The sequence below is a fragment of the Saccharothrix lopnurensis genome (assembly GCF_042658445.1).
GTDB lineage: Bacteria > Actinomycetota > Actinomycetes > Mycobacteriales > Pseudonocardiaceae > Actinosynnema > Actinosynnema lopnurensis.
This window is the reverse complement of record NZ_JBHSQO010000012.1, coordinates 148,404-200,385: the sequence shown is the minus strand read 5'-3', so window position 1 is coordinate 200,385 and position 51,982 is coordinate 148,404. Positions and strand designations below refer to the sequence as shown.

Genomic DNA, 51,982 nt, shown 5'->3' with positions numbered 1-51,982 from the left:
GCGCTGGCGGCGGCGGCGAGCGCGGCGGCGGTGGCGGCCGCGGGGCTGGAGGCCGCGCTGACCGGCGTGGACGGGTGGCTCGGGGACGAGCTGCGGCGCGCGTGGCCCCGGTACGGGGGGCGGCTGGCCGGCGTGCTGCGGGAGGCGGCGGGGTCGCGCGCCCCTACGGCGGTCGAGCTGGGCGGGGTGGTCGTGCCGGTGGGGGTCGCCGCGTGTGCCGACGACCCCGTTCACCCGTTGGCGATCGCCCGGACGTGGGTGGACGCCCTGCCTCGTGGCGCTCTGCGCACGACGACGTTGGCGGCGCTCGGCGCGGACCCGGAGTCGCTGGGCCGCGCCGCGCTCGCCGCGTACGCCGAGGCGTCGGGGATGGCCCTCCCGGGTTGAGCCGGTCGGACCGCCCCCACCGGGTCAGCCCTGCTGCTGGGCCTGGATGTGCCGGGCGATGGCCTCGGGCAGCTCGACCGGCAGCGGCGTGCGCACCGGCATCGGCTGCTCACCGCGCACCACGACCGTGTCGCGCATCAGCACGTACAGGGCCTGCGCCGCCTGGACGGCCATCTCCTCGTTCGGCGCCGCCGCGATGCCGCGCAGCATCCACCGGGGGCCGTCCACGCCCACCACGCGCAGGTGCACCTCGTTGTTGCGCGCCGAGATCTCCTCGCCCCACTCGCCGTTCTCCCGCAGGATGCGGAAGCCGTCGGACTTGAACTGGGCGATCATCTCGCCGCTGACCTCCGGCCACAGCCGGTCGTTGCGCGGCGCGGCGAACGCGCTCACGGTGAGCTGGCCGACACCGGTGAGCAGGTGCACGGCGCGCACCGCGCCCGCCTGGTCCATCTCCACCTGGAGCTGGGCCCCGTCCGGCACCGGCAGCCGGATCGAGCCCAGGTCGAGCCGGTTCAGGCCGTCGTCGGGGGCCTGCGACTCGTCGAACGGGCCCTCCTCGGGACCGTCCTCGCCGTCGAACTCGGCCTCGGGTTGCGCCGTCCCCCGGTTCGCGGAGTGCCTACCGCGCTTGCGGCGCTTTCCGAACATCGCCTTCACCCCTCCGTCCGGGCGAGCACCTCGTGCCCGCCAGTAGAGCCGTAGCCGCCGGCCCCGCGCGCGGACCCGGGCAGCTCCTCGACCTCGCGGAACACGGCGTGCTCCACCTTCTGCACCACCAGCTGGGCGATCCGGTCACCGCGCGTGAGCACGATGGGCTCGCGCAGGTCGTGGTTGACCAGGCACACCCTGATCTCGCCCCGGTAGCCCGCGTCGATCGTGCCCGGTGTGTTGACCACGCTCAGCCCGACGCGCGCGGCGAGCCCCGAACGGGGGTGCACGAACGCGGCGTACCCCTCGGGCAGCGCGACGGAGATCCCGGTGCCGACCACGGCGCGCTCACCCGGTTCGATCACCACGTCGGCGGTCGTCACCAGGTCCGCGCCGGCATCACCCGGTCGGGCGTAGGCCGGGAGTGGCACTGAGGGATCGAGCCGGGACAGCAGGACCTCGACGCTGGGCACGGCGCGCGAGACTACCCTGGTGGTGTGAGCGAGAGTGCTGTGACCGCCCCGACCGCCTTCCGCGAGCGGTTGTTCGTGCCGTGGTGGGGCTGGCCGCTGCCGCTGGCCGCGGCGGCCCTGCTGGCCGCCGAGATCCACATGGGGTTCCCGGGCGTGCGGTCGTGGCTGCCCTACGTGGTCCTGCTGCCCCTGGCGGTGCTGCTGCTGGCGCGGCTGGGTTCGGTGAAGGTCGAGGTCTCCGGGGGCGAGCTGCGCGTCGGCGAGGCCCACGTGCCGCTGGAGCTGCTCGGCGAGGTCGAGGTGTTCGACGCGAAGGGCAAGCGCCGGGCCATGGGGCCGAACCTCGACCCGATGGCGTTCGTCGCCCACCGCGGGTGGGTGGGGCCGATGGTGCGGGTGCGGCTGGAGGACCCCCGGGACCCGACGCCGTACTGGCTGTTCAGCGTGCGGTCGGCGGAGGAGCTGGCGGCGGTGCTGCGGGAGCGGTGAGCGCCCGCGGTGGCGTTCGCCGGCGGCCTGCCCCGAACGGGACTGCCCGAACGGGACTGCTCCAACGGGACTGCTCCAACGGGACTGGGCGCCACCCCGGCGGAGGGGTGAGCGCCCAGGTCTGGTCGTCGGTGCTGGTGTCGGTACCGGTGCTGGTCTGGTCGTCGGTGCGGGCCTGGTGGTCGTCGGTGCCGGTTCGGTCGTCGGTGCCGGTCGGGCTCGGTCTGCTCAGGCGCAGTCGCGGCAGATGTACTGACCGCCGACTTCCTCGGCCAGCCTGCTGCGGTGGTGCACCAGGAAGCACTTCGAGCAGGTGAACTCGTCCGCCTGCTTGGGCAGGACCTTGAACGTGAGCTCCTCGCCGGACAGGTCCGCACCAGGCAGCTCGAAGTTCTCGGCGGTCGCGTCCTCGTCGATGTCGACGACCCCGGACTGCGTTTCGTTGCGCCGCGCCTTCAGCTCCTCGAGGGAATCCTCAGCGAGTTCGTCCGCCTCGCTGCGACGCGGCGCGTCGTAGTCGGTCGCCATCTTTCCTTCACACCCCTGCGGTCAACGGAGACTGTTCGTTCGCTGGTTAACGTCCCAGCGCCCCTGTTTGTGCCCTCCGTCCCCAGTGACGGAGGTCTCGCTCTCGCGGCCGGGCGCCAACCCCCTGTCGTCGACGCTTCCCGGTGTCCGGCCCTGGGCGGAGCGCCGAGAGGGTAGCTCATTGTCCGGGCCGTCGTGCAGCGGGTTCCCCCTAATTGAGCAGACGGGTGACAGGCCCTTCGCACGCTGGCCCTATAGGCTCTGGGGAGGCAGTGACCACCCGTCCCGCACGTCCCACGGCGCCCTGAGCGCCGTCAACCGTCCGCGACCGGGTGACAACGGCGTGCCACCACCGGCCCGAGGCGCGGGGCGGTGGGGCGCGGCCTAGCCTGATCACCATCAGCACTGCGCCAGGGGGAGGTCGGCGGACGTGGGACCCGGTACGGGAGGAAACGGGTCGTCGCGGTACCGGAAGCGGCGGCCGTTGCCGGCGCTGGTCTTGTTCCTCGTGCTGGCCGTGACCGCGGTGGTGGTGTGGAACCGGGTGCTCTCCGAGGCCGGTGACGTGGACGCGGCGATCCGCTGCGCCCCGCCCGGCGGGGCGCCCGCGTCGGGCGCGCCCGCGTCGACCACGCCGAGCCCGGGGACGGTGCTGGCGCACGACGCGCTGGACCGCACCGACCCGGTGCCGGCGGGCGAGGTCCACTTCCGGGTGTTCAACGCGAGCACGCAGCGCAACCAGGCGCGGTTCGTGGCGACGACCCTGATGGAGATGGGGATGACCCAGGCGGCGGACCCGGGCAACGACCCGGTGTACCCGGCGCAGGACATGACCTGCCGCGGGCAGATCCGGTTCGGGGCGCCCGGCGCCGGGGCCGCCCGCACGCTGAGCCTGGTCGAGCCGTGCCTGGAGCTGGTGCGCGACGAGCGGCAGGACGCGACCGTGGACGTGGCGATCGGCAAGAAGTTCGGCGAGGTGAAGCCGAACAGCGACGCCCGCAAGGTGCTCGACCAGCTGGCCGCGTGGGCGGAGCAGCAGCCGGAGCAGCAGGGCGGCCAGGCCGCCGAGGCCGCCGCACCGCCGTCGCTGAACGCCGCGAACCTCCAGGGCGCGCGCGAAGTCCACTGCTGACCCCCGCGTCCTCCTGGCCGGCGTGCGCGGGGTGGAGGACACGGCCGGGGTCAGATCCTGGCGAAGTCGGCCTCGACGAGGGCCTGGACGAGGGCCTCGGCGATGCCGGGCGCGGCGGCGAAGGTGGCGTCCGCCCCCAGGGCCGGGTGCTCCCCCGGCAGGTGGACCACGGCGCCCGCCTCGCGGGCGATCAAGGCCCCCGCCGCCCAGTCCCAGCGGTTGAGGGCGTGCTCGGCGTAGGCGTCCAGGCGGCCGGCGGCCACCGCGCACAGGTCCAGGGAGGCCGCGCCCGCCCGGCGCATGTCGCGGACCCGGGTGGACAGGGCCGCCCAGGTGTCGGCCTGCCGCTGCCGGCGGTCGGCCCGGTAGGAGAAGCCGTAGCCCAGGAGGGACACGTCCAGGCGGGTGGCGTCGGAGACGGACAGGCGCCGGTCGTCCAGGAACGCGCCGCCGCCCGCCGAGGCGGTCCACAGGTGGCCGGTGGCCGGCTCGTAGACCACCCCCGCGATGGACTCGCCGTCGACCTGGGCGGCGAGCGAGACGGCGTAGTGGGGGATGCCGTAGAGGTAGTTCACCGTGCCGTCGATCGGGTCGACGACCCAGGTCAGGCCCTCGGCGGCGGTCTCACCGCCCTCCTCCTCGCCGAAGACCGGTTCACCCGGGCGCAGCGTCGCGAGCCGCCGGCGCACCAGCTGCTCGGCCGCCCGGTCGCCCGCCGTGACGACGTCGGTCGGGGTGCTCTTGGTGTCGACGTCCGCCACGGCGGAGTCGCGCATGTTCCTCGCCAGGTCACCGGCTTCGCGCGCGACGGCGGCGGCGATCCCGACCAGGGGGAGCGGATCGAAACGCAACTGTTCCTCCTGCGTCACTCTCACGGGACTATCGGAGAAGTGCAGGCTAATCTCAGCGGCCACGGTCACTGAATCGAGTAGGAAGGGCCACGGGGATGGGCATGACCCGCGGGTTCGGCGTGGACATCGGCGGCTCCGGCATCAAGGGCGGGCTCGTGGACCTGGAGGCGGGTGCACTGGAGGGCGAACGCCTGCGCATCACCACGCCGCAGCCGTCGACGCCGGACGCGGTCGCCGACGTGGTCGCCGAGATCGTCGAGAAGTTCGGCTGGGAGGGGCCGGTGGGCGTCACCCTGCCGTGCGTGGTGCAGCACGGCGTGGCCCGCTCCGCCGCCAACGTGGACAAGAAGTGGATCGGGACGGACGCCGCCGGGCTGTTCGCCGCCCGCCTGGGCCGGCCGAAGGAGCAGGTCGTCGTCATGAACGACGCCGACGCCGCGGGTGTGGCCGAGATGCGGTTCGGTTCCGGTCGGGACCGGAACGGGCTGGTGGTGCTGCTGACCTTCGGCACCGGCATCGGCAGCGCCCTGTTCCTGGACGGCAGGCTCGTCCCCAACACCGAGTTCGGGCACCTGGAGGTCGACGGCCACGACGCCGAGACCCGCGCGGCCGCCTCGGTGAAGGAGGACAAGGACCTGACCTGGGCGGAGTGGACGCCCCGGGTGTCCCGGTACATCTCGGTGCTGGAGAACCTGATCTGGCCGGACCTGGTCATCGCGGGTGGCGGGGTGAGCAAGAAGGCCGAGAAGTGGCTCCCGCTGCTGGAGGTGCGGACCGAGGTGGTGGCCGCGGCGCTGAAGAACGACGCGGGCATCGTCGGCGCGGCCGTGGCCGCCGCGCACGACCTGGCGCCCTGACCCACCCGGGGCTCCGCTCAGTACGGGGCCCTGAGCTGCGAGAACGCGTGTCGACCCCGTTCGGTGCACGGCGGGGCGCAACGGCACGCGGTTCTCGTCGTTACAATGGAACGGTGCCCCGCTGACGAACGATCCGGCGGGGGATCCCCCGTACTCCGGCGACCGAGGTTCGCGCCCTTCGGTTTGCCTTGATCGACAGTCGCGAAAGGGCGTACGTGGCAGCCGCGAAGACGACCCAGGCAGCTCAGGCTGACGCCGAGGAGACGCCCAAGGCCACCTCGGCGAGGAAGGCCCCGGCCAAGAAGCCGGTGGCGAAGACCGCCGCGGCGGGCAAGACGACGACGCGGGGACCGCGCAAGGCGGGAGCCAAGGCGGCGCCCGCCGGGCCGGCCAAGGCGAAGAAGGCGGACGGTGACGAGCCGGAGGGCCTCGAAGGGCCCGAGGGCGAGGACCTGGTCGACGACGTCGAACTGATCGACGAGCCGGTCGAGGAGGAGCCCGCCGAGGAGGAGGCCAAGCCCGGCGAGGGCGACTTCGTCTGGGACGAGGAGGAGTCGGAGGCCCTGCGGCAGGCCCGCAAGGACGCCGAGCTGACGGCCTCCGCCGACTCGGTCCGCGCCTACCTCAAGCAGATCGGCAAGGTCGCCCTGCTCAACGCGGAGGAGGAGGTCGAGCTCGCCAAGCGCATCGAGGCCGGCCTCTACGCCGCGGAGCGGGTGCGCCGCGCCGAGGACGAGAGCGAGAAGCTCACCCCGCAGCTGCGCCGCGACCTGCGGTGGATCGTGCGGGACGGCGAGCGGGCCAAGAACCACCTGCTGGAGGCCAACCTCCGCCTGGTGGTGTCGCTGGCCAAGCGCTACACCGGTCGCGGCATGGCGTTCCTGGACCTGATCCAGGAGGGCAACCTGGGCCTGATCCGCGCGGTGGAGAAGTTCGACTACACCAAGGGCTACAAGTTCTCGACGTACGCCACGTGGTGGATCCGCCAGGCGATCACCCGCGCGATGGCCGACCAGGCCCGCACCATCCGCATCCCGGTGCACATGGTCGAGGTCATCAACAAGCTCGGCCGCATACAGCGCGAACTGCTCCAGGACCTGGGTCGCGAGCCCACCCCGGAGGAGCTGGCCAAGGAAATGGACATCACCCCGGAGAAGGTGCTGGAGATCCAGCAGTACGCCCGGGAGCCCATCTCGCTGGACCAGACGATCGGCGACGAGGGCGACAGCCAGCTCGGTGACTTCATCGAGGACTCCGAGGCCGTGGTGGCGGTGGACGCGGTGTCGTTCACGCTGCTCCAGGACCAGCTCCAGTCGGTGCTGGCGACGCTGTCCGAGCGCGAGGCGGGCGTGGTGCGGCTGCGGTTCGGCCTCACCGACGGCCAGCCGCGGACGCTGGACGAGATCGGCCAGGTCTACGGGGTGACGCGGGAGCGCATCCGGCAGATCGAGTCGAAGACGATGTCGAAGCTGCGCCACCCGTCCCGCTCGCAGGTGCTGCGCGACTACCTGGACTAGGCGACGGATCGAGCGAACGCCCCCCGACCACATCGGTCGGGGGGCGTTTCGCGGCGCGGTGACGAGCCGGTGAACCGGACGAAGACGTCCGGATGGTGGAACACGAGGGCGTGTTCGCTCTGGGCTGACCGAAGTGTCACCGATCACACCGGAGTGCTCCCGACGCCCACCTTTCGGACCAGCGGTGGTGATCCCGATGCCGTATCCGCAGGTCGGAAACCCGTGGCGCGACAGCGGAAAGTGAGGACGCACCCGGCGAACCCGCGGCAGGTCGCAGGTTCGAACCACTCGACCGCCGGGTAGAGGGACAGTGACGCGGGTCGCCACGGCCCAGGGAACACTGACTTACGCCCGTGCGTCTGCAAGAGTGGAAGCAGCGAACACGGCGCACCCGCCAGATGCGAGGTGGTCGCAGCTAGGTGTGAGGGCACCGATCCCCGGTGCCGGGACGGAGGGAGATTTCCATGACTACCACGCTCACCCGCCCCGCGTTGACCGCTGCCGACCGCTGCGACCGCTGCGGGGCCGCTGCCCAGGTTCGCGCCGTACTCCCCTCCGGGGGCGAGCTGCTGTTCTGCGGGCACCACGCCCGCGAGCACAGCACGAAGCTGCGCGAGCTCGCTGCCGAGTTGCAGCAGGGCTGAACACCGCGAGCCGCCCTCGGCTCGTGGCACCCTAGCCGTCTGGGGCGGGGATCCCACCGGGATCCCCGCCCCCCGCATGTCCGGCCCTTGAGGACCGTTCCCGGATTCCGGGAACGGGTCGGCCCCCGGGAACGGGTCCGGGGGCCCGGGAACGGGTCCGGGGGCCCGGGAACGGGTCCGGGGGCCCGGGAACGGGCCCGAACCCCGGGGACGGGTCAGACCTCGCCCAGCACGGGCTCGAAGGCCAGTTCGGCCGCCCCGACGAGCTTCGCGTCCCGGCCCAGCGGTGACGACTCGATGCGGGTACCGCCGACCGCGCGCGACACCAGGGACCGCTCCTGCACGGTCCGCCGCAACCGGTCCACCAGGGACTCGGGCAGCGCGGTGAACAGGTCCCCCAGCACCACCAGCTCGGGCCCCAGCATGTTGACCGCGGTCACCAGGCCCATGGCCAGCCACTCGGTGAACTCGCCGAGGCGGTGCGCCACCGAGTCCGGCGAGCCCGCCAGCGAGCGCAGCTCGGCCACCACGGCGCCGCGCGGGGAGTCCTCGGGCAGCGCCAGCGCCCGGCACAGGGCCGCCTCGCCGACCTCGGTCTCCCAGCAGCCGTGGCAGCCGCAGTAGCAGCGCCTGCCGCCGGGGCGGACCACCATGTGGCCCAGCTCGCCCACGTAGCCGCCGGTGCCGCGCAGCGGTTGCCCGCTGGAGATGACGCCGCCGCCGATGCCGACGTCGGCGGAGATGTAGACGACGTCGGACGAGCCGCGGGCGGCGCCCCGGGTGTGCTCGGCCAGCGCGCCGAGCTCCGCGTCGTTGCCGATCTGCACGGGCACCTTCAGCACCGCGGCCAGCCGCTCGCCCAGGGCCACGTCGGTCCAGTGCAGGTTGGGCGCCTCGTGCACGAGCCCGTCCGAGCGGCGCACCACGCCGGGCACGGACACGCCGACCCCGACGGCCCGCGCGTCCAGCTCGTCGGCCAGCAGCTTGGCCGAGTCGGCGATGTGCGTGATCACCTCGCCGGGGTCGCGGGACCGGTGGTGCAGGTTCCACGAGTCCCGGCCGAGGATGTCGCCGCCCAGGCCCACCATGGCCATCGCCACCTGCTCGACGCGGATGTCGATGGCCATGACCACGGCGGCGTGGGGTTGGGGCAGCACCAGCAGGGACGGGCGGCCCGCGCCGGAGCGCTGGGCGGGCACCCGCTCGGCGACCACACCGGACTCGGCCAGGCCGTCCACCAGGGCTTTGATCGTGCTGCGGTTGAGACCCAGCTCAGCCGCCAGCGACGCCCTGGTGGACGGTCCGTCCACGTGCAGCCGGCGCAGCAGCGCCGAGCGGTTGTGCCTGCGGACCTCGTCCGGCCGGGCTCCCGCGGTCGGTGAACTCACGTCAACGGCTGGAACTCGCCGCCCGGCGACGGGACAGCGCGTCGATGCTCGCGGCCAGCAGCAGCACCAGGCCGGTGACCACGTACACGACGGCGGCGGGCTGCTTGAGCAGGCCCATGCCGTTGTAGATGGTGGCGAGCACCGCGCCGCCGATGACCGCGTCGCGCAGCCTGCCCTTGCCGCCGAACAGCGACACGCCGCCGATCACGGCCGCGCCGACCGCCATCAGCAGGGTGTTGCCGCCACCGGCGTTCGGGTCGACCGAGCCGACCTTCGAGGAGTACACGATGGCGCCGATGGCCGAGGCGGAGGAGGCGATCACGAAGACGCTCATCCGGATCTGGGCCACGTTGATGCCGGCGCGGCGGGCGGCTTCCTGGTTGCCGCCGACGGCGTAGACGTGGCGGCCGTAGCGGGTGCGCTCCAGCACGAACGTGCCGAGGACCAGGAGCACGAGCACGAGCGGCACCACGTACGGGACACCGGCGATGACGACGAAGTCGCTGGCCGAGCGGTTCACCGTCAGCGCGTAGGTGGCGGCCGCGGCGAGCACCACGACGATGCCGACCTTGGTCAGGATCAGCGGGGTGGGCTGGGCGACCAGGCCCTTGCGCAGCCGGCTGAAGTGGCGGCCGAGCACGAGCGCGGCGTAACCGCCCGCGGCGATGGCGAACAGCGCCCAGGAGCCCGCGGTGCTGAGGTTGCCGTTGGCGACGTTGAACAGCACGTCGTTGCGCAGGCCGAGGGTGCCGCCGTCGCCGATGAGCTGGAGGACGACGCCGCTCCAGGTCAGGAACAGGCCGAGGGTCACCACGAACGACGGGATGCCGACCTTCGCGACCAGGAAGCCGGTGACGGAGCCGATCGCGGCGCCGACGCAGATGGCGAGCAGGATCTCGACCCACGGGTTGGCCGGGACGCCGATCAGCGAGACCAGGAGCGCGAAGCCGGCCATGCCGACGGCGGGCCAGAGCTTCACGACCGCGGCGAGCGCGATCGCCAGCACCAGCACGGCGCAGTACATGATGAAGACGGTGTCGCCCATGCCGCCGAGCAGGTTGCCGTTCTCGACCAGGTGCAGCGCCATCACCGACGCGGTGACGCCGGACGCGGTGCCCGCGGACAGGTCGATCTCGCCCAGCAGGAGCACGAACACCAGGCCCATGGCGATGATGACGATGCTCGCGCCCTGCGCGAGGAGGTTGGCGATGTTGCCCAGCGTCAGGAAGGTGTCCGCCAGGGAGCTGAACACGATCAGCAGCACCACCAGGCCGAGCAGCGCGGGCAGGGAGCCGAGCTCGCCGCCGCGCAGGCGGGCCACGTAGTCCCGCAGCGCCTCGCCGGTGGACTGGGAGGTGGTGTCGATGCCGAAGTCGGAGATGGCGCCCTGGGGGTCCTTGGGCGACGTCTCGCTGGTGGTGTTGGTCATGCTGCGTTCCTCGTCCTGAGCCCTCGGCGTCAGATGGTGGCGGATTCGGCCCGGGCGATGCCCAGGTCCCCGGAGCGGCCGGCGGTGATCAGCTCGACCACCTGGCCGTGCGTGACGTCCTTGGTGTTGACCTCGGCGGCCATGCGGCCCAGGTAGAGGCACGCGATGCGGTCCGCGACCTCGAACACGTCGTTCATGTTGTGGCTGATCAGCACCACGCCCAGGCCCTGCTCGGCCAGCCGGCGCACCAGGTCGAGCACCTGTCGGGTCTGCGCGACGCCCAGCGCCGCGGTCGGCTCGTCGAGCAGCACGACCCGGCTGTTCCACAGCACGGCCTTGGCGATGGCGACGGTCTGCCGCTGGCCGCCGGACAGCGACGAGACCTGCGTGCGCACGGACTTGACCGTGCGGACCGACAGCGAGGTCAGCGTCCGGCGGGCGGCCTGCTCCATGTCGGCCTCGTCGAGCATCCCCAGCTTGCCGCGCTCGCGGCCCAGGAACATGTTCTGGACGATGTCGAGGTTGTCGCACAGCGCCAGGTCCTGGTACACGACCTCGATGCCCATGTCCGCGGCCTCGCGCGGGCCCGAGATGTGGACCTGCTTGCCGTCGAACAGCACCGTGCCCGAGTCGGTCGGGTGGATGCCCGCGATGCACTTGACCAGCGTGGACTTGCCCGCGCCGTTGTCGCCGACGAGGGCGGTGACCTGACCGGGGTGAACGGCGAAATCGATGTCGTGCAGCACGTGCACGGGACCGAAGGTCTTGTTGATGCCGCGCAGCTCGAGGATCGGCTCGCTCACTGGTTTCCTCCTGTGTCCCCACTCGCGGGTGGGCGCGCCGGGGCGGGGTGCGGCAACCGCACCCCGCCCCGGCGCGAGCGTGAACTACTTGATGCCGAGCTCGGTGCAGGTGGCGGCGAGGTCGGTGACGCAGACCTCACTGGCCTTGACGAAGCCGGCGTCCACCACGGTCTTGACGTTCTCCTTGGTGATCAGCTGGGCCTCCAGCAGCACCGACTTGACGGTGCGGCTGCCCTTGGTGTCCTCGACCGAACCGGTGGCGAGCGCGTCGGCGCCGGCCTTGTCGCCCTTGGCCAGGGCGGCGGCCAGCTTCGCGGTGGCGTTGGCCTCGGCGTCGATCGGCTTGAACACGGTCATGAACTGGTCGCCGCGCAGGACGGCCTGGAGGCCCTCCGGGGTGGCGTCCTGGCCGGTGACCGGGACCTTGCCGTTCAGGCCGTACTTCTTGAGCACGGTGATGACCGCGCCGGCGAGGCCGTCGTTGGCGGCCACGACGCCGTCGACCTTCTGGCCGTTGCCGGTCAGGATCTGCTCGAAGGTCACGCCGCCCTGCTGGTTGTCCCAGTCCGGGATGGCCTGCGACTGGACCAGCTTGTAGTCGCCGGCGCCGTACTTGGGCTCCAGGACCTTCTTCTGGCCGTTGTGGAACAGGGTGGCGTTGTTGTCGGTCGGGGCGCCCTCGATCTCGATGACCTCGGCGGGCTTCTTGCCCGGCGCCAGCTTCTCCAGGCCCTGGACCAGGCCCTGGCCCTGGAGCTCGCCGACCTTCTCGTTGTCGAACGAGACGTAGTAGTCGGAGCTGCCGCCCAGGTTCAGGCGGTCGTAGTCGATGACCGGGATGCCCGACGACTTGGCCTTCTGCGCGACCGACGCGCCGACCTCGCTGTTCGGGGTGGCGATGATCAGGACCTTGACGCCGGCGTTGATCATGCCGTCCGCCAGGGTCGAGAACTTCTGCACGTCGCCCTGGGCGTTCTGGATGTCGGGGTCGAGCCCCTCGGCCTTGAGCGCCTTCTCCAGCAGCGGCTTGTCGAAGCCCTCCCAGCGGGCCGAGGACTTGGTCTCCGGGAGGATGACGCCGACCTTCGTGCCACCGCCCGAGGCGCTGTCCGTGTTGGTGTCCGTCGTGGTGTCGCCACCCGTGGACGTGTTCGCGCCACAAGCCGTCATGGCCAACGCAAGGCCCGTGCTTGCGGCGATGAGAGCGAGGCTCTTGCTGCGCATCCAGCCATCCCTTTCACGCAGGTGCATAAATGTTGTGGCGCACAACGTATGCCCCCACCCACGGTGACCGGAAGCACACTTGACCGATAAAGAGGGCACGATGCGCTAACAGCGAGGTAACCGAACGGACATCCAACTACGCCGAACGGCCCAGTTGGTCACATCCGGTCACGAAAGGGACGGTTCGAGGGTTTGTTCTGACCCGCAACGGTCGGAACCGGTACCGCCGGGGAAAATCATCAAGGCCGTGACGCGGAGTGGCTCACCATGAACGCAGCGTGGCGATCCGCTCCTCCAGCTGCTCGATGCTGGCCATCGCCGTGGGCGGGCCGCCGCAGTACTCGCGCAGCTGGTTGTGGATCTTGCCGTGCGGCTTCCTGGTGCGGTGGTGGTGCATGGCCACCAGCGTGTTGAGCTCCTTGCGCAGCTGCGCCAGCCGCTCCTGCACGCCCGCGGGGCGGGCCGCCGGGGCGGGCGGCGCGGGCGCGGCGGCGGCCGCCGCGGTCCGCTTGCTCGCCTCCACCAGCTGCTTCTCCTGCCGCTGCCGCAGCAGCGCGCGCACCTGGTCGGGCTCCAGCAGACCGGGCAGGCCCAGGTACTCCTGCTCCTCGTCGCTGCCCGCGAACGCCGCCGTGCCGAACGAGGAACCGTCGTAGATCACCTGGTCCAGCTCGGCCGACGCGCCCAGCGAGGTGAACGCGCGCTCCTCCTCGCCCGGCTCGTCGTCGACCCTGTTGGCCTGCGACAGCAGGTCGTCGTCCCAGCCGTCCTTCTCGCGGTGGGGCTTGCCCAGGACGTGGTCGCGCTGCGCCTCCAGCTCGCTGGCCAGGCCGAGCAGCACCGGCACGCTGGGCAGGAACACGCTGGCCGTCTCACCCCTGGCCCGCGCCCGCACGAACCGGCCGATGGCCTGGGCGAAGAACAGCGGGGTGGAGGCGCTGGTCGCGTACACGCCGACGGCCAGCCGCGGCACGTCGACGCCCTCCGACACCATGCGCACCGCGATCAGCCAGCGCTCCTGCGAGGCGGCGAACTCGGCGATGCGGCCCGACGCCTTGGGTTCGTCGGAGAGCACCAGGGTGGCCGCCTGGCCGGTGACGCGCTGGAGCACCTCGGCGTACGCCTTGGCCACGGTCTGGTCGGTCGCGATGACCAGGCCGCCCGCGTCGGGGATGCCGCCGTTGCGCAGCTGCGTCAGCCGCACGTCGGCGGCCTTGAGCACCGAGGGCATCCACTCGCCCGACGGGTCCAGCGCCACCCGCCACGCCCGCGCGGTCTGCTCCTGGGTCAGCGGCTCGCCCAGCCGCGCGGAGAACTCCTCCCCCGCGCTCGTGCGCCACGCCGCCTCGCCCGAGTAGGCCAGGAAGATCACCGGCCGGACCACGCCGTCCTTGAGGGCGTCGGCGTAGCCGTAGGAGTGGTCGGCCCGGCTGCGCTGCGCGCCGTCCGGGCCCGGCTCGTAGGTGACGAACGGGATCGGCGAGTCGTCCGAGCGGAACGGGGTGCCGGTCAGGCACAGCCGCCGCACCGCCGGGGTGAACGCCTCCCGGATCGCGTCGCCCCAGGACTTGGCGTCGCCGCCGTGGTGGATCTCGTCGAGCAGGACCAGCGTCTTGCGGTTCTCCGTGCGCACCCGGTGCAGCATCGGGTGCGCCGCGACCTGCGCGTACGTCAGCGCGACGCCGTGGAAGTCGCGGGAGGTGACCGCGTTGGTGTTGCGGAAGTTCGAGTCGATGGCGATGCCCGCCTCGGCCGCCGCCCGCGCCCACTGGTGCTTGAGGTGCTCGGTGGGCGTGACGATGGTGATCGCCTCGACCGTGCGGTCGGCCAGCAGCTCGGCCGCCACGCGCAGGCCGAACGTGGTCTTGCCCGCGCCGGGCGTCGCGACGGCCAGGAAGTCCTTGGGCCGGGCGGCCAGGTACTTGGTCAGCGCGCGGCGCTGCCAGGCGCGGAGCGGGCGGGTTGCGACGACCTGCGGCTGCGACAACCTCGGAACCCCTCCAGCGCTGATCACCTGCGGTGCGGACCTGCGCGATCACCTGCGGTGCGGACATGCGAATGCCCTCGGTGCGGGTGACCGTCGAGGGCGAGGGACAGCCTACCCGCTGCGGCCGCCCCGCACGGCTCGCGGCACGGACCCGGGTTCCGGTGACGCGGAATCGGCCCGGATGCACCATGCTTGACCTCGCGATGGGTTCGCCTCGGGACGACAGGGCGCGCAGCTCGGGCCGCAACGGTCCACTGCGCCTGTTGGCGCGCACCTGGTCCAAGGCGTGGGCGGGCAGCATCTTCTCCGAATCCGCCGAGGCCGCGTTCTGGCAGACCCTGTCGTTCCCGCCGCTGCTGCTGGGCCTGCTGGGCAGCCTGGGCTACGTCGGCGACTGGCTCGGGCCGGACGTGGTGGGCGCGGTCAAGGACCGGATCATCTCCACCTGCCGGACGATCTTCAGCCAGGACGTGGTCAACGGGGTGATCGTGCCCACCGTCGACCAGGTGCTGACCACCGGCAAGGGCGAGATCGTCTCGGTCGGCTTCCTGATCTCGTTGTGGGCCGGGTCCTCGGCGATGTCGTCGTTCGTGGACGCGATCACGGCCGCGCACGACCAGTACGGGGTGCGCAACGAGGTGTGGCAGCGGATCTTCGCGCTGCTGCTCTACATGGCGAGCCTGGTGCTGCTGGTCATCGGCCTGCCGGTGCTGGCGCTGGGCCCGGACGTGCTGCCGCGGCTGTTCCCCGACTCGTGGGAGCCGACGATCGGCAGCTGGCTGAGCGCGTTCTACTACCCCGCCATCGGGGTGCTGCTGGTGCTGGCGCTGGCCACGCTCTACAAGGTGGCGCTGCCGAACAAGCTGCCGTGGCACCGGCTGGTGCCGGGGGCCGTGCTGGCGATGGCGGTGTTCCTGCTGTCGTCGATCGGGCTGCGGCTCTACATCCGGTGGATCACCACCACCGGCTACACCTACGGCGCGCTGGCCACGCCCATCGCGTTCCTGCTGTTCGCGTTCTTCATCGGGTTGGCGATCACCCTCGGGGCCTACTTCAACAGCGCGTTGCAGGAGATGTGGCCGGCGCGGATGACCCGGCGGCAGCGGCGGCGGTGGCAGCGGCTGGAGATCGAGCGGGCGGCCGAGCGCATCCGGTCCGGCGAGGACCGGCGGGTGCGGGAGCGGGGCGGACCGGGGACGGAGGACCCGCCCGCGAACGTCACCGGCGGCCCCGCCGGGCACCTGACCGAGCACCCCGCCGACCGTCCCGCCGAGAACCCCGCGGCGCCCGCGGTGAACGGCGTCGCGGAGCCCACCGTGCCGCTGGGGGTCGAGCGGCCGGAGGAACCCCCGCCCGTGCGGCGGCTCCTGGACTGACCGGCTCCCCGGCACCGGACCCGGGGCTCGGGCGCTCGGAACCCGGACGCCCGGGGCTCCGAACCCGGCTCGGGACCCCGACGCCCCGGCACCGGTCCGCGCGGGACCGGCGCCGGGGCGTCGGGGTCAGGGCGTCGGGGACCTACTCTCCGCCGCCCGCGGGCAGGCCGTCGTAGATCCGCTTGCAGTCCGGGCACACGGGCGAGCCCGGCTTGGGCGACTTCGTCACCGGGAAGACCTCGCCGCACAGGGCCACCACGTGCGTGCCCATGACCGCGCTTTCCGCGATCTTGTTCTTGCGCACGTAGTGGAACATCTTCGGGGCGTCGTCACCGGTGTGGTCGGTGCCTTCCGGCCGGGTCTCCACCTCGGGGAGGGTCTGCGTACTCACCCGCCCAGCGTACCTGGGAAGATGGCCGCTCGTGAGTACGCCGAGCATCACCGAAGAGGTCGAATCCGCCCTGGCCGGGAACCGGCCGGTGGTGGCGTTGGAGAGCACGATCCTGTCGCACGGGCTGCCGCCCGGCCGCAACCGCGAGGTCGCCACCCGGATCGAGGACGCGGTGCGCGCGGCGGGCGCGGTGCCCGCCACGATCGCCGTGCTGGGCGGGGTGCCGAAGGTCGGGCTGACCGCCGCGGAGCTGGACCGGGTCTGCGACCCGGCGAACGACCTGGTGAAGCTGTCGCGGCGGGACCTGGGCGCGGCGTTCGCGCTCCGGCGGGACGGGGCGACCACGGTCGCCGGCACGGCCGCGCTGGCGCACGCCGCCGGCATCGGCGTCTTCGCGACCGGAGGGTTGGGCGGGGTGCACCGGGGCGCGCGGGAGACCTGGGACGTGTCCGCGGACCTGGACGTGCTGGCGACCACGCCGGTGCTGGTGGTGTGCTCCGGGGTGAAGTCGATCCTCGACGTCGGGGCCACGCTGGAGCTGCTGGAGACCCGGTCGGTGCCCGTGCTGGGGTACCGGGTGGACCGGTTCCCGGCGTTCTACCGGCGCGAGTCCGCGTTCGACGTGCCGTGGCGGGTCGAGTCGGCCGCCGAGGCCGCCGCGGTGGTGGCGGCGCACCGCGCCGGGGTGACCGGGTCGTCGGGCGTGCTGCTGGCCAACCCCGTGCCCGCGGCCTTCGAGATGCCCGCCGACCTGCACGAGCGGCTGTTGACCGAGGGGCTGGAGCTGCTGCGGTCGCGCGGCGTGCACGGCAAGCAGGTCACGCCCGTGCTGCTGGAGCACTTCCACACCGCCAGCGGCGGGGTGAGCCTGGACACCAACGAGGAGCTGGTGGTGTCCAACGCGGTGCTGGCCGCCGAGGTGGCCGTGGAGCTGGCCGCGGCGGGGGGCGGTCGGTGACCGCGGTCGTGGTCGTGGGCGACGCCGGGCTGGACGTGGTGGCCCGGCACACCGGCCCCGTCGTGCACGGCGGCGACACGCGGGCCTCGGTGACCATCGAACCCGGCGGGGCCGGCGCGAACACCGCGGCGTGGCTGGCCTCCTGCGGCGCGTCCCCGGTGCTGCTCACCCGGGTCGGCGCGGACCCGGCCGGCAGGCAGGTCCGAGCCGAGCTGACCGCCGCCGGGGTGCGGTGCGCGTTCGTGGTGGACCCCGGCGCGGCGACGTGCTGCGTGGTGGTGCTGGTGGACGGCGCCGGGCAGCGGACCATGCTGCCCGACCGGGGCGCCAACGCCCGGTTCTCCCCCGGCGACGTGGACCCCGCGCTGCTGGGCGGCGCCTCCCACCTGCACCTGTCCGGGTACGTGCTGCTGGACGCGTCGTCGCGGGCCGCCGGGGTGGCGGCGCTGCGGGCGGCGCGGGAGGCCGGGTTGACCACGTCGGTGGACCCGCAGTCGGCCGCGCTGTTCTACGACGGCTTCCTGGACGACGTGCGGGGCGTGGACCTGCTGCTGCCCAACACCGAGGAGCTGGTGGGGCTCACCGGGTCGGCGTCGCCCGGAGCCGCGCGGGATCTGCTGGACGTGGTGGGCGCGGTGGCGCTGACGGCCGGCGCGGGCGGGGCGAGCTGGGTGGACGCGGACGGGGTGGTGTCGGTGCCCGCCGAGGACGTGGCGTGCGTGGACTCGACCGGGGCCGGTGACGCGTTCGACGCCGGGCTGCTGGCGGCGTGGCTGACCGGGGCGTCCCGGCGGGACGCCCTGCTGGCCGGCGTGCGGGCGGCGGCGCGGGCCGTGTCGGCGGTGGGGGCGCAGCCCGCCGGCCCGCCACCGCCGGGTTCGCTCAGCCGTCGATGACCTGGTGCGGGCGCGCCTCGACGGCGCGGTGCTCGCGCACGAAGCGGTTGGGCTTCTCCGCCTTGCGGGGCGGCCGGTCGTTGGCGATCAGGACCGCCATCCAGGGCAGCGGCACGGACAGCACCAGGAAGGCGAGCGCCAGCCACCAGGTCTCGTAGAAGACCATCGCCAGGACCAGGCACGGGATGCGGGCGCCCATCACGATCGCGTACTTGCGCTTGCGGGCGGCGTGCTGCTCCTCGTAGGAGGGAGCCGCCGCGGTGATGAGCACCGGTGTGCTGTCGCGCTCGGGGTTGGTCACGACATCACCTCCAATGGCTCCATGGTCCCACCAGGGACCGGGGACGACACAACGGGTGGAGGGTGATTCGCGCCGCGGTTGCGGCCGTTCGGGTCCGTGGCGGACCATCCCGCCTGTGGTGGCGCTGGATCGGCTGGTGGACGTGCTGGGGAGCCTGGGCACGCACCTGTGCTGCGCGCCGCGCGGGCGGGACGTGGAGCTGCGGGGCGTGGCGCTGCACGACCCGGCCGAGCACACCGCGGCGGCGCCCGACGACGTGCTGCTCGGGCTGGGGCTGCCCTCCCACGCCGCGGCGGCCCGGCTGGTCGGCGGGACCGCGGCGGCGGCGGTCGTGCTGCACGGGTCGCCGCCGCTGGACGAGCGGGTGATCACGGCGGCGCGGCGGTCCGGGGCGGCGGTGCTGCTGGTGGACCCGTCGGTGCCGTGGGGGCAGCTGGCGAACGTGGCGCAGACGCTGGTGCTGGGCGGGCAGGGCGCCGGCGACCTGTTCGCGGTGGCCGACGCGATCGCGGCGGTGGTCGGCGGGCCGGTGACCATCGAGGACCAGCAGTCGCGGGTGCTGGCCTACTCGTACCGGCAGCAGGACGTGGACCAGGTGCGGGTGCAGACCATCCTGGGTCGGCGGGTGCCGGAGGAGGCGCGGCGGGCGCTGGACTCCTACGGGGTGTTCGCGCACCTGGCGCGGTCCGACGAGCCGATCTTCGTGCCGAAGCTGACCGACCAGCTCGGTGGGCGACTGGTGGCGGCCGTGCGGGCGGGGCGCGAGCTGCTGGGGTCGGTGTGGGTGGAGGTCGACGCGGCGGTGGACGCGGTCCGGCACGCGGCCCTGGTGGACGGGGCGCGGACGGCGGCGCTGCACCTGCTGCGGGCGCGGGCGTCGGCGGACCTGGAGCGGCAGGCCGAGGCGGACCTGGTGATCGAGGCGCTGGAGGCGGGCGCGCCGGGCACCCTGGCCCGGCTGGGGCTGCCGTCGACCGGGTTGCGGGTGATCGCGGTGCAGGCGCACGCCGGGGAGGGCGAGCACGGGGCGGCGCTGCTGGCGTTCTCCCGGGCGACCTCGGGGTTCGGCTGGTCGCGGCCCGGCCGCTCGGCGCTGTTCGGCAACGTCCTCTACACCGTGCTGCCGTGCGACGAGGACGCCGCGGCGGCGGTGGACTGGGTCCGCGCCCTGGCCCGTGAACTCCCCGCCGAGGCGGTGGTGGAGGCGGGCATCGGGGGCCGCGCGGACGCCGGCTCGCTGACCGCGTCGCGCACGGAGGCCGACGAGTGCCTGGCCCTGTCCACCGGCGACCCGGTCGTCTACGACCGGTCCTGGTCCCTGGTCCTGCTGCGGCGGCTGGCGAGCGTCGCCCGGACCGGCCGCGTGCCCACCCGGGGCCCGGTGGCCGACCTGCTGCGGCACGACGCCGAGCACGGCACGCACTACGCGCCCACCCTCCGGGCCTGGCTGGCCGCGCAGGGCGACGCGCGCGAGGCGGCCCGCGCCCTGGCCGTGCACCCCAACACCCTGCGCTACCGGATGCAGCGCATGTCCGAGGTGACCGCCGTCCCCCTGGACGACCCGACCCAACGCCTGGCCATGGCCATAGCCCTGACCATCACCCCACCCCCCTAGACCCGCGCGAGTCGTACGCCCAGACCTCGCGAGTCGTACGTCCAGACCCCCCGAGTTACACGTTCAGACCCCGCGAGTCGAACGTTCACGACCACCGTGTCGAACACTCGGGACAGGTGAGTTCAACGCTCGCGGTCGTGCCATGGCTACCGGCTGGTAACCGCTGACCAGGCACGGAACGACGCGAATGTTGAACTCGGGGGTCGCGAACGTACGACACGGTGGGCCTGGACGTACGACTCGCGAGGTCTGGACGTACGACTCGCGCGGGGTGGGCGGGCGGGGGTGGGTGGGGCGGGGGACGATGGCGCGGTGGTTCCTGATCTTTCTGTTGAGTTGACCGGTCGGTTGCGCGAGGCGTTCCTGGAGGTGGGGTACGACGCGGACGGGGTGCTGGGGGTGCTGGGGCCCCGGGCCCACGCGGCGCTGGGGAGGGGTGAGCCGGAGGCCGCGCGGCGGGCGTCGCGGGACGCCGGCGCGCTGGGCACGCTGATCCGGCTGTTCCTGCTCGGGGACGCCGAGGACGAGAAGGCCGTGCGGCGGGCGCTGCCCGGGGTGGACCTGGACGCGGCGATCGGCAACGAGGTGCTGCGCGGCGACGGGGCCGAGCTGCGGGCGGGGCTGGACGTCCGGCCCTACGGCGACGACGAGGGGTCGTGGTGGGTCGTCGCCGACCTGGACTCCGAGCAGCGCGGCGGACCGGTGCCCGCCGACCACGTGCTGGGCGTCGGGCACGCCTCGATCAGCCTCGCCCGCGCCACCTCCCGGCGGCCCGTCGGCACCCTGCTGGACCTGGGCACGGGGTGCGGGGTGCAGGCCCTGCACGCGAGCAGGCACGCGGGGCGGATCACCGCGACCGACCTGTCCGAACGCGCGCTGGCCCTGGCCGCGGGCACGTTCCGGCTCAACGAGGTCGACGTGGAACTGCGCCGGGGCGAGTGGTTCGCCCCCCTGCGCGGGCGCCGGTTCGACCAGGTGGTGTGCAACCCGCCGTTCGTGGTGGGCCCGCCGCGCGTCGACTACGTCTACCGCGACTCCGGGCTGGAGGGCGACGACGCGAGCGCGCTGGTGGTGCGCCAGGTGCCGGCGTTCCTGGCCGAGGGCGGCGTGGGCCAGCTGCTCGCCTCCTGGCTGCACCGCCGGGGCGAGGACTGGGCCGACCGCGTCAGCGCCTGGCTGCCCCGCGGCGGCGGCGTGGACGCCTGGTTCGTGCAGCGCGACGTGGCCGACCCGGCGCTCTACGTCGGCACCTGGCTGCGCGACGCCGGGGTGGACCCGCGCGGCGACGAGGGCCGCGCCAAGGCGGGCGCCTGGCTGGACTGGTTCGCCGAGAACGACGTGGAGGGCGTCGGCTTCGGCTTCGTCACGCTGCGCCGCACCGACACCGAGCACCCCGAGGTCGTCTGCGAGGACCTGCGCCACGCCTACGACGACCCGCTGGGCCCGGAGTCGGCCGCCTGGCTCGACCGGGTGGCCTGGCTGCGCGCCCACGGCAACGACGACCTCCTCGCGACCAGGTTCACGGTGCCGCCCACCGTGCTGCTGGAGGAGGTCTCAGAGCCCACCGGGGACGGCTGGGAGGCGGTCGTGCGCCGCCTGCACCGCACCGACGGGCCCGGCTGGCAGCACGAGCTGGACGAGACCGCGGCGCGGCTGCTGGCGGGCTGCCGCGGGGCGCTGCCGCTGGCGGACCTGATCGCGCTGCTCGCCTACGCCCAGGACCTGGACGCGGACGCGCTGACCGCGGCGGCCCTGCCGGTGGTGCGCGACCTGGTCCGGCACGGGATGGTGGCGCCCGCGTGAGGGCCGTTGTGGCGAGGGTCACAGAGGCGTCCGTGGTGGTGGCCGGTGAGACCGTGGGCGAGATCGCCGAGCCGGGCCTGTTGGTCCTGCTCGGCGTGCACGTCGACGACACCGCCGAGCAGGCGTCGGTGATGGCCCGGAAGTTGCACGAGCTGCGCGTGCTGCGGGACGAGCAGTCGTGCGCCTCCACGGGCGCGCCGCTGCTCGTGGTGAGCCAGTTCACCCTCTACGGGGAGACGAGGAAGGGCCGGCGGCCCTCGTGGACGGCCGCCGCGCGCCCGGAGCACGCCGCGCCGTTGGTGGACGCGGTGGTGTCGGAACTGCGGTCGAGGGGCGCCCGAGTTCACACAGGACGGTTCGGCGCCATGATGTCCGTGCGGAGTGTGAACGACGGCCCGTTCACCGTGTTGGTCGAAGTCTAGATCCTTCTCAGGGAATCCTCAGGATTCACCGGGCAACCGCTGTGACGGCAGTGACGTCTTCAAGGTCGAGGAAGCGGGAACCATTTCGGTCGGGTTTGCGTTCTCCTCAGTGTCAGACCACCGAAAGGTGGGACCGCGCAGCGCAGCGCGGAGTGCGCGACACGACCGCACTGCCAGCCCGCGACAAGGGGGAGGGAGCTCCATGACCGTCCCGAAGGTCTTCGACCGCGAGGTCGGGAACGAGCAGACCACGACCAGCGCCGAGATGGACCTCGACGCCCAGGGACCGGCCGCCGACCTCGTTCGGGTGTACCTGAACGGCATCGGCAAGACGGCGCTGCTGACAGCCGCCGAGGAAGTGGAACTCGCGAAGCGCATCGAAGCGGGGGTGTTCGCGCAGCACATGCTGGAGACCAAGTCCGGTCTGCCCGATGTGCGCCGCGGCGAACTTCGTGCGCTGATCCGCGATGGCCACGTCGCCAAGAACCACCTCCTCGAAGCGAATCTGCGGTTGGTCGTATCGCTGGCGAAGCGGTACACCGGTCGCGGAATGCCGCTGCTGGACCTGATCCAGGAAGGGAACCTGGGTTTGATCCGCGCGGTCGAGAAGTTCGACTACACCAAGGGTTTCAAGTTCTCCACCTACGCCACCTGGTGGATCCGCCAGGCGATCACCCGCGGAATGGCGGACCAGGGCCGCACCATCCGGCTCCCGGTCCACCTGGTGGAGCAGGTCAACAAGCTGGCGCGGATCAAGCGCGACCTGCACCAGCAGCTCGGCCGCGAGGCGACCACCGAGGAGCTGGCCCGGGAGTCCGGCCTGACCCCGGAGAAGGTGTCCGACCTGCTCGACCACGCCCGTGACCCGGTGAGCCTCGACATGCCCGTCGGCGCCGAGGAGGACGCCCCGCTGGGCGACTTCATCGAGGACTCCGACGCCACGGACGCGGAGAGCGCGGTCATCTCCGGCCTGCTCCAGGACGACCTGCGCCGGGTGCTGGCCACGCTGGAGCCGCGCGAGCAGTCCGTGATCCGGCTGCGCTACGGCCTGGAGGACGGCCAGCCGCGCACGCTCGACCAGATCGGCAAGCAGTTCGGCCTGTCCCGCGAGCGGGTGCGGCAGATCGAGCGCGAGGTCATGGCGAAGCTGCGGCAGGGCGACCGCGCCGCCCGGCTGCGCGCCTACGCCAGCTGACGGACCGGCCCCCGGGGAGCAACGCGGTGTCACCCGTTCAGCCGGGTTGACGCGCGGCGCTCGCCGGGGCACGGTCGGGCATTGCGAGCCACGCGACACCTCCGCCCCATCTCGCGGGGTGTCGCACACCGAGGAAGGTCGGGGCGGTCGGGGGCCGGCCCGGCCTTCCGTGTTCCCGCCCCCGGAGCCCAGAACCCCGGGTACTCGGAACCGTGGGCACTCAGAGCTCCAGGTACTCGGCCAGCTTCGCCCGGAAGAACGCGACGTGGGCCTCCCGCTCCTCGCCGGTGTACCCGCGCGGCACGCCCTCCACGATCATGACCAGGCACAGGTACGCCCGGTAGAGCGCGATCCTGGCCCGCTCCGCCGGGGTGAACCCGGCCACGCCGTAACCGGCCAGGTAGTCCTCGTCCGGCTCGGTGAACAGGGCGACGCACACCACCTCGGCCAGCGGGTCGCCGAAGAACGCGCGCTCCGGGTCGATGATCCCCTCCACCCGGCCGTCGGCCACGAAGACGTTGCCCTCCCACAGGTCGAAGTGCACCAGGACGGGGGAGGTCACCTCGTCCAGCAGGTGGGCGCGGGCGGCGAACGCCGGGCGCACGTCGGGCAGCTCCACGCCGAACCGGTCGGCGTCGGCGAGCACCGCGGCGACCATGTTCCCGAACGCCTCCCGCCACGTCGCCCCGCCCGGCCCCTGGACGTAGCCGAACGAGTCGCCGGTGACGCCGTGCAGCCGGCGCACGATCCCGCCCAGCTCGCGGCGCAGCGCGGCCCGCTCGGCGTCGGACAGCTCGGCGGCGTGCCACGGCGTGCCGCGCAGGGCGGTCATCACGAGCAGCCCGTCCTCGTGCAGCAGGACCCGGGGCGCGGGCACCCCGCGGTCGGCCATCAGCCCGAACACCAGGGCCTCGGTCCGCATCAGGTCGCGCTCGTAGGTGAGCAGCGGCACGCCCGGCGGCGGCGCCACCTTGAGCACGACCTCGCGGCCGTCGGCGGCGGTGAGCCGGTAGGCGGTGTTGAACATGCCGTCGGTCAGCTCGACGTGCGCCGCGAGCGGCGAGCCGAGGACGCGGCGGAGCAGGGCGTCGAGCTCGGGCTCGGGCAGTTCGCGCTTGGTGAGGCTGAAGACCACGACACGAATCACACCACGGCCTGGCGGACGCGGCGGCGTGATCGGTATAGGTTCGGCGGAACCCGAACGCGCGCAAGGGAGCCCGCGACGTGCCCTCAGCGAACCCACCGCACAACCTCCTGGCCCCGGCCTTCCAGTACCGCGAGGTGCTGCCGCTGGCCAGGGACAACCACACCGAGTACCGCCTGGTCAGCCCGGACGGGGTGTCGGTGGTCGAGGCCGCCGGCCGGACGTTCCTCCAGGTGGAGCCGGCGGCGCTGACGCTGCTCGCCAAGGAGGCGGTCCGCGACATCCAGCACCTGCTGCGCCCCTCGCACCTGGCGCAGCTGCGCGCGATCGTCGACGACCCCGAGGCCAGCGGCAACGACCGGTTCGTCGCCATGGACCTGCTGCGCAACGCGTGCATCGCGGCGGGCGGCGTGCTGCCGATGTGCCAGGACACCGGCACCGCGATCGTGATGGGCAAGCGGACCGAGTCCGTGCTCACCGGCGGCACCGACGAGGAGGCCCTGTCGCGGGGCATCTTCGAGGCGTACCAGGAGCTGAACCTGCGGTACTCGCAGATGGCGCCGGTCACCTTCTGGGACGAGAAGAACACCGGCACCAACCTGCCCGCGCAGATCGACCTGTTCACCGCGCCCGGCACGGAGCCGAAGTACGAGTTCCTGTTCATGGCCAAGGGCGGCGGCTCGGCCAACAAGACGTTCCTCCACCAGGAGACGAAGGCGCTGCTGAACCCGTCGCGGCTGGCGAGGTTCCTGGACGAGAAGCTGCGCTCGCTGGGCACGGCCGCGTGCCCGCCGTACCACCTGGCCGTGGTCGTCGGCGGCCTCTCGGCCGAGCAGAACCTGAAGGTCGCCAAGCTCGCCTCCGCCCGCTACCTGGACGGCCTGCCCACGGAGGGCTCGGCGGCCGGCCACGCGTTCCGGGACGTGGACCTGGAGCAGCAGGTGCTGGAGCTGACCCGGAACTTCGGCATCGGCGCCCAGTTCGGCGGCAAGTACTTCTGCCACGACGTGCGCGTGGTCCGGCTGCCCCGGCACGGCGCGTCGTGCCCGGTCGGCATCGCGGTGTCGTGCTCGGCCGACCGGCAGGCCAAGGCGAAGATCACGCCCGAGGGCCTGTTCCTGGAGCAGCTGGAGCGCGACCCGGCCCACTTCCTGCCGGAGGTGACGGGCGAGGATCTGTCCGACGAGGTCGTGCGGGTCGACCTGACCCGCCCGATGGCGGAGATCCGCGAGACGCTGTCGCGGCTGCCGGTGAAGACCCGCGTGTCGCTGACCGGCCCGCTGGTGGTGGCCCGCGACATCGCGCACGCCAAGATCAAGGAGCGCCTGGACGCGGGCGAGCCGGTGCCGCAGTACCTGAAGGACCACCCGGTGTACTACGCGGGCCCGGCCAAGACGCCCGAGGGTTACGCGTCCGGCTCGTTCGGCCCCACCACGGCCGGCCGGATGGACTCCTACGTGGAGCAGTTCCAGGCGGCGGGCGGCTCGCTGGTGATGCTGGCCAAGGGCAACCGGTCCCGGCAGGTCACCGACGCCTGCCGGGCGCACGGCGGGTTCTACCTGGGCTCGATCGGCGGCCCGGCGGCGCGGCTGGCGCAGGACTGCATCCGCAAGGTCGAGGTGCTGGAGTACGCCGAGCTGGGCATGGAGGCGGTCTGGCGGATCGAGGTGGAGGACTTCCCCGCGTTCGTCGTGGTGGACGACAAGGGCAACGACTTCTTCGCCGAGACCTCCGCCCCGACGCTCCAGATCAGCTTCCGGAGGTGACGGCGGGCCGCGGGCGGGGATAGGCCCCGCCCGCGGCCCGACCGGTCGGGGAAGACGGGCCGGGGACGCGGGTCGGGGGAAAGACGGGGCGGACGCGGGTCGGGGAACGCGGGTCGCGGGTCAGGCCGTGTCCTCGCGTGACTCCAGCACCACCGTCCGGTCACCCAGCGGCGCGTCGAGGGTGACGTTCAGCGGCACGTCCCGCAGCTCCTGCGTGCAGACCACGCCCTCGGCGGGCGGGTAGTAGGTGGTCACCAGGGTGATCCGGACCTGGTCGGCGGACTGGGCGGTGACCTCGGCACCGGCGGTCTTGCAGCCGCCGGCCAGGCCGACCACGCGCAGCGTGCGGCCGTCCGCCGAGGCGGAGACCTGCCGCTCGTAGGTGTCGGGCAGCGTCCCGCCGTCGACCCTCGGGGTCGGCACCGGGGTCTCGCCGCCGGGCAGGGGTACGGCGCCGCTCTGGGGCGGCGGCGCGGGCGCCGGTTCGGTCGTCCCGGGCGCACCGGGCGTCGAACCGCCGGTCGGGGACCCGGATGACAACGTTGTCGACGGCGCCGACGAGGTCGTGCCGCCCGGGGTGGACGACGAGTCGGTGGGGCCGGTGCACCCGGCGAGCACGAGCGCGGCGAGGGCGACGGCGACCTTGGCGTTCCTCATGGTTGGAGGACGGTACTCGCCGCACCCGGGGTTGCAGGGAATGGCGCCCGGCCGACCGGGGGCAGGTCGACCGGGCGCCGCGGAAAGGGAGTCTCGCCCTACTTGGTGTCCTGCCGGGTGGTCAGCACGACCTCCCGCTCCCCGAGCGGCGCGTCCAGCTTGGCCGTCAGCGGCGGGAAGCGGATGTCCATGGTGCAGACCTGCTGGTCGGCGGGCGTGGTCTCGACCAGCACGACCTCGACGGTCTCGGGGCCCTGCGCGGCGATCTCGACGCTCGCCTTGCCGCAGCCCGCCTCCTGCGCGAGGACGCCGATCGTGCTGCCGTCGCCCTCGGTCCAGACGGTCTTGGGCGCGTCGGCGGGCACGGCGCTCGCGTCGACCCGGTCCTCCGGCACCTCCGCGCCACCGGGCGGCACGGGGCTCTCGAACTCGGGTTCCTCCGGTGCGGAGGTGGTCGGCGAGGCCGACGTGGTCAGCGTCGGGCCGCCTTCGGCACCGACGGGCGTCGGGGTGGACGAGGCGCAGCCGACGAGCGCGACCAGCAACGCGCCCGCGCCGACAGCGGTTCCCAGGCTTCTCATGAACAGGGGACGGAACGGGCGCCGCGGCGGGTTGCCCGGCCCTTTTGACAGTTACCCGTCCGGGTGAGTGAACGGCCGTGCGCGCCGCGTCGCGGACGACGCGGCGCGCACCGCCTGCCCGGGGGTCAGCCCAGGGCGCTCCGGACACCCGCCACCGCGTGCCGCAGCGCGTCCAACCGCCGGGCCGAGGCCAGCCCGGCGTGGTACAGGTGGAACTCCTCCACGCCCGCCTCGGCGTAGGCCAGCCACTCCTCGAGCAGCTCCTCGCCGTCCACCGGCTTCGGCGGCAGCGCGAGCACGTACGCGGCGGTGCGCACGTCACCCGCTTCCGCGCGCAGCGCGCGGATGGCCGGCAGCGACGCGTCCACCCCCGGCCAGCAGGTCGTCGTGAGCACGTCGACGTCGGCGTCGACGCCACCGGCCACCGTGGCGAACGGGCCGGTGCCCCACGGGTCCGCGGTGGCGTGCACCGCGACGCGCACCCCCGGGGCCGTGGACCGGACCAGCCCGACCAGTTCCCGGCGCAGGGAGCGGGAGAGGTCCGCGCGCGCCTCGCGCACCTGCTCCGCCCGCTCCCCCAGCGCCTCCTCGACGCTGTCCGCCCCCCGGTCGACCCCGGCGCGGACCGCCGCGCGCAGGCCCTCGGGATCGGGGAGGCGGTCGGCGCAGGCCGCGCAGAAGCAGAGGGACAGCAGCTTCTGCTGGACCGGCGTCCAGTCCGCGCCGTCGGTCTTCTCGTGGTGCCCGCCGTGGAAGAAGCCGAGCGGACCGCACGCCTCCAGCACCACGCCGTCCGGCCGGCCCAGCTCCAGCACCTCGGACACCAGCGTCCGGGTGTAGGCCACCACGTCCTCGTGGGACGGGCACAGCGCGTACGGGTAGCGGTCGCCGAAGGCGTTGCGGACCACCAGGTCGGGGTTCGCCTCGCCCAGCCGGCTGCTGTGGGTCAGCACGGTCCACGCGTACACCGGCAGCCCGGCCGCCCCCAGCGCCTCCGACGCCTCGCCGTAGGTGTTGTCGCCGTCCACCCAGGAGGGCGTGGCGGGCGCCAGCCGCCGGCCCCGCCAGACCTCCTCGCGAACGGGCAGGTAGAACGCGGCGTGCCGCGCGTCGACCAGGCGGTGCCGCGGGTGGAGCGGGGTCGCGGCGCGCACGGTGTGGTACGACGAGGCCAGGGCCACGGCGTCGACGCCGAGCGAGGCCACCCGCTCGACCGCGGCCGGGTCCCCGACCACGTCCCAGGGGTACAGGTGGGCGACGGTCCTCACCACCGGGGGCGCTTCCTCTCGTAGGACGGGTCGTGCCGTTGCATGTAACCGGTGTCGTCGCGCTGGACGAGGCCGCACCTCCGGTAGTTCTCGGCCGCCCGCGCGAGCGCGTCGCGGTCCAGCTCCACCCCGAGGCCCGGCGCCGTGGGCACCGGCACCGCGCCGTCCACGAAGGTGAACGGCTCGGTGATCACGTCGTCCGCCGAGTTCCACGGGTAGTGCGTGTCGCACGCGTAGTTCAGGTTCGGCGTGGCCGCGGCCAGGTGCGTCATGGCGGCCAGGCTGATCCCGAGGTGCGAGTTGGAGTGCATGGACAGGCCGAGGCCGAACGTCCGGCAGATCCCGGCCAGCTCCTTGGAGCGCGACAGGCCGCCCCAGTAGTGGTGGTCGGACAGGACGACCTGCACCGCGCCGCGCTCCACCGCCGGGGCGATGTGCTCGAACGCGATCACGCACATGTTCGTGGCCAGCGGCATGGGCGCGCCCGCCGCCACCCGCGCCATGCCGTCGATGTCCGGCGCCGGGTCCTCCAGGTACTCGACCACGCCGTCCAGCTCGGCCGCGACCTTGAGCGAGGTCTCGGGCGTCCAGGCCGCGTTGGGGTCCAGCCGCAGCGGGTGGTCCGGGAACGCCTCGCGCAGGGCGTGGACCGCCTCGACCTCCAGGTGCGGCGCGTACACGCCGCCCTTGAGCTTGATCGAGCCGAAGCCGTGCTCGGCGACCAGCATCCGCGCCTGGGTGACGATGCCGGCGGGGTCCAGCGCCTCGCCGAACGCGTCGTGCTCGGCCTCCGGGTGCCCCGCCCACTTGTAGAACAGGTAGGCGCTGTAGGGGACGGCGTCGCGGACGCGCCCGCCGAGCAGGTCGCTGACCGGTCGGCCCAGCGCCTTGCCGCGGATGTCCCAGGTGGCCACCTCGAAGGAGGCGAACACCCGGTCCACCGTGGACTCGACGGTGAGCGGGCCGGTCAGGCCGTGCCGGTCCGAGCCCGCCTCGCCGCCCAGGGCGGCCGCGACCCGCGCGTGCAGGCCGTTGAGGTCGTGGACGTCCAGGCCGGTCAGCGCGGGCGCGGCGGCGCGCACGCGGTTGAGGTGGCCGAGGTCGCCGTAGGTCTCGCCCAGGCCGGAGACGCCCTCGTCCGTGTGGACCTCGACGATCGTGCGCAGCGCCCACGGCTCGTGCACGCCCACCGAGTTCAGCAGCGGCGGATCTCGGAAGGCCACCGGCGTGACGGTGACGTCGGTGATCCTCATGAGGCGATGCTCCGCCCCGCGGCCACGACCTTCTCCAGCTGCGCCACGTGCTCCGGCGTCGGGTCGAGCAGCGGCGGGCGGACGCCGCCGACGTCCAGGCCGGTGGCCCGCACGGCGGCCTTGACCAGCGCCACCGCGTAGCCCGGGACCTGGTCGCGCAGCTCCACCAGCGGCTTGTAGAACTCGTTGAGGTAGCGGGTGACCAGCTCCCGGTCGCCTGCCTGCACGGCCTGGTAGAAGCCGAGGGAGATCTCCGGCGCGAACGCGAACACCGCCGACGAGTACAGGTCCACACCGATGCCCCGGTACGCGGGCACGGTCAGCTCCGCGGTCGGCAGGCCGTTGAAGAACTGGAACGGCTTGCCGACGTTCCGGCGCACCGCCAGCACGATGCGCTGGAGCAGGTCGATGTCGCCGAGCCCGTCCTTGAAGCCGACCACGGTCGGCAGGCAGGCGACCTCGACCGCCGTCTCCGGCGTGAACACCGCGTTGTTGCGCTGGTAGACGATCAGCGGCAGGCCGCTCGCGCCCGCCACCTCCGTGACGTACCGGACCAGGCCCTTGGCCGGGCTGGTGACCAGGTACGGCGGCAGCAGCAGCAGGCCGTCCGCACCGGCCCGCTCCGCGGCCTCGGCGTACCTGCGGGCCGTGGGCAGCGGACCGCCCGCGCCCGCGAACACGGGCACCCGGCCCGCCGTGGCCCCGACCGCGACGGCGACCGCCCGTTCGACCTCCGCGAGCTCCATCGCGTGGAACTCACCCGTGCCGCAGGCGACGAACACGCCGCCCGCGCCCGCCGCCACCCCGCGCTTGACGTGCTCGGCCAGCACGTCCTCCGCTAGCGCGCCGTCCGCGTCGAACGGCGTCACCGGGAAGAACAGCACCCCATCGAGTTGCATACCCAGACCTTCATCCCTTGATCGCTCCGGTGGTGATCCCACGCCGGAAGGACTTCCGCGGCGACCGGCGCCGCACGAGCGCCGGCGCCGTCAACGCTCCGGTCGCCGCTCCCCCGCCGCACCGGCGTCGTCCGAGCACGACGGCGGCGCGGTGGGCGGTGCGGCGACCGGTGGGTCGGCGGCGGTGGTCCGAGGGGGCCGGAGCCGTCCCAGGACCTCGGTGGAACCGAAGACCGCGACCACACCCGGCGCGGGCTTGCCCGGCGGTGAGGTGGCCCGGGTGGTGGCCCGGGACCTCCTCGGGGCCGGCCGCGGTCGTGCGGTGACGACCGCGGGCCTCCTCTCTCGTCGGCGCACAGGCGGCGAACGCGCTGACGGCGAGGTGGAGCGGGAGGGCGCCGCCGGTGGTGCGCACCGGGTGGCGCCTGCCGCGGTCGGGGACCGCGGTGGTGGGGCCGGCCGAAGAGCTGTCGGCCGGTCCGGTCGGGTTGATCGGGTCGGTCGGGTCGGCCCGGCCGGTGGGTGGGGCGGCGGGCCCCGGCACGACCGGCTGACCGGTGGACCCGCGGGTGGCGGGGCTCGCCGGACGGACCGCGACCGGACGGACCGCGGTGGACCCCCGTGCGGTGGACCCGCACGCGGCAGGTCCCCGTGCGGTGAACCCGCGTGCGGCAGACCTCCGTGCGACGGACCCGCACCCGGCAGACCCGCGCGCGGCGGAGCCCCGTGCGGCGAATCCCGGGGCAGCCGGTCCCACGGCGGCGGACCGGCGCGCGGCGAGCTCACCGCGGGCGGGTCCGGGAGCGACCGCTCCCGTGAGGCGACCCCGGTGGGGCCGCCTCACGGGGTGGGTGACGACGGCACCGCCGCCACCGGCCGTCGCACCCACGTCGTGAGCGGTGCGGACCGCGGTCACCGGGTCGTCCCCCACTCGGGTGGGGGACCCCCGGGCGCGGTGCGCCGCTGGATCGGCTCCTCGAAGTCGGCCAGGATCTGGGTGGGGACCCCGGTCGGGTACCCGGTGGTGCGCGGTGAGGGAGCGCGGGAGGGCAGGGCGGACCCCGGCGCGGTCAGCGCAGCGGCAGCGTCGACGGACCGGCGGGGAACTCTCATGAACCCTGAACTCCTGTCCACGTCCTCATCGTTCATATATGTGAAGCGGGGTCGTACTTGTGAACGTACTGGCCGGACTGTAAGAATCGGCGCAGCGACGTGTCAAGTGCGTTGCGGCAACGTTTCCCGTGGAGGATCAGGTGACTTCTCCCGCGTCACCCGCTCGGCCGAACGCGGTCAAGTCGGCCGATCGGACAGTGGAACTGCTGGAAGTGCTCTCGGCCTCGGACCGGCCGCTGACGCTGACCGAGCTGCACCGCGAGCTCAGCTACCCCAAGTCGAGCCTCTACATGCTGTTGCAGACGCTCGTGGCACGCGGGTGGGTCGAGCTGGACCAGACCCGCGGCACGTACGGCATCGGCGTGCGCGCCCTGCTCGTCGGCACCTCGTACCTCGACCACGACCCGGTGGTGCAGGTCGCCATCCGGGTGATGGAGCAGGTGCGCCGGGAGATCAACGAGACGGTGCACCTGGCGCGGCTCGACGGCGGCGACGTGGTGTACCTCGCCAGCCGCGAGTCCGAGCACCACCTGCGGGTGGTCTCCCGCGTCGGCCGCCGGCTGCCCGCGCACTCGACCTCGCTGGGCAAGGCGCTGCTGGCGGCGCGGGCGCCCGCCGAGGTGGACGCGATCCTGCCCGCCCGGCTGGAGCCGCTGACGCCCAACACGATCGTGGAACGCCCGGCGCTGCACGCGCAGCTGGCCGGGTTCCGGTCGGTCGGGTACGCCCACGAGCGCGAGGAGAACACGCCCGGCCTGGGCTGCTTCGCCGTGGCGCTGCCCTACCGCAACCCCGTGCTCGACGCGATGAGCTGCTCGGTGCCGCTGGGCCGGCTCGACCCGGAGCACGAGCGCCAGGTCATCGACGCGCTGCTGCACGGCGCGCGCACCATCACCGAACTGCTCCGCCAGTTCGGCCGCTGACACCCGACGTCCTTCGGAAAGGGCCGCACGTGACCGCACGAATCCTGATCACCGGAGCAGCCGGCACAGTCGGCACGCTCATGCGCACCCGGCTGGCCGCGCCCGACCGGGTGCTGCGCCTGCTGGACATCGCGCCGCTGCCGGCCGCCGAGGACGGCGAGCGGGTCGAGGTGGTGACGGCGTCGGTGACCGACCAGGCCGCGATGGACGCGGCCTGCGAGGGCGTGGACGCGGTGATCCACCTGGGTGGGCACAGCCTGGAGCGCCCGTGGGCCGACATCCTCGACGTGAACATCAACGGCACCCACGTGGTGCTGGAGGCGGCGCGGCGGGCCGGCGTGGGCCGGGTCCTGCTGGCCAGCTCCAACCACGCCGTCGGCTACCACCGGCGGGGCGACGGCGAGGCGCCGGACTACCTGTTCCCGCAGCCCGACACGTACTACGGCGTGAGCAAGGTGGCGATGGAGGGGCTGGGCAGCCTCTACGCGTCGCGGTACGGCATGGACGTGGTCGCGGTGCGGATCGGGTCGTGCTTCGAGAAGCCGCGCGACTTCCGGATGCTGTCCACGTGGCTGTCGCCCGACGACGCCGCCCGGCTGTTCGAAGCCTGCCTGGCCGCGCCGTCGCCCGGCTTCCGGGTCGTCTGGGGCGTCTCGGCCAACACCCGCAGGTGGTTCTCGCTCACCGAGGCGGAGGCGCTCGGCTACAAGCCGGAGGACGACTCCGAGGTCTACGCCGAGGAGATCCTCGCGGCCGGCGGCGAACCGCCGGCGGACTCGGCGGCACGCGTCTACCTCGGCGGCGCCTGGTGCACGCCGGACTTCGACACGGCGGTCAAGGAGCACGGCCGGTGAGCGACATCCAGGGGTACGACCCGCGGACCGGCGAGCCCCACGGCGAGCCCGTCCCGGAGACGACGGACAGCGGGGTCGACGCGGCCGCGCGCGCCGCGGCCGCCGCGTTCGGTTCCTGGTCCGCGCTGTCGGCCCGCGAACGGGCGGACCACCTCGACGCGGTGGCCGACGCCCTGGACGCGGAGGCGGAGGCGCTGATCGACCTGGCCGACGCGGAGACCGCGCTGGGCCGGCCGCGCCTGACCACGGAGCTCAAGCGCAGCACCAACCAGCTGCGGCTGTTCGGCGACGTGCTGCGCGAGGGCAGCTGGGTGGAGGCGACGCTGGACACGCCGAACCCGGACATCATCCCGCCGCGCCCGGCGCTGCGCCGCCTGCTGCGCCCGCTCGGGCCGGTCGGCGTGTTCGCCGCCTCGAACTTCCCGTTCGCGTTCTCGGTGATGGGCGGCGACTCGGCCTCCGCGCTGGCGGCCGGCTGCCCGGTGGTGCTCAAGGCGCACCCGTCGCACCCCGGCACCTCGCGGGAGACCGCGCGCGTCGTGGCCGCCGTGCTGCCGGAGGGCGTCTTCGGCGTCGTGCACGGCCAGCAGGCCGGCGTGGCGCTGGTCGAGCACCCCGCCATCAAGGCGGTGGGCTTCACCGGGTCCACCGCGGGCGGCCGGGCGCTGTTCGACCTCGCCGCCGGCCGGCCCGAGCCGATCCCGTTCTACGGCGAGCTGGGCAGCGTCAACCCCACCGTCGTCCTGCCGGGGGCCGCCGCCGCGCGGCCGGAGGGCTTCGCCGCCGACTTCGCCGGTTCGCTGACGATGGGCGTGGGGCAGTTCTGCACCAACCCCGGCCTGCTGTTCGCGCCGGAGTCGCTGGTGCCCGCGCTGGGCGAGGCCGTGTCCGCCGCGGTCGGCGGCCCGATGCTCAACGAGCGCATGTGCGACGCCTACCGCTCGGGCACCGACGGCCTCGGCGCGTCGGGCCTGGTGTGGCCGGTCGGCGAGGGCACCGCGCCCGACGAGGGCTGGAGCGTGCCGCCCCGCCTGTACTCGGTGCCGCTGGCCACGTTCGCGGACAACCTGGAGAAGCTCGCCGAGGAGCACTTCGGCCCGGCGGCGGTCGTGGTCACCTACTCCTCCCCCGAGGAGCTGCTCGACGTGCTGCCGCACCTGCCCGGGTCGCTCACCGGCACCCTGCACGCCGACGACACCGAGCACGAGCTGGCCGGGCGCGTGGCCGAGGCCCTGCGGCCCGTGGCCGGGCGGCTGATCTTCAACGGGTGGCCGACCGGTGTCGCGGTGGCGTGGGGCATGCACCACGGCGGGCCGTGGCCGTCGACCACGAGCGCGCTGCACACCTCCGTGGGCGCCACCGCGATCCGGCGCTGGCTGGCGCCGGTGACCTACCAGTCGTGGCCCGAGGACCTGCTGCCGCCGGAGCTGCGGGCCGACAACCCGCTGGGCATCCCGCGACGGGTCGACGGGGTGCTGGGCGTGCACTGAGCAGAGGACCGACGGGGCCCGGGACCGGCGGAGGTCCCGGGCCCCCGTCTTGCCCGGGTCTTCGTGGGGTCCGGCGGCACCGCGGACCCGGCCGCGACGGCGCGGTTCGCGTGCTCGTCCCGGCGGAGGGGTTCCCGCGGCGGGCACTCCGACCGGTAGTCCACAGTGGACTGGACGGGGCGTTCACACCCGTGGTCGGACCGGTGGTCCGCGAAAGCGCGGCCCCGGCGGGTCCCCGCGCCCGCCGAGGCCCGAACGGTGAAATCCACCGTTCAAACCGAATGGAAAAAAATCACCCGCTCGGGTGAGCGAAGTGCTGTCCGGAACCGGAACTCGGAATCCCGGGAGGGACGGTTGGAGCGCTCAACACGGTGTCGACCCGACCCGACCGCCGTTGCGCCGACCGGACCAGGCGATCACCGGCGGGGGTGAGGGAGAAGCCCTCGACCGGATCACGACCACCCCCTTCCGCGCGGTGGTGGAGGAACGGGGACGACGGGTCGTCGGCGGTGCTCAGGGTTGTCGGATGGAGGTGAGGAAAGCCCGGAAAGGACGGTCTCCAAAGGTCAGTCTCGGACCAGGTCGCTTGCTGTCCCTGACCAGGGTCGCGGTCCGGCCGATGGCCAGTTCGACGCAGTTGTTGCCCGCGCCGGAGTGAGAGCTTCTGCGCCACGTCTTGTCGATGATCATGAGTCCTTCAGTGCGGTTGCCAGTTTTCTGATCAACGAGGCCGACTCCTTGGGCGACAGGGCGACCTCGTTCACCATTTTCTCGAAGTGCAAGAGGTACTTCTGCACGTCGGCGCGATTGTCCACCCACTTGCCGCCACCCGCGTACTCCAGGTACACGGCCGAAGGCTCGCTGTCCTCGAAGCGGAGGGCGGTCGCGCCGCCGCCGGACATGGTCCCGTGGGCGCCCGCGCCGAACGGGACCACCTGGATGGTGATGTTGTCCTGCCGGCCCACGTCGAGCAAACGCGACAACTGCTCGCGCATGACGGCCGGCCCGCCCACCACGCGGTGCAGGGCGGCCTCGTCGATCACCGCGTGCAGGCGCAGACCGGGCAGGCGCCGCTGGCGGTTCGCCAGGGCCGCGGCCACCTGTTCGGCCGACACCGACGAGTCCATGAACCGCCGCCCGGCGTGCCTGATCGCCGCCGCGTAGGCCGGGGTCTGGAGCAGACCGGGGATGACGATCATCTCGATGGTGCGCACCTCGGTGGCGTCCGCCTCCTGCCGGGCGTAGGTGCGCGCCTCGGGCGTGTAGGCGGCGGCGTACACCAGGCGGGTGCCGTCCTGCTTCGCGTCCTCCCACAGCGCCTCGGCCTCGCGGCGCTCGGCCTCGGTGGCGCCGTACAGGGCGAGCAGGGCGCTCAGTTCGGTCCAACTCGGACTGATGTAGCCGTTCTCCATGCGCGAGAGGGTCGACTGCGTCTTGCGCGTCAGGGCGTGGTAGTCGACCTCGGTCTTGCCGGCGCGTTTGCGGAGCGCGTTGAGGAACTGGCCTAACTTGCGCTTGCGTCGGGTTTGGACGGCTGCCATGCGGGTCTCTCCTCGTTGGAAAAGAACTGGGACCACACTAGTGCCGTTCGGCCGATTGGCCAGATCACTCGATCGAGCACTTATACGGTGCATATCCGCCCTATTACCATGAACTGCCGGCGGAGCGGTGCGATCGCGGGTTGGGCACCCGCGAGGCACGCCGCGCCGCGCCGCTCCCCCGGCTCAGCCCACCGGCCCGCCCCGCCGGCCGCCCCTGAGGGCGTCGCGGGCGGGCGACCGGGCACGGACCCGGGGGCCCGTTCCGGCTCGATCCGCTCCCGATCACCACCGGCCCGGTACCGGTTCCGCGCCGCCCCCCGGAACGGTCCACTGTGGTCGCGCGGTGATCACCCGGTGATCGACCGTGGTCGCGCGACCACGCGGCCCAAGATCATCGCTCGGGTGCTCCCGGACGACCCCGGGAACCTTGGACCACAAGCCCTCCGCGCCCGACCCGGGACCAGGCACAGACCCGGGACCCCGTCAAGAGATGAACAGGTTTCGAGTCGGACGCCCGATGGGTAGTCCCGTGACATCCGAAGCCGTGAGGAGGCAGAGATGTCCACCGGCACCATCATCGGCGTCATCCTGGTCGTGCTGGTCGTACTGGTCGCGGTGGCGCTGCTGGTCAGGAAGTCCTTGCAGCGCAAGAGGTTGCGCGAGCGGTTCGGCCCGGAGTACGAGCGGGCGGTGCAGCGGACCGACAACCGCATGGTCGCCGAACGCGAGCTCGCCGAACGCGAGCGCGAGCACTCGAAGCTGGAGCTGCGGCAGCTCACGCCGGCCTCGCGCGACAGCTACGAGCGCAACTGGACCGGCGTGCAGGAGCAGTTCGTCGACTCCCCGTCGGCCGCGGTGGGCCAGGCGGACCGCCTGGTGACCGACCTCATGGCCGAACGCGGCTACCCCACCGAGGGGTACGAGCGCCAGGCTTCGCTGCTGTCGGTCGAGCACGCCCGCGCCATCGAGCACTACCGGGAGGCGCACGAGATCTCGCAGCGCCACGAGCGCGGCGACGCCTCCACCGAAGACCTCCGCAACGCCATGGTCCACTACCGGGCCCTTTTCGAGGACCTGTTGGGCGACCGCCACGAGGGCGGGCGCCGGGAAGGAGCGCGGTGATGACCGAACGACGCCTGACCACCGAGGACTTCGCGGCCCCCCGCGGGGCCGCCGACCAGGACGGCGCGATCGTCCCGCAGCGGGACCAGCGCGACGACCAGGTGGTCGACCGGTACGACACCGTCGACGACACGTCCGGCGGTCACCACGACACCGGTGTCCACGAGGACAGCGGCCACCACGACAGCGGCTTCCACAACAGCGGCTTCCACGGCAGCGGCGGTCACCAGGACACCGATGTCCACGACAGCGGCTTCCACGGCACCGGTGGTCACCAGGACAGCGGCTACGAGCCCGGCGCCCACCACGGCGACCACGACCACCGGCCCGAGGGGCACGACCGGGACGACCCGGCCCCCGACCCGCGCGACGACGTCGAGCCGGGAGCGGTCGGGCACGGGCAGCACGACGAGCACCCGGTCGACCGGGAACCGGTCGAGCCCTCGGCGACCTCCACGACGGCGGGCGACGCCCCGCTGTTCGGCACCGAGGACTCGGCGACCTACCAGACCGAGTGGCGCGCGTTGCAGGCCGACTTCGTGGACGACCCCCGCGAGGCCGTGCAGCGGGCCGACGAGCTGGTCGCCCAGGTGATCCAGAACCTGGCCACCACGTTCGCCGAGCACAAGCGCTCGCTGGAGGGCCAGTGGCAGGAGGGCGCGCAGGTCGACACCGAGGAGCTGCGCCAGGCCCTCAAGCGCTACCGCTCGTTCTTCGACCGGTTGCTCTCGGTGTGACCGGCACGTCCCGGAGCACGGCCCGGCTCAGGTGAGGAGTCTCCCCGTGGTGCGTCTGGCGACCCAGGCGCACCACGGGTGAACCACCTAGCCGGGCAGCTCCCGGATTTCCATCTCCAGGACGTCGATCTCGTCGGTGATCGCCTCGTCCAGCATCCGGTCGAGCAGGTCGGCGCAGTCACCGGAGGCCACCCCGAACCGGGGCACCAGCTCCCACCAGACCGCGGGGTTGTTCCAGAACGACCCGGACCCCTGGTCGACGCCCTCCAGGCACCGCAGCCGGGGGTCGTCGTCCGCGAGCCGGCGCACGAAGTCGACGAGCCGGGCGAGCGCGTTGGGGTTGAGCACCGGTACCGCGCCGTACCCGCGCAGGCAGTCCTCGAGCTCCGCCAGGAACTCTTCCTTGAACGTCACGGCGGCACCCCCGCTTCCCCCGCGGCGCTGCGGGCGAGGAGGACTCGCGTCCCCCGGCACCAACGTTACCCCCGCGGGGGCACGCCGAAATTCCTGCCAACGGGCGTTTCCCGGGCTCCGTCCGCCGATCTTCACCCGACAGGGCGCGTCCGTTGCGGCTACGCGTCCACAGTGGACCGCAGGGCCCGGCCCGGTCGTCAGCCCGAGCGGAGGCGCGCCGCGAAGCTGAACCGGTCCCCCCGGTACAGCGAACGGGACCGCTCGACCGGTTCGCCATCGTTGTCATAGGACACGCGGTGCAGCAGGAGCATCGGCAGCGCCGGGTTCGTGCCGATCAGCAGCGCCTCGCGCGGGGTGGCCAGCACGGTCTCCACCCGCTCCTCGGCCTCGGCGAACCCGACCCCGAGCCGGTCGCGCAGGCACGCGTGCAGCGAGGTCGTCGGGTCGAACACGTCCAACAGCGTCGGGAACCGGGCCTCGGCCAGGTAGGTCGACCCCAACCCGACCCGCTCGCCGTCGGCCAGCAGCACGCGCTCCAGGTGGACGACCGCGTCACCGCGCCGCACCCGCAGGTCCCGGGCCAGCACCTCGTCGGCGGGCAGCCGCTCGACGGTGATCACGCCGCGGGCCGGCGCCACGCCCTGGCCGCGCATCCCCTCGGTGTAGCTGACCAGCGACAGCGGGTGCACCAGCTTGGGCGGCGCGACGTAGGTGCCGCTGCCCCGGCGCCGTTGCAGCCTGCCCTCCACGACCAGCTCGGCGACGGCCTGGCGGAGGGTGACCCGCGAGACCGAGAACCGCTCGGCCAGGTCCCGCTCCGACGGCAGGGCCGCGCCCTCCCCCAGCGCCTCGACGAGCCACAGCAGCTCGGTCTTGACCGCGTAGTAGCGGGGGACGCGACCGTGTTCGGGGACGCCCGCGCGGACCGGTCCGTCCGCGCGGTAGTGGGGCATGGGGCGCGAGGTGGGCACGAAGTCGAGCCTACGGGGGCGTCCGCGCCGGTCAGACCGCTATCGGAGTGGGTCCGGCGTCACGGTGCGAGTTCCGGCGGGTCCGGGATGGCGTAACCGGATTCACCCACGTTGGTCTCCAGGGACTTCCGCCACTCGCCGGAGTCGATCATCTTCCGGACGGCCGCCGCGACCTTCGCCCGGCTGTCGGCGTCGCCCTTGCGCATCCCGATGCCGTACTCCTCCGTGCTGAAGGGCTGGTTGACCACCCTGAGCAGCTCCGGGTTCTGCGCGGCGTAGCCGGCGAGGATCACGTCGTCGGTCGACAGCGCGTCCACCTGCTCGGCCAGCAGCGCGGTGACGCAATCACTGAAGTTGGGGTACTCCACCAGCTGCACCGACTGCGCGAACCGGTCCTTCACGTACTGGGCCGAGGTGGTGTTGTCGACCGAGCAGAGCTTGAGGTTGCCGGAGTTGAGCGAGTCGGGGCCGGTGATGCGCTCGTCGGTGAGCCGGACCAGGAGGTCCTGCCCGGCGACGAAGTACGGGCCGACGAAGTCGATGACCTCCTTGCGCTTGTCGGTGATGGAGTAGCTGGACACGACGAGGTCCGCGGCCCCGCTGGTCAGCAGGGTCTCGCGGTCGGAGGGGAGGGCCTCGGTGAAGGTGATGCCGCTCTCCTCGACCCCCAGCTCCCGGGCCACGTAGCGGGCCACGTCCACGTCGAAGCCCCGGTACGAGCCGTCGAGGCGCCGCACGCCCAGGCCCGGCTGGTCGTAGGCCACCGCGATGGTCAGCCGGCCGGAGCTGTCCGCCTTCCCGGCGAGGGTCGTGTCGTCGCCCGAGGAGCACGACGCGAGGACGAGGACGGCGGAGCACGCGACCACGAGGGCGCGCAGGTGTGCCAGGACCATTCTTCCCCTTTTCGGGCTCCTACCTCGGATGTGCGGAACCTAGGGGGCCACCGGGGGTCCGTCCATAGGGACGGCCAAAATGGGAAGTCATGATCGTTCAAGGGTCGCGGCGCGGCGCCCGGACCGTGACGGCGCGGGTTCGCACCGCTCCGGCGGGTGGCCGTTCGGCGGTCGCCGGCGGCTCGCGGTCGGCGGCTCGCGGTCGGCGGTGCGGACTCGGCGGCTCGCGATCAGGGGCTCGCGCCGGGCGACCGCAGGCGCCGCGGGCCGGTGTCGTGCCGGGACGGCGGCGGTCCGAGGGTGACGCGGGCGCTGCCGACGTACGCGCCCGCCGCGCTGGCGAGCACCGGTTCCAGCGCGACCTCCCGGATCTCCGGCAGGTCCTCGGCGAGCGCGGCCAAGCGCAGCACCAGCTCCTGGAGCGCGACCAGGTCGGCGGGTTCGTCGCCGCGGTACCCGGCCAGCAGCGGCGCGGCCTTGGGCGCGCGCACGAGCGCGGCCGCGTCGGCGTCGGTGAGCGGGACGGCCCGGTAGGCGCGGTCCCCGAGCAGGTCGCTGACCAGGCCGGACAACCCGAAGGAGACCAGGCTGCCGAACGAGGGGTCGTCCTGGAGGCCGAGCACGCAGGAGATCCCCTTGGGCACCATGCGCTGCACGTACACGTCGGGCCCGGCGGAGACCTCGGCGAGCATCGCGTAGGCGCCGCGCACCGCCTCGTCACCGGTCAGGTCCAGCCGCACGCCGACCAGGTCGGTGCGGTGGCGCAGCCGGTCGTCGGTGGACTTCAGCGCCACCGGGTAGCCGAGTTCGGCGGCGGCGCGGGCGGCGTCGTCGGCGGAGGAGACCACGCGGAACGGCACGACGTCCACGCCGTAGCAGGCCAGCAGCCGCACGGCGGTGTCGTCGTCGAGGCGCCGCTCGCCGGTCTCGGCCGGCCGCAGTTCCGCGACCAGCCGCCGGGCGGTGTCGGCGTCGACGCCGGCGGGCCGGGTGAAGGTGCCCTGCGGCGCCGAGCGCCAGCGCGCGTAGCGGGTGGCGCGGGCCAGGGCGAGCACGGCGCGCTCCGGGCTCGGGTAGGAGGGCACGGAGCCGCGGCCGGGCGCGCCGCCGGGACCGGGCACGGCCAGCTCGTCCGGCACGCCCTCCACGGCGAGGAAGGTGGAGGCGATGGGCTTGGTGCGCCCGCCGCGCTCCACGACCTCGCGCAGGGCGCGGGCGAACGCCGTGCCGGGCACGGTCAGCGGGGGCACGAACACGACCACCAGCGCGTCGGCGCCCGGGTCGGCGAGGGCTTCCTCGACGGCCGCGGCGAACGCCTCGGGCCCGGCCTGCGCGCCCACGTCGACGGGGTCGCCCGCCAGTTCCAGGCCCTGGGCCAGGGCGGTGTCGGCGGCCAGCAGCCCGATGGCGGTGGAGTTGCCGACGACGGCCACCCGCGGCCCGGCGGGCAGGGGCTGGTGGGCCAGCAGCAGGGCGGTGTCGAACAGCTGGGCCAGGGACTCGACGCGGATGACGCCCGCCTGCTCGAACAGCGCCTGCACGCTGGCCTCGTCGACGGGCACGGAGGTGGCGGCGAGCGCGGGCGTGACGGCGTGCCGCCCGGACTTCACCGCGACGACCGGCTTGGTGCGGCCGAGCCGGCGGGCGAGGCGGGCGAACTTGCGCGGGTTGCCGAACGACTCCAGGTACAGCAGGACCACGTCGGTGGCGGGGTCGGTCTCCCAGTACTGGAGCAGGTCGTTGCCGGAGACGTCGGCGCGGTTGCCCGCGGAGACGAACGTGGACAGGCCCAGGCCGCGCTGGGCGGCGGTGGCCAGGATGGCGGTGCCCAGCGCGCCGGACTGGCAGAAGAAGCCGGTGCGGCCGCGGACCGGGAGCGCGGGCGCGAGGGTGGCGTTGAGGCGCACGCCCGCGTCGGTGTTGATCACGCCGAGGGCGTTGGGGCCGACCACGCGCATCCCGTGGGCGCGGGCCTCGTCGACGAGCCTGCGCTCCGCGCCGCGGCCGCCCGGACCGGTCTCGCCGAACCCCGAGGTGACGACGACCAGCGCTTTCACGCCCTTGGCCAGGCAGGCGTCCATGACCTCGTCCACGCGCGGCGCGGGCACCGCGACGACCGCCAGGTCCACGTCGTCGGGGATCTCCAGCACCGAGGGGTAGGCGCGGACGCCGCGCACGGAGCGGTGCTCGGCGTTGACCGGGTAGACGGGACCGGTGAAGTCCGCGGTGAGCAGGTTGGTCAGCACCGCGTGGCCGATCTTGGTGCGGTCGGTGGAGGCGCCGATGACCGCGATGGAGCGGGGGTGCAGCAGGTTGTGCACGCTGCGCGCCTCGGCGGCCTGCTCGCGGGCGCGGGCGACCTCGACCGACTGCTCGGTGGGGTCGATGTCGAACTCCAGGTGCAGCGCGCCCTCCTCGAAGGCGCGGCTGACGCTGTAGCCGGCGTCGCGGAAGACGCGCACCATCTGGCCGTTCTCGGCCAGCACCTCGGCGGTGAAGCGGCTCAGGCCGCGTTCGCGGGCGGCGGCGGCCAGGTGCTCCAGCAGGATCGAGCCGAGGCCGCGGCCCTGGTGGGTGTCCTCGACCACGAAGGCGACCTCGGCGGAGCTCCCGCCGCCGAGCCGGTCGTAGCGGCCCACGGCCACGACGTCGTCGCCGAGGAACGCGGCGAGGGCGACGCGGTCGCTGTGGTCGACGGTGCTGAAGCGGTCGAGGTCGCGCCGGGGCATCCGCGGGTAGGGGCCGAAGTAGCGGAAGTAGCGGGTGCGCTCGGACAGCCGGCCGTGGAAGGCGAGCAGGCGTTCGGCGTCGTCGGGGGTGACGGGGCGCAGGTGGACCGTGCCGCCGTCGCTGAGCACGACGTCGGCCTCCCAGGACCTCGGGTAGTCGAACGGGTCCACCGGTGATCAGTCCCTCGGGTCGTCGGGGTCCAGGCCGTGCAGGGGGAACAGCGCGCGCCGGGTGTCCCGGACCGCCAGGTCGGCGGGGGTGTCCAGCTCGCCGCCCCAGGGCCGGAAGTCGGTGTCGGCCCCGTCGGTCATCGCGGTCGGCAGGGGCCGGTTCGGCGCGAGCGAGGAGGCGTGGGACACCCAGCCGGCGGGCAGCGGGGTGTTCGGGTCGAGGTCGCGGTCCAGGACGGTGGCCAGCAGGTGGGTCCAGCTGCGCGGCACCACGCGCAGCAGCTCGTACCCGCCGCCGCCCAGGGCGAGCCACCTCCCGCCCGCGACCTCGTCGGCCAGGGCGCGCAGCCGCCGGTAGACGGCGCGGTGGCCGTCCACGGTGAGCGCCAGGTCGGCCAGCGGGTCCTCGCGGTGGGTGTCGACGCCGCACTGGGTGACCAGGAGCTGCGGGCGGAAGGCGCGCAGCAGGGCGGGGACGGTGGCGTCGAAGGCCCGCAGCCAGGCGCGGTCGTGGGAGCCGGCGGGCAGGGCGAGGTTGACGCTGGTGCCCTCCGCCCCCGGGCCGCCCAGCTCGGCCGGGCGGCCGGTGCCGGGCCACAGGGTCAGCGGGCTCTGGTGCAGGGAGGCGGTGAGCACGCGCGGGTCGTCGTAGAAGGCGGCCTGCACGCCGTCGCCGTGGTGCACGTCGGTGTCGACGTAGGCGATGCGGTCGAAGCCGTTGTCCAGCAGCCACGAGATCGCCACCGCGCAGTCGTTGTAGACGCAGAAGCCGGCGGCGTGGTCGCGCATGGCGTGGTGCAGGCCGCCGGCGATGTTGACGGCGCGGTCGACCTCGCCGCTCGCGATCCTGCGCGCGGCGGCCAGCGAACCGCCCACCACCAGCGCCGACGCCTCGTGCATCCGGGTGAACACGGGGTTGTCCGGGGTGCCCAGGCCGTGGCCCACGTCCCAGCCGGCCATCGGCGCGGCGCGCACCGCGTTGAGGTAGGAGGGCTCGTGGACGCGCTCGATCTCCGGGTCGGGGGCCGGGTCGGGCGAGATCAGGTCGACGCCGTCCAGCACGCCCAGCTCCGCGGCGAGCCGGACGGTCAGGTCGAGCCGGACCGGGTTGAGCGGGTGGTCGTCGCCCAGGTCGTAGCCGAGGAAGGACTCGTCCCAGACGACAGCGGCTGCCTTGCCCATGTCGGCAACCTAACCCACGCCGGAGGCGGTGGTGTGATCACAGGTTGGTCGCCCCCGGCGTGCGGGTGCGCCGGGGGCACCTAGAGTCTGCCCCGGGCCCGCCGGGACGAGGCGGCTCACGACCGCGGCCACCGAACGTGGAACCGCGCACGCCGGAACGAGGTCAGAACGACATGCACCTGCGACGAGTCCCCGCCCTCACCGCTGCGCTGGCCCTCGCGCTCACGTTCGGCCTCTCCGCGTGCGCGACGACCGTCACCGGCAAGCCGCTCGCCGCCGGGGGCGGGTCGGAGTCGGGGGCGGAGGAGACCGCGTCCGGCAGGCCGTCGTCGTCGCGGACCGTCGAGAGGCCGACCGCGTCGCGGGCGCCCGCGACCACGGGGACGCGGGAGCCGGCGGGCGACGTGAAGATCACCACGCGGAAGAAGACCGAGGGCTTCGACGACTGCGCGATCCTCTCGCCCGCGGAGGTGGCCGCCGCGGTGGGCGCGGCCAAGGGCGGCGAGCCGGGGTGCGTGCAGAGCACCGAGGAGCCGTTCACGGTGGTGCTGTTCATGCTGACGCTGGCCGAGCACGAGAACGAGGGCGAGGCGCGCTCGATCGAGGTCGGCGGGAACACCGCGTACGAGATCAAGGAGGGCGGCGGCGACTGCACGGTCATGGTCATGCTGACCGACGACCCGGACGTGATCACGCCGGCGTTCATGGCGAGCGTGTCCCCCCTCGACGGCGGCGACCCGTGCCCGATGGCGCTGAACCTGGCCACCAAGGCGTTCGAGAAGATCCCGAACGCCTGACCCACCCGCGAGTCGAACGTTCGGGACCACCGTGTCGAACCTCCAGGACCCCCGAGTTCCACGTTCGCGCACCCGTGACGAGCCCCCGGCCGTGACGCGGATGTAGAACTCGGGGGTCTTGAGCGTTCGACACGGTGGTCCCGGACGTTCGACTCGCGCGGTCCTAGGGGGTGGGGCCCGTGGTGGCGGGGCGGGTCGGGTCGCCGGACCACTGGGACCAGGAGCCCGGGTAGAGGGGGGCCGGGGCGGTGGGGGACGTGATGCCGGCCACCTCCAGGGCCAGGACCACGGAGGCGGCCGTGACGCCCGAGCCGCAGTAGGCGGCCACCGGGCGGTCGGGGTCCACGCCGATCGCCGCGAAGCGCTCCGCCAGGGCGGCGGCGGGCAGCCAGCGGCCCGCCTCGGTGTGGCCGGCGGTGGGCGCGTTCAGGGCGCCGGGGATGTGGCCGGCGCGCGGGTCGACCGGCTCGGTCTCGCCGCGGTAGCGCTCGGGGGCCCGCGCGTCCAGCAGGGCGCCGGGGAAGGCGGCCGCCTCGTCGGCGGTGATGGTCGGCATCGCGCCGGGGTGGACGGTGATGTCGCCGGGCGCCGGGGCGGGGACGTCGGTGGTGACCGGGCGGCCCTCGGCGGTCCAGGCGGCGAAACCGCCGTCCAGCACCGCCACCTCCGGGTGGCCCGCCCAGCGCAGGAGCCACCAGGCGCGGGCGGCGATGGACCCGTCGGCGTGGTCGTACGCCACGACCGGGTGAGATTCCCGGACGCCCGCGGCGCGCAGCACGGCCTGGAGGGCGGCCGGGTCGGGCAGCGGGTGGCGGCCGCCGGCCCCCGGCGGCGCGGACAGGTCCGCGTCGAGGTCGAGGTAGACCGCGCCGGGGACGTGCCCCACCTCGTAGTCTTGGTGCCCCGGGGGCCCGCCCAACCGCCAGCGGACGTCGAGCACGACCGGGGGTTGCGCGCCGTCCAGGGCCGAGGCCAGGGCGTCGGTGCTGATCAGTGGATGCACGGCACCATCCTGCACCCGCAGCCGGCCGACTAGCATTGACGCCATACGTAAGGGGAGCGGGTGTGAACGACCTCATCGACACCACGGAGATGTACCTCCGCACTATTTACGAACTCGAAGAAGAAGGTGTGGTGCCCCTGCGCGCCCGGATCGCCGAGCGGCTGAACCAGAGCGGCCCGACGGTGAGCCAGACGGTCGGCCGCATGGAGCGCGACGGGCTCGTCGTCGTCGCCGACGACCGCCACCTGGAGCTGACCGAGCAGGGCCGCAACCTGGCCATCGCGGTCATGCGCAAGCACCGGCTCGCCGAGCGGCTGCTGGTCGACATCATCGGCCTGGAGTGGGAGCACGTGCACAGCGAGGCGTGCCGCTGGGAGCACGTCATGAGCGAGGCGGTCGAGCGCAAGCTCGTGAAGCTCCTCGGCAACCCCACCACCTCGCCCTACGGCAACCCCATCCCCGGTCTGGACAAGCTGGGCGACGGCGAGCCCGCGCCGCCCGCCGAGGCCGACCTGCTGCGCCTGGACGAGGTCGCGCGGCGCGGCGGTGGTCGCGTCGAGGTGCGCCGGATCGCCGAGCACGTGCAGCTCGACCCCGACCTGATGGCGGACCTGAAGGCGGCGGGCGTGGTGCCGGGCGGCACGGTGGAGATCAACGCGATGGCCGGGGCCAGGGTCGTGCGGGTGCGCGGCAACGGCACCACCGCCGAGCTCGACCCGGCGGTCGCGCACGCCGTGCTGGTGCAGGCGCGGTGAGGCCCGCGCGGCGCGCGGCCGCCGCGTTCGCCCGGCTGCACGGCGCCGCGCCGGCCGGTGTGTGGTCCGCTCCCGGTCGGGTGAACCTGATCGGGGAGCACACGGACTACAACGACGGTTTCGTGCTGCCGTTCGCGCTGCCGCACCGGACCGCGGTGGCCGCCTCGCCGCGGGACGACGGCCTGCTGCGCGTGGCGACGCTGGGTGACGACGGCGCGGCGCGCCACGCCGAGCCGATCGCGGTCGTGGACCTGGAGCCCGGTGCGGTGCGGGGCTGGGCCGCCTACCCGGCCGGGGTGGCGTGGGTGCTGCGCGACCAGGGCGTGACGGGCGGTGCGGACCTGGTGATCGCCGGTGACGTGCCGGCCGGCGCGGGGCTGTCCTCGTCGCACGCGCTGGAGTGCGCGGTGGCGCTGGCGCTGCTGGGCCTGGCGAAGCACCCGGTGGACGACCTACCCACCGTGGCGCGGTGGGTGCAGCGGGCGGAGAACGACTTCGTGGGCGCGCCGACGGGTCTGCTGGACCAGACCGCGTCGCTGTGCTGCGCCGAGGCGCACGTGCTGTTCCTGGACGTGCGGTCCTTCGAGTCCGAGCAGGTGCCGTTCGACGCGGCCGCGCAGGACCTGGAGGTGCTCGTGGTCGACACCCGGGCGAGCCACTCGCACACCGACGGCGGCTACGGCGCGCGGCGGGCCGGGTGCGAGGAGGCGGCCGGGCTGCTGGGCGTGCCGGCGCTGCGGGACGTCGAGGTGGACGGGCTGGACGACGCGCTGGGGCGGCTGCCCGACGGGCTGCGCCCGCTGGTGCGGCACGTGGTGACCGAGAACGCGCGCGTGCTCGCGGCCGTGGAGCTGCTGCGCGCGGACGCGCTGGCCGAGCTCGGGCCGCTGCTGGACGCCTCGCACGCGTCGCTGCGCGACGACTACCGGGTGTCCGCGCCCGAGCTGGACGTGGCGGTCGACGCGGCGCGGTCGGCGGGCGCGCTGGGCGCCCGGATGGTCGGCGGTGGTTTCGGCGGGTCCGCGATCGCGCTGGTGCCGGTGGCCGAGCACGACGGAGTGGTGCGGCGGGTGCTGGAGGCGTTCGCCGAACGCGGCTGGCAGGCGCCGAGGACGTTCACGGCGGTGCCCTCGGCGGGCGCCGGCCGGGATGAACCGGAAAACTGACGAAAGCGGGGAACTGAAGGTGAAGCTGCTCGTCACGGGCGGTGCCGGCTACGTGGGCAGTGTCTGCGCGGCCAGGCTGGTGGAGTCCGGCCACGAGGTGGTCGTGCTGGACGACCTGTCCACCGGGCACGCGGACGCGGTTCCCGAGGGGGCCCGGCTGGTCGAGGCGGGCATCGACGAGGCGATCGGCGGACTGCTCGCGGAGGGCTTCGACGGCGTGCTGCACTTCGCCGCCAAGTCCCTGGTGGGCGAGTCCATGGCCGACCCCGCCAAGTACTGGCACGGCAACGTGGTCACCTCGCTGCGGCTGCTCGACGCCATGCGCGAGCACGGCACCCCGCGCCTGGTGTTCTCCTCCACGGCGGCGACCTACGGCGAGCCGGAGCGGGTGCCGATCCCCGAGACCGCGCCGACGCGGCCGACCAACACCTACGGGGCGACCAAGCTGGCGATCGACCACGCGATCACCTCCTACGCGGCCGCGCACGGCATCGCGGCGGTGTCGCTGCGCTACTTCAACGTCGCCGGCGCGTACGGGCGCTTCGGCGAGCGGCACGGCGTGGAGACGCACCTGATCCCCCTGGTGCTCCAGGTCGCGCTCGGGGAGCGCGAGCGGATCCAGGTCTACGGCGAGGACTGGCCGACCGAGGACGGCACCTGCGTGCGCGACTACATCCACGTCGCGGACCTGGCGGACGCCCACCTGCTGGCCGTGGAGCACGCGACGGCGGGCGAGCACCGGATCTACAACCTGGGCAACGGTTTCGGCTTCTCCGTCAAGCAGGTCATCGACGCCTGCCGCGAGGTGACCGGCCACCCGGTCCCCGCCGCCGTGGCCCCGCGCCGCGCCGGCGACCCGGCGGTGCTGGTGGCCTCCAGCGAGAAGGCCCGCACCGAGCTGGGGTGGAAGCCCGAGCGGGTCGACCTGGTCGGGATCGTGCGCGATGCGTGGGAGTTCACCCGGTCGCTGCGGGAGGCGTGATGACGGGCACGATCACCGGGGCCGGGTTCGGGGACCTCACCGCGTTCACCGGGATGCCCCGGCTCTCGTCGCTGGCGCTGTCGCCCGACGGCACGCGGCTGGTGACGGCGGTGTCCACGCCGTCACCGGACGGCAAGACGTGGCAGGCGGCGCTGTGGGAGGTCGACCCCGCCGGCGAGCGCCCGGCGCGGCGGCTGACGCGCGGCGCGAAGGCCGAGGGCTCGCCCGCGTTCACGCCGGACGGCGCGCTGCTGTTCGTCTCGGCGCGGCCCGACGCGGAGGCCGGGCCCGGCAAGGACGGGCCGAAGGACCGGGCCGCGCTGTGGCTGCTGCCGCCGGCCGGTGAGGCGCGCGAGCTGTTCCGGCCCGCCGGCGGCGTGTCGGGCTTCGCGGTGGCGCGGGACGCGGGCAGGGTGCTGCTCGTGTCGGGCGCCCACTCGACGGCCGAGTTCGGCGAGCGGGACGAGGAGGCGCGCAAGGCCCGCGAGGACGCCGGGGTGACCGCGATCCTGCACGAGTCCTACCCGATCCGGTACTGGGACGCCGACCTGGGCCCGAGCTACCCGCGCGTGCTGGCCACCACCGACCCGGTCGACGTGGACGCCCCGCGCCTGGGCGCGGCGGACCTGGTCGACCTGACGCCGGGCGCGAACGCGCGCCTGAGCGACTCCCCCGCCATCAGCCCGGACGGGCGGTGGGTGGCGCGCACCCAGGGCGTCGAGGTCAGCGCGTCGTACGGGACGCGGGTGCGCCTGCGGCTCGCCGCCGCCGACGGGTCCGGCGACCGCGTGCTGGCCGACCGCGAGGGCCACTCGTTCTCCCAGCCGGTGTTCCTGCCGGACTCGTCCGGCCTGGTCGCGGTGCGGACCGTCGACTCGACGCCGGACAGCCCGTGGCGCAACGGCCTGGTGCGGATCTCGCTCGACGGCGAGGTCATCGACCTGGCGCCGGACTTCCCGGAGGAGCCGGAGCACCCGGTCGTCGCCCCGGACGGCTCGGCGGTGTACTTCACCAGCAGCCACCGGGGGCACCAGCCGGTGTGGAGGCTCGACCTGGCCTCCGGCGAGGTGGTCAGGCTGACCGCCACCGGCTCGTACAACGAGGTCCGGGTCAGCCCGGACGGCACGACCGTGTACGCGCTGCGCAGCGCGTGGGACCACCCGCCGCAGCCGGTGCGCCTGTCGGCCACCGGGGTCGACCAGGACGCGGTGCCGCTGCCCGCGCCCGGCGCGGTCGAGTCCCTGCCCGGGACGCTGACCGAGATCGACGTGGTGGTCGAGGACGGGCGCACCGTCCGGGCGTGGCTGGTGCTGCCGACCGGCGCCTCGGCCGAGCGGCCCGCGCCGCTGCTGCTGTGGGTCCACGGCGGCCCGGTCATGAGCTGGAGCGGGTGGAGCTGGCGCTGGAACCCGTGGCTCATGGCCGCGCGGGGGTACGCGGTGCTGCTGCCCGACCCGGCCCTGTCCACCGGCTACGGGCACGACTTCGTGCGCGCCGGCTGGGCCGCGTGGGGCGGCAAGCCGTACACCGACCTGATGGCCGTCACCGACGTCGCGGAGCGGCGCGACGACATCGACGAGTCGCGCACGGCCGCCATGGGCGGGTCGTTCGGCGGGTACATGGCGAACTGGATCGCCACCCGGACCGACCGCTTCAAGGCGATCGTGACGCACGCGTCGCTGTGGCACCTGGACGCGTTCACCGGCACCACGGACGACTCGTACTACTGGATCCGCGAGATGGGCGACCCGCTGCTCCAGCAGGAGCGGCTGGCGGCGAACTCCCCGCACCTGCGGGTCGCCGACATCAAGACGCCGATGCTCGTGATCCACGGTGACAAGGACTACCGCGTGCCGATCGGCGAGGGGCAGCGGCTGTACTTCGACCTCCTGCGCCACGGCGTGCCGGCGAAGTTCCTGTACTTCCCGAGCGAGAACCACTGGATCCTGACGCCGGGCAACGCGAAGGTCTGGTACGAGACGGTGTTCGCCTTCCTGGCCGAGCACGTCCTGGGCGAGCCCTGGCGGCGACCGGACCTGGTCTGAGGTGATTCAGCCTGAGGTGTTCCTTGCCTGAGTGAGGTGCGTTGAGGGCCTCCCGGGGTGCGCTGAGCCGCGCTGGGGTCGTGGTTGGGACGTGATCGGGTTCCGGTCGGACTGTGGTTGGGACGTGATCGGGCCGGGCCGTGGTCAGGCCGGGCCGTGGTCAGGCCGGGCCGTGGTCAGGCCGGGCCGTGGTCAGGCCGGGCCGTGGT

49 protein-coding genes and 1 pseudogene are annotated in these 51,982 nt (G+C 73.6%); 24 read left to right on the top strand and 26 right to left on the bottom strand.

Translation table 11 applies throughout. The features are described 5' to 3' along the window. Positions 1-387, top strand: a pseudogene (locus ACFP3R_RS14730) (alpha/beta hydrolase); the annotation flags it as partial. Positions 388-411: 24 nt separating this feature from the next. Here the strand turns inward: ACFP3R_RS14730 and ACFP3R_RS14725 are convergent. After that, positions 412-1,038 (bottom strand): DUF3710 domain-containing protein, encoded by a 627-nt coding sequence (locus ACFP3R_RS14725; RefSeq protein ID WP_380636473.1) that lies wholly within the window; start codon positions 1,036-1,038, stop codon positions 412-414. Between the two features lie 5 nt (positions 1,039-1,043). Beyond that, on the bottom strand, positions 1,044-1,511 hold the full coding sequence (gene dut, locus ACFP3R_RS14720; RefSeq protein ID WP_380636471.1) for a dUTP diphosphatase: 468 nt from the start codon (positions 1,509-1,511) through the stop codon (positions 1,044-1,046). Positions 1,512-1,535: 24 nt separating this feature from the next. On the opposite strand from dut, the gene ACFP3R_RS14715 reads away from it, so the two are divergent. Continuing rightward, positions 1,536-2,000, top strand: coding sequence for a DUF3093 domain-containing protein (locus ACFP3R_RS14715; protein ID WP_380636469.1), 465 nt, complete (start codon positions 1,536-1,538; stop codon positions 1,998-2,000). Positions 2,001-2,228: 228 nt separating this feature from the next. On the opposite strand, the gene ACFP3R_RS14710 is transcribed toward ACFP3R_RS14715, so the two are convergent. Next, entirely contained in the window at positions 2,229-2,528 is a 300-nt protein-coding gene (locus ACFP3R_RS14710; protein WP_344042363.1) for a DUF4193 domain-containing protein, read from the bottom strand. 430 nt (positions 2,529-2,958) lie between these two features. Here ACFP3R_RS14710 and cei point away from each other — a divergent pair, with 430 nt between their 5' ends. Continuing rightward, positions 2,959-3,660, top strand: coding sequence for an envelope integrity protein Cei (gene cei / locus ACFP3R_RS14705; protein WP_380636467.1), 702 nt, complete (start codon positions 2,959-2,961; stop codon positions 3,658-3,660). A 50-nt stretch (positions 3,661-3,710) separates the two neighbouring features. Here the strand turns inward: cei and ACFP3R_RS14700 are convergent, their stop codons facing one another. Continuing rightward, entirely contained in the window at positions 3,711-4,511 is an 801-nt protein-coding gene (locus ACFP3R_RS14700; protein ID WP_380636465.1) for an inositol monophosphatase family protein, read from the bottom strand. Between the two features lie 95 nt (positions 4,512-4,606). Between ACFP3R_RS14700 and ppgK the strand changes: the two genes are divergently transcribed. From ppgK to ACFP3R_RS14685, 3 genes are all read left to right on the top strand, one after another. Further along, on the top strand, positions 4,607-5,368 hold the full coding sequence (gene ppgK, locus ACFP3R_RS14695) for a polyphosphate--glucose phosphotransferase (protein WP_380636463.1): 762 nt from the start codon (positions 4,607-4,609) through the stop codon (positions 5,366-5,368). A 215-nt stretch (positions 5,369-5,583) separates the two neighbouring features. After that, on the top strand, positions 5,584-6,885 hold the full coding sequence (locus tag ACFP3R_RS14690) for an RNA polymerase sigma factor (protein ID WP_380636461.1): 1,302 nt from the start codon (positions 5,584-5,586) through the stop codon (positions 6,883-6,885). Between the two features lie 464 nt (positions 6,886-7,349). After that, positions 7,350-7,529, top strand: a complete 180-nt coding sequence (locus tag ACFP3R_RS14685; protein ID WP_015800348.1) for a DUF7455 domain-containing protein — start codon at positions 7,350-7,352, stop codon at positions 7,527-7,529. A 215-nt stretch (positions 7,530-7,744) separates the two neighbouring features. Here the strand turns inward: ACFP3R_RS14685 and ACFP3R_RS14680 are convergent, their stop codons facing one another. From ACFP3R_RS14680 to ACFP3R_RS14660, 5 genes are all read right to left on the bottom strand, one after another. Beyond that, on the bottom strand, positions 7,745-8,917 hold the full coding sequence (locus ACFP3R_RS14680; protein ID WP_380636459.1) for an ROK family protein: 1,173 nt from the start codon (positions 8,915-8,917) through the stop codon (positions 7,745-7,747). A 1-nt stretch (position 8,918) separates the two neighbouring features. Further along, positions 8,919-10,346, bottom strand: coding sequence for a sugar ABC transporter permease (locus tag ACFP3R_RS14675; RefSeq protein ID WP_380636458.1), 1,428 nt, complete (start codon positions 10,344-10,346; stop codon positions 8,919-8,921). A 29-nt stretch (positions 10,347-10,375) separates the two neighbouring features. Further along, complete coding sequence (locus ACFP3R_RS14670; protein WP_380636456.1) at positions 10,376-11,149, bottom strand: ATP-binding cassette domain-containing protein; 774 nt, start codon at positions 11,147-11,149, stop codon at positions 10,376-10,378. Positions 11,150-11,233: 84 nt separating this feature from the next. Continuing rightward, positions 11,234-12,373: a sugar ABC transporter substrate-binding protein gene (locus ACFP3R_RS14665; RefSeq protein WP_380636454.1), complete on the bottom strand. Its 1,140-nt coding sequence runs from the start codon at positions 12,371-12,373 to the stop codon at positions 11,234-11,236. 262 nt (positions 12,374-12,635) lie between these two features. Next, positions 12,636-14,360: a DEAD/DEAH box helicase gene (locus ACFP3R_RS14660; protein ID WP_380636452.1), complete on the bottom strand. Its 1,725-nt coding sequence runs from the start codon at positions 14,358-14,360 to the stop codon at positions 12,636-12,638. 188 nt (positions 14,361-14,548) lie between these two features. Between ACFP3R_RS14660 and ACFP3R_RS14655 the strand changes: the two genes are divergently transcribed. After that, positions 14,549-15,736 carry a YihY/virulence factor BrkB family protein gene (locus ACFP3R_RS14655; protein ID WP_380636450.1) on the top strand — a complete coding sequence of 396 codons (1,188 nt, stop codon included), beginning with the start codon at positions 14,549-14,551 and terminating at the stop codon, positions 15,734-15,736. Between the two features lie 142 nt (positions 15,737-15,878). On the opposite strand, the gene ACFP3R_RS14650 is transcribed toward ACFP3R_RS14655, so the two are convergent. Further along, the gene (locus ACFP3R_RS14650) at positions 15,879-16,127 is read right to left on the bottom strand and encodes a DUF3039 domain-containing protein (protein WP_380636448.1); all 249 of its coding nucleotides are present in this window, start codon (positions 16,125-16,127) and stop codon (positions 15,879-15,881) included. Between the two features lie 31 nt (positions 16,128-16,158). Between ACFP3R_RS14650 and ACFP3R_RS14645 the strand changes: the two genes are divergently transcribed. Beyond that, positions 16,159-17,085 (top strand): pseudouridine-5'-phosphate glycosidase, encoded by a 927-nt coding sequence (locus tag ACFP3R_RS14645; RefSeq protein ID WP_380636447.1) that lies wholly within the window; start codon positions 16,159-16,161, stop codon positions 17,083-17,085. Next, positions 17,082-17,981: a carbohydrate kinase family protein gene (locus tag ACFP3R_RS14640; RefSeq protein ID WP_380636445.1), complete on the top strand. Its 900-nt coding sequence runs from the start codon at positions 17,082-17,084 to the stop codon at positions 17,979-17,981. The genes ACFP3R_RS14645 and ACFP3R_RS14640 overlap by 4 nt, the downstream gene beginning before the upstream one ends. Here ACFP3R_RS14640 and ACFP3R_RS14635 read toward each other — a convergent pair. Further along, complete coding sequence (locus ACFP3R_RS14635; protein ID WP_380636443.1) at positions 17,968-18,282, bottom strand: DUF3099 domain-containing protein; 315 nt, start codon at positions 18,280-18,282, stop codon at positions 17,968-17,970. The genes ACFP3R_RS14640 and ACFP3R_RS14635 overlap by 14 nt on opposite strands. Positions 18,283-18,397: 115 nt before the next feature. On the opposite strand from ACFP3R_RS14635, the gene ACFP3R_RS14630 reads away from it, so the two are divergent. From ACFP3R_RS14630 to ACFP3R_RS14615, 4 genes are all read left to right on the top strand, one after another. Continuing rightward, entirely contained in the window at positions 18,398-19,897 is a 1,500-nt protein-coding gene (locus tag ACFP3R_RS14630; protein WP_380636441.1) for a PucR family transcriptional regulator, read from the top strand. A 312-nt stretch (positions 19,898-20,209) separates the two neighbouring features. Beyond that, complete coding sequence (locus ACFP3R_RS14625; protein WP_380636440.1) at positions 20,210-21,700, top strand: DUF7782 domain-containing protein; 1,491 nt, start codon at positions 20,210-20,212, stop codon at positions 21,698-21,700. Continuing rightward, complete coding sequence (gene dtd / locus ACFP3R_RS14620; RefSeq protein ID WP_380636438.1) at positions 21,697-22,122, top strand: D-aminoacyl-tRNA deacylase; 426 nt, start codon at positions 21,697-21,699, stop codon at positions 22,120-22,122. Before ACFP3R_RS14625 ends, dtd begins: the two co-directional genes overlap by 4 nt. A 202-nt stretch (positions 22,123-22,324) precedes the next feature. After that, entirely contained in the window at positions 22,325-23,317 is a 993-nt protein-coding gene (locus ACFP3R_RS14615; protein WP_380636437.1) for a sigma-70 family RNA polymerase sigma factor, read from the top strand. Between the two features lie 220 nt (positions 23,318-23,537). On the opposite strand, the gene ACFP3R_RS14610 is transcribed toward ACFP3R_RS14615, so the two are convergent. Then, positions 23,538-24,452, bottom strand: coding sequence for a phosphotransferase family protein (locus ACFP3R_RS14610; RefSeq protein WP_380636435.1), 915 nt, complete (start codon positions 24,450-24,452; stop codon positions 23,538-23,540). An 89-nt stretch (positions 24,453-24,541) separates the two neighbouring features. On the opposite strand from ACFP3R_RS14610, the gene ACFP3R_RS14605 reads away from it, so the two are divergent. Continuing rightward, a complete protein-coding gene (locus ACFP3R_RS14605) occupies positions 24,542-26,227 on the top strand; it encodes a fumarate hydratase (RefSeq protein ID WP_380636433.1) in 1,686 nt (561 codons plus the stop codon). Between the two features lie 120 nt (positions 26,228-26,347). On the opposite strand, the gene ACFP3R_RS14600 is transcribed toward ACFP3R_RS14605, so the two are convergent. The 6 genes from ACFP3R_RS14600 to ACFP3R_RS14575 form a co-directional block, all read right to left on the bottom strand. Then, positions 26,348-26,884: a hypothetical protein gene (locus tag ACFP3R_RS14600; protein WP_380636431.1), complete on the bottom strand. Its 537-nt coding sequence runs from the start codon at positions 26,882-26,884 to the stop codon at positions 26,348-26,350. A 98-nt stretch (positions 26,885-26,982) separates the two neighbouring features. Continuing rightward, entirely contained in the window at positions 26,983-27,465 is a 483-nt protein-coding gene (locus ACFP3R_RS14595) for a hypothetical protein (protein ID WP_380636428.1), read from the bottom strand. A 125-nt stretch (positions 27,466-27,590) separates the two neighbouring features. Beyond that, on the bottom strand, positions 27,591-28,736 hold the full coding sequence (locus ACFP3R_RS14590) for a hypothetical protein (RefSeq protein ID WP_380636425.1): 1,146 nt from the start codon (positions 28,734-28,736) through the stop codon (positions 27,591-27,593). Further along, entirely contained in the window at positions 28,730-29,986 is a 1,257-nt protein-coding gene (locus tag ACFP3R_RS14585) for a glucarate dehydratase family protein (RefSeq protein WP_380636423.1), read from the bottom strand. Before ACFP3R_RS14585 ends, ACFP3R_RS14590 begins: the two co-directional genes overlap by 7 nt. Beyond that, positions 29,983-30,885: a 5-dehydro-4-deoxyglucarate dehydratase gene (locus ACFP3R_RS14580; protein ID WP_380636421.1), complete on the bottom strand. Its 903-nt coding sequence runs from the start codon at positions 30,883-30,885 to the stop codon at positions 29,983-29,985. Before ACFP3R_RS14580 ends, ACFP3R_RS14585 begins: the two co-directional genes overlap by 4 nt. A 912-nt stretch (positions 30,886-31,797) precedes the next feature. After that, positions 31,798-31,998 (bottom strand): hypothetical protein, encoded by a 201-nt coding sequence (locus ACFP3R_RS14575; protein WP_380636418.1) that lies wholly within the window; start codon positions 31,996-31,998, stop codon positions 31,798-31,800. 128 nt (positions 31,999-32,126) lie between these two features. On the opposite strand from ACFP3R_RS14575, the gene ACFP3R_RS14570 reads away from it, so the two are divergent. The 3 genes from ACFP3R_RS14570 to ACFP3R_RS14560 are packed head-to-tail and all read left to right on the top strand — an operon-like array spanning position 32,127 to position 35,265. After that, the gene (locus ACFP3R_RS14570; RefSeq protein WP_380636416.1) at positions 32,127-32,921 is read left to right on the top strand and encodes an IclR family transcriptional regulator; all 795 of its coding nucleotides are present in this window, start codon (positions 32,127-32,129) and stop codon (positions 32,919-32,921) included. 29 nt (positions 32,922-32,950) lie between these two features. Then, complete coding sequence (locus tag ACFP3R_RS14565) at positions 32,951-33,775, top strand: NAD-dependent epimerase/dehydratase family protein (protein WP_380636414.1); 825 nt, start codon at positions 32,951-32,953, stop codon at positions 33,773-33,775. Continuing rightward, positions 33,772-35,265, top strand: coding sequence for an aldehyde dehydrogenase (NADP(+)) (locus ACFP3R_RS14560; protein ID WP_380636413.1), 1,494 nt, complete (start codon positions 33,772-33,774; stop codon positions 35,263-35,265). The genes ACFP3R_RS14565 and ACFP3R_RS14560 overlap by 4 nt, the downstream gene beginning before the upstream one ends. Before the next feature lie 513 nt (positions 35,266-35,778). Here ACFP3R_RS14560 and ACFP3R_RS14555 read toward each other — a convergent pair. Together ACFP3R_RS14555 and ACFP3R_RS14550 are read right to left on the bottom strand one after the other, a co-directional pair. Next, positions 35,779-35,955 carry a DUF397 domain-containing protein gene (locus ACFP3R_RS14555; RefSeq protein WP_380636411.1) on the bottom strand — a complete coding sequence of 59 codons (177 nt, stop codon included), beginning with the start codon at positions 35,953-35,955 and terminating at the stop codon, positions 35,779-35,781. After that, entirely contained in the window at positions 35,952-36,806 is an 855-nt protein-coding gene (locus tag ACFP3R_RS14550; RefSeq protein WP_380636409.1) for a helix-turn-helix domain-containing protein, read from the bottom strand. The genes ACFP3R_RS14555 and ACFP3R_RS14550 overlap by 4 nt, the downstream gene beginning before the upstream one ends. Positions 36,807-37,364: 558 nt before the next feature. On the opposite strand from ACFP3R_RS14550, the gene ACFP3R_RS14545 reads away from it, so the two are divergent. Together ACFP3R_RS14545 and ACFP3R_RS14540 are read left to right on the top strand one after the other, a co-directional pair. Then, positions 37,365-37,928, top strand: coding sequence for a hypothetical protein (locus ACFP3R_RS14545; RefSeq protein ID WP_380636407.1), 564 nt, complete (start codon positions 37,365-37,367; stop codon positions 37,926-37,928). Further along, positions 37,928-38,665: a hypothetical protein gene (locus ACFP3R_RS14540; protein WP_380636406.1), complete on the top strand. Its 738-nt coding sequence runs from the start codon at positions 37,928-37,930 to the stop codon at positions 38,663-38,665. Before ACFP3R_RS14545 ends, ACFP3R_RS14540 begins: the two co-directional genes overlap by 1 nt. An 87-nt stretch (positions 38,666-38,752) precedes the next feature. Here ACFP3R_RS14540 and ACFP3R_RS14535 read toward each other — a convergent pair whose 3' ends face one another. The 5 genes from ACFP3R_RS14535 to ACFP3R_RS14515 all read right to left on the bottom strand — a co-directional run bounded on the left by ACFP3R_RS14535 (position 38,753) and on the right by ACFP3R_RS14515 (position 45,025). Next, positions 38,753-39,079 (bottom strand): hypothetical protein, encoded by a 327-nt coding sequence (locus ACFP3R_RS14535; protein ID WP_380636404.1) that lies wholly within the window; start codon positions 39,077-39,079, stop codon positions 38,753-38,755. A 197-nt stretch (positions 39,080-39,276) separates the two neighbouring features. After that, entirely contained in the window at positions 39,277-40,050 is a 774-nt protein-coding gene (locus tag ACFP3R_RS14530; protein ID WP_380636402.1) for a GntR family transcriptional regulator, read from the bottom strand. A gap of 59 nt (positions 40,051-40,109) precedes the next feature. Then, complete coding sequence (locus tag ACFP3R_RS14525; protein WP_380636401.1) at positions 40,110-40,943, bottom strand: glutamate ABC transporter substrate-binding protein; 834 nt, start codon at positions 40,941-40,943, stop codon at positions 40,110-40,112. Between the two features lie 230 nt (positions 40,944-41,173). Further along, a complete protein-coding gene (locus tag ACFP3R_RS14520) occupies positions 41,174-43,843 on the bottom strand; it encodes a bifunctional acetate--CoA ligase family protein/GNAT family N-acetyltransferase (protein WP_380636400.1) in 2,670 nt (889 codons plus the stop codon). A 6-nt stretch (positions 43,844-43,849) separates the two neighbouring features. After that, positions 43,850-45,025: an acetoin utilization protein AcuC gene (locus tag ACFP3R_RS14515; protein ID WP_380636398.1), complete on the bottom strand. Its 1,176-nt coding sequence runs from the start codon at positions 45,023-45,025 to the stop codon at positions 43,850-43,852. 173 nt (positions 45,026-45,198) lie between these two features. On the opposite strand from ACFP3R_RS14515, the gene ACFP3R_RS14510 reads away from it, so the two are divergent. Then, a complete protein-coding gene (locus tag ACFP3R_RS14510) occupies positions 45,199-45,822 on the top strand; it encodes a DUF3558 domain-containing protein (RefSeq protein WP_380636396.1) in 624 nt (207 codons plus the stop codon). A 163-nt stretch (positions 45,823-45,985) separates the two neighbouring features. Here the strand turns inward: ACFP3R_RS14510 and ACFP3R_RS14505 are convergent, their stop codons facing one another. After that, on the bottom strand, positions 45,986-46,825 hold the full coding sequence (locus ACFP3R_RS14505; protein ID WP_380636394.1) for a sulfurtransferase: 840 nt from the start codon (positions 46,823-46,825) through the stop codon (positions 45,986-45,988). Between the two features lie 62 nt (positions 46,826-46,887). On the opposite strand from ACFP3R_RS14505, the gene ACFP3R_RS14500 reads away from it, so the two are divergent. From ACFP3R_RS14500 to ACFP3R_RS14485, 4 genes are read left to right on the top strand one after another with little or no spacing between them, the layout of a single operon-like run. Then, positions 46,888-47,580, top strand: coding sequence for a metal-dependent transcriptional regulator (locus ACFP3R_RS14500; RefSeq protein WP_380636393.1), 693 nt, complete (start codon positions 46,888-46,890; stop codon positions 47,578-47,580). After that, positions 47,577-48,746, top strand: coding sequence for a galactokinase (gene galK / locus ACFP3R_RS14495; protein ID WP_380636391.1), 1,170 nt, complete (start codon positions 47,577-47,579; stop codon positions 48,744-48,746). Before ACFP3R_RS14500 ends, galK begins: the two co-directional genes overlap by 4 nt. Positions 48,747-48,765: 19 nt before the next feature. Next, on the top strand, positions 48,766-49,728 hold the full coding sequence (gene galE / locus ACFP3R_RS14490) for a UDP-glucose 4-epimerase GalE (RefSeq protein ID WP_380636389.1): 963 nt from the start codon (positions 48,766-48,768) through the stop codon (positions 49,726-49,728). Then, the gene (locus ACFP3R_RS14485) at positions 49,728-51,773 is read left to right on the top strand and encodes a prolyl oligopeptidase family serine peptidase (protein ID WP_380636387.1); all 2,046 of its coding nucleotides are present in this window, start codon (positions 49,728-49,730) and stop codon (positions 51,771-51,773) included. The genes galE and ACFP3R_RS14485 overlap by 1 nt, the downstream gene beginning before the upstream one ends. Positions 51,774-51,982 lie beyond the last annotated feature (209 nt).

Excerpts from the sequence above, each read along its gene's own strand:
- ACFP3R_RS14725 (WP_380636473.1), bottom strand. The coding sequence starts at position 1,038 with ATGTTCGGAAAGCGCCGCAAGCGCGGTAGGCACTCCGCGAACCGGGGG.
- ACFP3R_RS14710 (WP_344042363.1), bottom strand. The coding sequence starts at position 2,528 with ATGGCGACCGACTACGACGCGCCGCGTCGCAGCGAGGCGGACGAACTC.
- ppgK (WP_380636463.1), top strand. The coding sequence starts at position 4,607 with ATGGGCATGACCCGCGGGTTCGGCGTGGACATCGGCGGCTCCGGCATC.
- ACFP3R_RS14685 (WP_015800348.1), top strand. The coding sequence starts at position 7,350 with ATGACTACCACGCTCACCCGCCCCGCGTTGACCGCTGCCGACCGCTGC.
- ACFP3R_RS14675 (WP_380636458.1), bottom strand. The coding sequence starts at position 10,346 with ATGACCAACACCACCAGCGAGACGTCGCCCAAGGACCCCCAGGGCGCC.
- ACFP3R_RS14665 (WP_380636454.1), bottom strand. The coding sequence starts at position 12,373 with ATGCGCAGCAAGAGCCTCGCTCTCATCGCCGCAAGCACGGGCCTTGCG.
- ACFP3R_RS14655 (WP_380636450.1), top strand. The coding sequence starts at position 14,549 with ATGCTTGACCTCGCGATGGGTTCGCCTCGGGACGACAGGGCGCGCAGC.
- ACFP3R_RS14615 (WP_380636437.1), top strand. The coding sequence starts at position 22,325 with ATGACCGTCCCGAAGGTCTTCGACCGCGAGGTCGGGAACGAGCAGACC.
- ACFP3R_RS14600 (WP_380636431.1), bottom strand. The coding sequence starts at position 26,884 with ATGAGGAACGCCAAGGTCGCCGTCGCCCTCGCCGCGCTCGTGCTCGCC.
- ACFP3R_RS14595 (WP_380636428.1), bottom strand. The coding sequence starts at position 27,465 with ATGAGAAGCCTGGGAACCGCTGTCGGCGCGGGCGCGTTGCTGGTCGCG.
- ACFP3R_RS14585 (WP_380636423.1), bottom strand. The coding sequence starts at position 29,986 with ATGAGGATCACCGACGTCACCGTCACGCCGGTGGCCTTCCGAGATCCG.
- ACFP3R_RS14580 (WP_380636421.1), bottom strand. The coding sequence starts at position 30,885 with ATGCAACTCGATGGGGTGCTGTTCTTCCCGGTGACGCCGTTCGACGCG.
- ACFP3R_RS14575 (WP_380636418.1), bottom strand. The coding sequence starts at position 31,998 with ATGAGAGTTCCCCGCCGGTCCGTCGACGCTGCCGCTGCGCTGACCGCG.
- ACFP3R_RS14555 (WP_380636411.1), bottom strand. The coding sequence starts at position 35,955 with ATGATCATCGACAAGACGTGGCGCAGAAGCTCTCACTCCGGCGCGGGC.
- ACFP3R_RS14550 (WP_380636409.1), bottom strand. The coding sequence starts at position 36,806 with ATGGCAGCCGTCCAAACCCGACGCAAGCGCAAGTTAGGCCAGTTCCTC.
- ACFP3R_RS14545 (WP_380636407.1), top strand. The coding sequence starts at position 37,365 with ATGTCCACCGGCACCATCATCGGCGTCATCCTGGTCGTGCTGGTCGTA.
- ACFP3R_RS14540 (WP_380636406.1), top strand. The coding sequence starts at position 37,928 with ATGACCGAACGACGCCTGACCACCGAGGACTTCGCGGCCCCCCGCGGG.
- ACFP3R_RS14525 (WP_380636401.1), bottom strand. The coding sequence starts at position 40,943 with ATGGTCCTGGCACACCTGCGCGCCCTCGTGGTCGCGTGCTCCGCCGTC.
- ACFP3R_RS14515 (WP_380636398.1), bottom strand. The coding sequence starts at position 45,025 with ATGGGCAAGGCAGCCGCTGTCGTCTGGGACGAGTCCTTCCTCGGCTAC.
- ACFP3R_RS14510 (WP_380636396.1), top strand. The coding sequence starts at position 45,199 with ATGCACCTGCGACGAGTCCCCGCCCTCACCGCTGCGCTGGCCCTCGCG.
- ACFP3R_RS14485 (WP_380636387.1), top strand. The coding sequence starts at position 49,728 with ATGACGGGCACGATCACCGGGGCCGGGTTCGGGGACCTCACCGCGTTC.